This is a genomic window from Microcoleus sp. Z1_A1, assembly GCF_036700305.1.
In the GTDB taxonomy this organism is placed as follows: Bacteria; Cyanobacteriota; Cyanobacteriia; order Cyanobacteriales; family Microcoleaceae; genus Microcoleus.
On sequence record NZ_JAUBOR010000029.1, the window covers coordinates 12734 to 70404 of the forward strand.

The following is a 57671-nucleotide window of genomic DNA, read 5'->3' on the forward strand; positions in this document are numbered from 1 at the left end:
AATCTTGCTCCCCCCCTTACCAAGGGGGGGCTGGGGGGGGTACGTGCCGAAGTATTGGCAAAATCCGATGCTTATGTCGGCGGCGAAGATATTGACATCTGGATTGTCGAAGATTATTTGCGGCAAATTGGTTCGTCGCGGGCAGAAGTCGGCCCCGTTGGCTGGCAAAATTTATTAGAAATAGCGGAAAAATTAAAAATTCAAGTTTCTCAAGTTAATGAGGCGAAGGAAAGCTGGTTTGACGATGAAAATTTTATGTCTTACGACTTGCAGCTAAACCGAGACAAGCTTGAGGAAATTCTGGAATCTAGGCAGTTGTTAGAACAGTTGCGGGAAGCTTTAGATGAAGTGCTGAGTATTGCACTGGGAAAAGGTATCGGCAAAGCAGATATCGAACAGGTTTTGCTGGTAGGAGGAACTTCTTTAATCCCGGCTGTATCTAATTTAGTGGTTTCGTATTTTGGGCGGCAAAAAGTCCAAAGAGACAAGCCTTTTGAAGCTGTGGCGCACGGTGCTTTAGCCTTGACACAATTAGCGAGTGTTGACGATTATTTGCGCCACAGCTATGCAATTCGCCTCTGGGAACCTTATGCTAAAGCTTATGCTTATTCGCCGATATTTAGCAAGGAAATGAAGTATCCCTGTCAAAGTTATGAAGAGTTGACGCTGCAAGTGGCTATTGAAGGACAAAGGGAAATTCGGTTAGATATTGGCGAAGTTGCGGAGGTATCGCAAGCGGAGGTTATTTTTAACGAAAAAGGGCAAATGACGAGCAGTTGGCTCAACAAACAGACGGATTTTCGCTCTCTGGAAAGCCACCACCAGCAGGTTTGTGTGGCGCATTTGGATCCGCCTGGGGTATTGGGAATTGACAGGGTTTCGGTGAGTTTTGAGGTGGATGAGAGGCGGGTTTTGTTGGCGACGGTGCGGGATTTGGTGACTGGTAAGGTGTTGGTGGAAAAAGGGGCGATCGCCAAACTGCAATAATGATAAAATTTTAGATAACATTCGGATCTTGAAATCGGTACTACACAAACTCTCGTCCGGATGGTGCGCGGACTGAAAAATATCGATTAAAATCAAATTTATGCCGCCATGAAAAAGCAACAAAATAAATTCAGCCACCTGACGGCAATCGAAAGAATTTATCTGTCATTTCCAGCCAGATTTTTATTAGATAAAAACTTGCTGCAAGGGAAAATCTTAGATTTTGGGTGCGGCTTCGGCAGCGATGTGAGATTGTTGCAGCAAAAAGGCTTAGATATTGCGGGTTATGACCCTTATTATTTCCCGGAATTACCCAAAGATAAATTCGACACAATCATTTGCTTTTATGTTTTGAATGTTTTGTTTCCTGAAGAACAAGCTAATGTCCTGATGGAAGTGTCGCACCTGTTGAAACCGGGAGGGAATGCGTATTTTGCGGTGAGAAGGGATATCAAAAAAGAAGGCTTTCGAGAACATTATGTTCACAAAAAACCTACATATCAGTGCATTGTCAAACTTCCATTTAAGCCAGTTCACCTAGATGAGTATTGCGAAATTTACAAATACGTGCATTACAATCACCAAAGAAATTCTACTAATAACTGCATATTTTGCAATCCTTACAAAAACCTAATTTTGCTAACTGAATCAGCAACAGCTTATGCGATGTTTGACGGTTATCCAGCCAGCAAAGGTCATGTTTTAATCATCCCAAAACGTCATGTCGCCAATTATTTTGAACTGCCGTTTCGAGAGCAATCGGCTTGCTGGTTTATGGCTAACAAGGTACAAGAGATGTTAAGTAAAGAGTTTCAGCCAGACGGTTTTAATGTGGGAATCAATATTAATAAACAGGCTGGTCAAAGTCGCAGTCACGCTGCTATTCATGTTATCCCGCGTTACAAGGGCGATGCGGCTGGGAATAAAGGGGGAATTAGGTATGTGATTCCGAAGAGTGAAAAATAAAAGTTAGCCAATTGTGAAAGGAATTCTTTTTTACCGCAGAGGCGCAGAGAACACAGAGGAATAGAGAAGAGAGGGATTCATAATTTTTGTAATGATTGTTATATTTGAGCAAACGGCGAGCAAAATAGAGTTAAAATGTGTTTGCAAGGTCTAAAACTACACATTAGCAGTAATTTGGTGTTCTGTTTATGTCTAAGCGCAAAAAGCAAGAATGGCTCAAGGAAACCCTAGAACTCAAAGAAGACCACAATTGGAAGTCAAAGCCTGGAACTCGAATTTTTGTAGCAGGAAGAGGTGCAGTCCGCTTTGATGTGCCGGAAGATTGGCATTTTGAACCGGATACTAAGTCGTTCCGATTTACGGATAAAAAGCCGCCGGATGATGATTGTCGTTTGGAGGTTTCGTTTAATTTGCTACCACCTGGTAACTGGGCAGATTTTCCGCTGGTGCCGCTATTACAGAAGGTGGTTGAAGATGAGACGCGAAATCCGATCGCTTTTGGGGAAATTATCCAATTGAAGCGGCAAACTGCCCGCGTTGTTTGGACGGAATTTAAGTTTATCGACCCTCCAGAACAGCGGGAAGCTTATTCGCGAATCTGTATTGGGTTGGGTTCTAATGTTCAGTGTTTGATTACTTTTGATTACTGGGTTGACGATGCTGAACGTTTGACTCCTGTCTGGGATACGGTGATGGATTCGTTAGTTCTGGGTTTGTTTATTAGCGACCCTCGAACGGGGTTCGCACGTCCCGATTAGACCGATTTTCTGGAAAACTTTCAACAACTAATTTTGCTAAGTGTTGAATTGGCAAGCCACCTGTCAGTAAATTTAGAACCAACATTAAACTTTACAACCGCTTTGCCATGAAAATATCTGGCTTGCCAATTCCGTTGGCGTCGGGCATCACTCCCACGATCGCAAAACCCATTTTTTGATAAAATTCGTAGGGATGACCGCGCAAATTTCTAATTTTGGCGATGTGTTCCCAAACGTTAGGATAAAGATCGATGCCTGAAAGAGTTGTTTGATTGTCTTCGTCGTCTGTACCTACCCACAGCACGATCCCTCCCCGGTTTTTAGCTTCTGTTGCTAAATCAGCTACGAGCGATCGACCAATTCCTTGTCCCCGAAATTCTGTTCTCACTACCAGCGGGTGCAGTTCCCAAACATTACCGTATTTTAGGACTTTAAACTGTATCCCCACTACTTGCTTGAGGCATCGCTTCAATCAGTGCCCGAAGCACCTTGTTGACTGCCTCTGGTGTTGAGAAAATCCGGGCAATATCCTCATCCAAAACAACGACTGTCATTTGTTGCTTTCCACTACGATTTGCAAAACGGTTGGGTTTGGCTTTTTTGTAGTCGAAGCGGTACTCTGACAAAAGGTCATCTTCCGAGTTTGAAGATTCATTAAAAGGCGTTTTCTTCATAGTCTTCACGCTCCTTTCTAGTGGCTATACGGGCACTAATGATACGGATTGTATTTGCACGTTCAGTATAGCTGACTAGCAGCAACTGATTGTTTTGAGAGTGACCGATGATAATTTCACGGCGCTCATTTTGTGAATGTTTTTCATCATCAAAAATTACGGCAAGCGGATTGTAGAAAACTGTCTTTGCTTCTTCAAAATTTACACCGTGTTTGTTGAGATTGATAGCTGCTTTGATTTCGTCCCATTCAAATTCCATACCCTGATTGTATGTTTTATATATTTTCGCGCTTTTGCTATCTAACGCTGCTTTTATTGTAATCGTACTCCACCTGAGTGCGACTCAACTTCCCCGCTGACTCGACGAAATAAGTTCGATCGCGCGTTTTCAGTATTTTCCCAAACGGAAAAGTTATCATTGATAACTTCCGTGAAGCGAAGCTATCCCGCAGGGAATCGCCCGTTAGTGAAGCTTGCAGCTATTCGATCGCCAATTCCCCGCAAAATACTAACACAAGTGCCCTACAATTATCCCACCATCCGGCATCAACCAACCTGCTAACCCCATGCTTTGCGATTACCTAGTACAAATCCTCACCGCCCGCGTCTACGATGTTGCTCAAGAAACACCCCTCGAAGTAGCCCCCAATCTATCAGCACGGCTCAACAATAAACTTTTGCTGAAGCGAGAGGATATGCAGTCGGTGTTTTCCTTCAAACTGCGAGGTGCGTACAACAAAATGGCGCAACTGTCGCCGGATTTGCTAGCACAAGGTGTCATTGCAGCTTCCGCCGGCAACCACGCCCAAGGAGTCGCCCTCGCCGCCCGCCACCTAGGAACTCGCGCGATCATAGTCATGCCCGTAACGACGCCGCAGGTGAAGGTAAATGCGGTGATAGCCCGTGGTGGAGAGGTAGTCTTGCATGGGGATACCTACGATGATGCTTACGCTTTTGCGCGTCAATTAGAGGGCGAAAAAGGTATGACTTTTATTCACCCTTTTGATGATCCCTACGTAATTGCTGGACAGGGTACGATCGGCATGGAAATTCTGCGGCAACATCAAAAACCAATTCACGCGATTTTTGTGGCAATTGGGGGCGGTGGATTGATTTCGGGAATTGGGGCTTATGTCAAGCGGTTGCGGCCGGAAATTAAGATTATTGGCGTCGAACCAGTGGATTCCGATGCAATGAATCAATCGCTGAAAGCGGGTAAACGGGTGCGTTTGTCGCAGGTGGGTTTATTTGCTGACGGCGTTGCTGTGCGGGAAGTGGGGGAGGAAACTTTTCGGTTGTGTCAGGAGTATGTGGATGAGATTATTTTGGTGCATACGGATGATGTTTGCGCGGCGATTAAGGATGTTTTTGAAGATACGCGATCGATCTTAGAACCTGCAGGCGCTTTGGCGATCGCAGGTGCGAAAGCTTACGTCGAACGCGAACAAATCGCAGGAGAAACATTAATTGCTGTTGCTTGCGGCGCGAACATGAATTTCGATCGCCTGCGTTTTGTAGCAGAAAGAGCCGAGTTTGGCGAACACCGCGAAGCCATTTTTGCAGTCACAATTCCCGAACAAGCTGGCAGTCTCCGCAGGTTTTGCGAATGTCTGGGCAAACGCAATTTAACTGAATTTAGCTATCGAATTGCGGATGAAAAAGAAGCACATATTTTTATCGGCGTGCAAATTGAAAACCGTGCCGATGCGGTGAAGATAGCCGCAAGTTTTGAAGATTGTGGCTTCAAGACTTTGGATTTAACTGATGATGAATTAACGAAATTGCACGTGCGGCATATGGTGGGCGGGCGTTCGATGCTGGCCAATCATGAATTGTTTTATCGCTTTGAATTTCCCGAACGTCCGGGTGCGTTGATGAAGTTTGTCGGTTCGATGAGTCCTAACTGGAATATCAGTGTTTTTCACTATCGAAATAACGGCGCAGATTACGGGCGAATTGTGGTGGGAATTCAGGTGCCGCCCGATGAGATGCAGGAATGGCAGGCTTTTTTGGATACGCTGGGCTATCAGTATGGGGATGAGAGTCAAAATCCGGCTTATAAGTTGTTTTTGAGGTAGGGTTTTTTGGGAAAGCTGGTCGAGTTCTGACAGATGTACTCAACACCTATAGCATTAGCCAAAACAAATTGGCGATCGCAATGGGTGTGCGAAGTTCTGTTGTCTATCGTTGGTTTAATGAGTTGATAGATCCAACGGTCAACACGCTTGTGAAGATGGTTGTGGCGTTAAAGTTGCTCGATATAGATGCAGCGCGGGAGTTTGTGCAGTGCTATTTGGGTGAGATTTTGGAGGGTGAGGGTGAGGGTGAGGTCGATCGGTCTACAAACATAGAATAGACTTAATGATAAAATTATGGCAGAGTGGCAATGACACCGAATTCAAAGCGATGACAGCAGCACTTCCCATTTCTCTCACTCTCGAAGCTTTCCTCAAACTACCGGAAACTCAACCTGCGAGTGAATTTATTAACGGACGCATTCACCAAAAGAGTATGCCTCAAGGCAAACATTCTCGTTTGCAACTCAAGTTTTGCAACGCTGTTAATCTAGTTGCGGAAACAGAACGAATTGCTCTTGCTTTTCCCGAATTGCGCTGTACTTTTGGCGGGCGTTCTATTGTACCTGATGCTACAGTATTTGCTTGGGATAGAATCACTTTTGAAGCGGATGGCGAAGTTCCGAATTCCTTTGAAATTCATCCCGACTGGACAGTAGAAATTTTATCCCCTGACCAGAAAGCAACTAAGGTGATTAGTAATATTTTACACTGTTTGAAATACGGGACTGAGCTCGGATGGTTAATCGATCCAGAGGAACGGTTTATTTTAGCATTTATTCCCGGACGAGAACCAGTTGAGTTAACGGGACAAGATCGGTTGCCCGTGCCCAGTTTTTTAACATTAGATTTGACAGTGGAGCAGGTTTTTGGGTGGCTGAAAGCAGGTGGATAACTTGGCTCTAATTTCGAGCAGATCGCAAATTCCGCACATCCTCAATAGTGAGTCCGGTTGTTTGACCGATCGTTGCATCATCCAGGCGATCGAGCAATTGCCGCGCGATCGCATCTTAGTTGCGATCGCGCGGCGGTATGATATTCCTAATGTTGAAACGATTTGGTAGTTGCGGGCGATCGCACTTTTGTCTGGTAAGGGCGATCGCTAAAAACCTACACCGCCTAAAACTTGCTATAATAATGATTCTTAGAAACTTAGCCTAGTCTTCTGCTTCCCCGTCCAAGATTTTGACTAATAATTCATAAGCAAGAATAGAAATATCTTTTCCTTGGTTTGTCGCTTTTTGAAAAATTTTTGCTGAGTCTTTGGGGCTAAGATTGACAGTAATAGTACCAAGATTGCCTTCCCCAGTCACAATAGAAACATCAGGAAGAATAGAAATATCTTTTCCTTGGTTGGCAGCTTTTTGAAAAATTTTTGCTGAGTCTTCGGGGCTAAGATTTATGGTAACAGTCCCAGGATTGCCTTCCACAGCAACTATAGGAACATCTTTTTCCTGTCTGGCAGTTTCTTGCACTGGTTTTGCTGAGGCGTCGGGGCTAAGATTAACAGTAACAGTGTCAGGAGTCGTTTCTCTATTCTTCTTGTTTTGATTATTGTGACTTACTTCAGTTATTCTTGAAGAAACCACAAACCCTGCAACTCCTAACCCTAGCATTGCTAGAGAACTACCAATAATATATTGAGCTTGGTTAGTATTGATTGGCGAAGGTACTATGACTTCAACACCAGGAATCCCACTTACTATAGTTGGAGCTTTTGGTGGTTCTTGAGCGCGAGCTAACTTCATCAAGCCAAATGCGAAGAACAAGACACTCAACACTATAACTCCTACACTCAGAATTTTAAAAAGCGTCTTTTTCATTTTTATTGTCTCCTCTTTGATTAAATTATGGTGAATTGGAGAAAAATAATCATTGCTTTGTCTGCTTTAACAATGATTTTCACGAAAACGATTGATTCTCTTTTGAACTTCTGGTACTGGCTGCCATTGATCGTTAATTGACTTCCTTACCATTTCAGGTTGTTTTTCTATATGAACATCTCTACAATTTGGATCTTCTGTTTTGAAGGTAAGCTCACCAGTATAGCGTCCTTTTAATGAATTGTCAGGATCAGGTTTGGTATGAGGTGATATATAAGAGATTGCTTTGTCAAAAATAATTTCTATCGTTGGTCCAACTACTGTTTTAAGTAAAGCATCTCCTAAATAAACCTCTAATTTGAAGAACAGTTCAGTAGTAACAGGGTTACATCCAACTAGCAGAGGGATAAATAAAAAGATAACCCACCAATTTGTTTTTCTCTGTTTTTTGTATTGCATGATAATTAACTCCTTGTACTCTCATTTGGTAAAATGTCCGAAATTTCAACTGAACTATATTTCAGTTTACTCAATATATGGAAGCCTAGGAAAAGCAAACCTAAAATACCTGCTATTCCAAAATGATATAAATTCTCTGAATTTAGCAGAGCAAACGGATGCGTGTAAGGAAAAAATCTGATATATTGGCTATGGAATAAGCCACCTATACTTATTTTTAACAAGTATAGAAAAAAGGGTAAAAATGAAGCAACAACGGCGATTACCCTTTTTGAAAAATAGTCAAATACGAGGTCAAAATCTAAGAATGCAATCATACCTCCTGCGAAGATAATATAACTAAATAAACCCAAAACATCTAACAGTAAATTGGCGGAGTAAATATGATGATAGAAGGAAGTTACTAACACCCAAATTAGCCCTAAAAAACCCAGCCAAACTCCATAAGCAATTACCCAGATTGCTCTAGCAGCAGCAATCTCCCAAGGAAAGCAAGGAGTAAGCCGCAGCCAGAGTAACTGGCTTACTGAAAAACTATCCCCTAAAGGTAGCAATAACCGAAGAAGTACATCAAGGGCTATATAAATCCAAGCCCATGAAAACAATTCATGGATAAAATTTATATAAACTGTTTCTCTAGCTCCCTGATATCCCTCTAAAGGGATATTAAAAAATGTTAGTTGTTCTCCATCCCAACTAAAAGGCAATGTTGCAATAATTATTCCTCCTACTAATAAAATTAGCAAATGATATGACTTGAGCAATTTTATTATTTCTGGCTTAACCATCACCCATGCCTTGTTTAAATCGATCATAAACTTTCCCTCTTTTGGAGAACCCCTGTCATCTGGAATTTATGGATTGAGGAATCTGTAAAGATGTCTTCCAAAGCTTGAAAAGCCCCATCTTTGGAGAGATTAAAATATTTTTTAGCCTCGGAGTTAATAGAATCAGTCTCTATTTGACAATCAAAACCTTGACGCTCTTGTTCATGTAATTTCCCTTGAAATAGCTCATAAACTTTATCGGTTAATCTAGCGACTTCATCGCGTCGGTGGGAAATCCATAAAATCCCTGCTTGATGACAATTGGCAAGTCGTTGAACTTCTGACAATACAATTTTTTTTCCTTCTTTATCTAATCCTTCTGTTGCTTCATCGGCAATTAGTAACTGTGGTTTCTTAGCCAAAGCTAAAAATGCCATCAGTCTAATCCGTTGTCCTTTTGATAGCTTGCTAACATCAGATTCATAAAAGCTAGGAATTTGTAGCCGTTGCTCAATTTCAAGGTAAGATAAGTCTTTTAGCTCCTTTTGTTGCTGACATAGAGACTTAAAAATTTGCACAAGCTCTTTAACTAAAATTCCCGTTGGCAAGCCTAACTCTCCAGGGTAATAAGAGGGATCACCTATGTAGCCTAGCTGGGGGTAATTATTGCCCCATAAAACTTTCCTTCCAAATAAATTTACTGTTCCGTTGTTAGGAAAGCATAATCCTAGCAATAGTTTGATAATTGTAGATTTACCGCAGCCATTTTCTCCAATCAGACCAATATTCTCACCCGGAAACAAGCTTAATGAAACATTATCTAAAAGCTGATTCTGGCTGTTAGCATAGCTAAATGTAACATTTTTTAACTCAAATAATGGCTGTTGGCTTAGAGGTGAGTCAGTCAAAAAATTTGGTTGCATCAATACTGTTTACTCGCTAAATGTATATTGCTCACAGACTCTACCAAAATCCTACAAAATGGTGAAGTAGCAGATTTTTGGGCGACTTACAGAGTTAAACTTTGAGATTGAATATTAAAACACTGTTCCTACAGTAGACCGATCGCACAAAAAATGTAAAGTAAAAAAAGTGGGAAAAAGTTGGAACTTCCTAAAATTCGGATGCGAAGCTCAAAAAGTTGGAAAAAGTTGGAAAAAGTTTGGTATAGTAACCATACCTATCTCACCATCCCACCTATGGACAGTCCTCAGATATTGCAATTTGTCGATGAAGCTGTCTATACCAACACAGGTAAACGTCTAAATAACTTGCAGCGAAAAATTATTTCGGGAATACTGAAGCGTCAAAGATATGCTGACGTGGCAGAAACTCATGATTATAGCTCCCAGCACGTTAAAAAGGCTAGTCACGAGCTTTTGCAAATGTTATCTGAAGTGTTTGGCGAACAAGTAAAAAAAAGTAATCTTGAATCCGTTATAGAAAGACAGATAAATCAGAATATAAATCTTGGTAATAATACTACTATTAAAAATAGTAGCCATATTAGCTACATTAACAACTGTTCTAATTCCTCTACTCCTACGCCAGATATAAGTCAGCCGGAAATTCCAGACTTGCAGGAGGAAAGCAAAAATCAAACTAAAATTGAAACAATTGATAAATTACGGCAGTTTGGCTTGAGCGACGAACAAATTGCAGAAGCGCTAGATCTACCTTTAGAGCAGGTTAAACAGGTGGACTTGGAGGATTAAGTCTGCGCTCTTTACGATCTCAATGTCACGGTTCTTGTTCATCAAATAGGGATGCTATATCTCGGCGACCGCTAACTACACGAAGAATCTCAATGCCATCATCTAAAAGTTGGTAGAAGATGATGTAGCCATCCAAACGCAGACCTCGCAAGTTGGGACTTATTTCTATATAAGTCCTCCCTAAATTAGGAAAGTTAACTAATTGTTGGCAGCGACGCGAAAAATCTTGAAAAAAGCGCTCACCTGCTTCGATGTTGTTGGTAGTGAAATAATCAGCAATTTCGTTGAGGTCTTGGCTGGCCAAAACGTTTATGAGATAGCGTTTCATTGTTGAATCTCGCGCGCTTGCCGGAAACGATCCAAAATCCCTGCGACGAAGGTTTCGCCATCAATCGGCGGAGTATGTTCGGACATGGCAACAGCAGCATCTATCTTAACTCGTACAGAATCGATCCATTCGCCATCGGCGCGATCGTACTCATCTAACAATCGCAAAGCAACTTCCAGCACTTCTTCGGCAGAACCATATTTACCAGTTTGCAGTTTAGTTTGGATGAATATCTCTTGGGTTTTCGTCAGAGTAATGCTCATAGTATGGATTTACTCGTTTGTTTTAATTATATCGCATCAGTCCTCGAAACCAGCGATCGGCAAAATCTGGATTTCGCGCTCGATACCAATCTCAGATCGATCTGAGATTGGTATCGAGCGCAGCCTCATCTTTTCACTTATCCTACAACTAGCAATTCATTAAACTTATTTTTAAAATCTGACGATACCGTCAACGGCTTGTAAACCTCACCTTCATAGAGTTTCCAGACATATCCCAAACTGAACGCTCGAAAAGCTGGAGGCGAACCAATCGCTTGCCAAATATTATCAGATTGTTCCCATGAAATAGGGGAGAAAATCTCAGACTCACCCTACAACACAAACTAGAATCATCGTGCAAACTCATAGGCAATATTCGTGATGCGGCCGCGCCAGTAGGGCAATAGCGAGCCATCAGGCAGTTGCCACGCCACCTCACCGGAGAGCGGAATCCGCATACCGTCTCGCAACTCGTAGTCCCAGAAACGGCCTTGCCAGGGCGCAAACAGCAGCCCGCCGTTAACTGTACGGGCGCGGGCCTCGGCGCGGATACTGGCGATTAGCCCTGCTTCATCAAAGCGGAAATCCAGGGAAACAGTAGTGTCGCCATCCTGTAGCGTTGCTCTGGCCGAAGAATTGTCGATCGCCTCCCAGCGAACACCCTGACTCGGCAGCAGTCTCGTCGGATACCAAGCCGCCTCCGCGAAAAAGCGCATCAGTTCGCCTTGTGCAGCTTCTGGAGTGCCGCGGATATCCGCCAGAGTCACCAGGCCCAGCAGCGCTGCATGGAGGATGCCTTCGCCAGAAATGTAGGCATCATGAACAAACGCATTGATACCGGGCATCATGGCAATTCGCCCCTCCCAGTCAAAGCCAGGGCGCTGAGTAATTACCAATTGAGTTGAGGTGAAGGCGCTCCATTTTTCTGCGGTTTCGCTCATGTTAAACGTGCCTTCGTGGGAAACCCGCGCTGCTGCAATTAGCGGTTGTCCATCCTTCATCACCGCGCGAAAGTAGCGCTGCACGGGCTGGGGTAAATCGGCGATTTCCCGCGCATCAAATGTGAGAGGTTTAATCGGCGATCGCGCAGCTTCCAGAGTGGCTCGCAGTTCCTTGGTACCCAGATGCCAGCGGTATGTTCCAAGGGCGATCGCGGCAACAATGCCAACTACAAGCGCCAGGATAATTAGTACGATCGCCGATCGCCACATGGTGATTCCTCTTGGTAGGTAAAAACGAGCTAATCAAGCGCGAGTCTTAAACCCATCTACCCACTACAACTCTCAGCGTTCCATCTGCCAAAGTTTCCTCTTCTTCAACATGAAAACCCTCTGACTGCACCGCCGCCATCAAACTTTTGCGCGCGTATTTTTGACTGATTGAATTGACAAATTCCTGCTGATTAATTCGAGCGCCCCAAAAATCCGCTACCAATTCGTAATCCTCTCCGTTGCGGCGAAAACCCAAATCGTAACCATTGGATTGCCGAATCACGTACTCGGCATTAGTTTTGTCACCCCGATAACCCCGTACCTGCACATTGGACTCTACTTGATAACCCAACTCTTCCAACACTTGATGCAGCAGTTCGCCGTTCTTGATCTGAACCTTGATCGTTGTGAAGTGTGACATATCACTTTCGGATTTTTGTGTGAAACGCTGATTTGATTATAATACTATAAACTGCAACAGTCAATAAGTTAGAACTTGCGATCTTAAACGAGGTTTGAGCGTCACCGAAAGCAGCCAGGTTACAAGCCCCCGGATTCATCTGTGCAGAAATTCACAACAGAGTATCCGATAACAATTCCCCCGATTTATCCGTGAGTTCGCTTTTTTCAATCCTCCAATTCTTCAATCTAAAATCTAAAATCGTATGATAGCCGATAATTGTAAGCAACCTAAACAATACGATATATCCGACAACAATTCCCCCGATTGATCCGTGAGTTCGCTTTCTTCAATCCTCCAATTCTTCAAATCTAAAATCCAAAATCTAAAATCTAAAATCGTATGATGCCCGACAATTCTAACCAACCCAGAGAATATGATGCCGTCCTCGGCGGTCAAAGTCAAATCCCGATCGCCGCCGCTGTTTTGGGAGGCATCGCCGGAGTCAAGCAGCGCTTCAACAGTCCTAGTATCGAGGCTCGGATTGCCGCTGTTAAAGATGCTCCTAAATACGGAGGCGCTGGTTTAAATTTAGCAATTGAGGCGCTGCTTGACCCCGCAGCAGAAGTGCAGCGAGTTGCTTATTTAATTTTGCGATCGAGGACAGAACCTCTAGTCCGCCAAGCTTTAAAAGACTTCGTGCCTTACAAGCTTTTTGACTGTATCCGCACTGTCAAAACTGGGACAAATGTTGCGATTAGTCCCGGAGGTGATCGCACGGCGAGTTTGCACGGCAAAATAATTAGAATTTGCGATGTAGATACAGGAGAAATACTCTATACTGTTGACAAGTATCCCCGCGCTCAAGAAACTTTTGTCCTTTGCCAAGAAAGCGAAGTTTTTGTGAGAAGCAGAAATACTCCGAAACATCGTGCGATTGAAATTTGGCAAGGAGGAGAATTGCGGCATACTTCCCTCGGACATGAAGCGGAAATTAGCGCAATTGTCATCAGTCCCGACAGTCAAGTTATCGCCAGCGGTTCGGCAGATACTACAATCAAAATTTGGAATTTAGAGACGGGAAAGTTAATCTGTACTTTTGGCAATCTTTTAACTTGGGGAGCTCATAAAGCAGGAATTGTTAGTCTTGCTTTTAGCCCGATCGCACAAACTCTCGCTAGCAGCAGTTCTGACGGTACAATTAAACTGTGGAACCTCCGCAGCAGAGAATGCTTTCAAACAATTAAAGGTTACGCGAATTGTCTGGCTTTCAGCCCAGACGGGCAGACTTTGGCTACTGGCGGCTGGGACAGAAACATTCAACTGCGGCAGCTATCGAATCCAGATACTTCAATCACTTTGGCCGGGCATTTTAACTCGATAAATGCGATCGCCTTTAGTCCCGACGGACTCACTGTTGTCAGTGCTAGTGCCGATGGTAATATCAAATTTTGGAATGCCAGTACCGGCGAACATATTCATACTCTCAGCGGACATCAAAACTCTGTTACTTGTCTTACTTTTAGCAGCGATGGTGAAACTATTATCAGTGGCAGTATCGACAAAACTGTCAAAATTTGGGGAATTAATTGAAGGAAGTTCGGCAACGGATTATGTAGCGCATGGAAGAAAGAGGGAAGAGGGAAAAAGGAAGAAGGCAGAAAGAAGAAGGAAGAAGGCAGAGGCGATACGCATGGGACAAGTGCAATTAAGGAATGAGAATTAAATAACTTCCACAAGTTTGTGGGATGGGCGTCCCGCCCATCCCACAATAACAATTAAAATTGTAAGTTATTTAATTCGCGATCCTAAGCGCGTCCTAACGGTCGGGCGCGCTGGCTATATTTCTAAATTCCAGATTCCAGATTCCTCGGTGCGTGAATCTACGCAAACAAATATAATAAATTTACAATCCCAGTTATTGTGCAAGCCGAGAATTGCGGAATTTATTTTTGCAATACTACAAATAGTTACCGTAAGAATACTGAGTTACAGGCATTATTCAGCTTATTATCAATTTGTGAACTGTTGCCAGAAAGCCTGAGCAAGGAGCATTTTCTGAATCCTTTAAACTAGCTTTAATATATCGCATCTTGGTTGGATGAGTATTCCTGCTAATTGTAATATTTGACTTAAAAAGTTTATGCTTAAAAGATAGGCTGGGGTTAAATATACAGTGCGCCCTAGAGTAACCATGTCACACTGCAACCAATCCATCTGTCGTTCCCGCAATCTCGTAGAAATGTGCGATACGGCTGCCAGTTGGCAGCAAAAAGCCGATCGACTAACGGTAGAATTAAACAGCACGCGCGATCGGCTTCACGCAGAAATCGATCGGCTAAAACTTGCCAACGAAACCCTTCACGCCGCTGTCAGTTGTGCCCCAATTTTCCTGTGGGCAACAGACAGAGAAGGCAAGTTAACTCTGGCAGCGGGGAAAGGATTAGAAAATTTGGGACTCAAACCAGGTGCAACTGTCGGGCGATCGATTTTTGAAGTTTACAGCAGCCAGCCAGATATCTTAGAAAATATTGCCGAGGTATTAGCAGGAAACGATCGCAATTGGAATGCCCGACAGGGGCATTGTATTCACGAAATTCGATCGGCAGCCCTGCGAGATGGAAACGGCGAAGTTGTCGGCGCCGTCGGTGTTTCTACTGAAATTACCGAGCGCGAGCAGTCCATCGCCAGTCTGAAAACGGCAAATCAAGAATTAGAAGACAGACTTCAGCAGCAAACGGCAGTCTTCAATGCAGCACTTGCCGAAAGCGAAAAAAAGTACCGCAACCTCGTAGAAACCTCCCAAGAATTGATTTGGTCGATCGATATTGAAGGCCTCTTGACTTTTGTCAATTCCGCCGCCAAACGCATCTACGGTTACGAACCGCCAGAAATGATCGGACGGCGCTTCACCGATTTTTTAGTTCCCGGTCAAGAAAATAGACCAAGAGAAATATTTGCCCAACTTTTAGCGAGAACCAAAATTCAGCCACAAAGCGCTAATTCTCCTTACGAAACAGTGCACCTTCGCAAAGACGGTACTCCCGTCCACCTGCGCGTCAACAGCATCGTCAACCAAGCTGAAAACGGCGCTATTTTAGGGTTGTGCGGAACGGCGACAGATATTAGCGATCGCAAGCGATCGGAAGAAGCACTCAAAGAAGCTACAGACCAACTTCGCGCCGTTTTGGATGCCGTACCCGGACTGATTTCTTGGATCAGTTCCGATTTGCGGTATATCGGAGTCAACCAGCACTTAGCAACCTCATTCAACCTGTCTCCCGAAAGCTTTGTCGGTCAAGAAATCAACTTTCTCGACAAAGGCTCGACTTTCGGAGAACTGATCCGAATTTTTTTTAACAGTTCATCTCAGCAAACCTGCCAAGAAATAGAAATAGAAATTAACGGTTTCGTCCGCAACTATTTGATAGTAGCTCAGAAATATCATCAGGGAACCGCAGCAGTTTCTGTAGGAATAGACATTACCGATCGCAAGCGTGCGGAAGCTCTCAAAAACCAATTGATCTGCTCGTTGCAAGAATCAGAACACAAATTTCGCAGCCTTTATGAAGCCACCAGCGACGCAGTAATGTTGCTTGACGAACATGAGTTTTTTGACTGCAACCCCGCCACCTTAAAAATATTTGGCTGTAGCAACAAACAAGAATTTTACGGCAAGCATCCGAGGGAATTTTCCCCGCCATTTCAGCCTAACGGACAAGATTCAGCCAGTTTAGCTGCACAGAAAATGAACATAGCAATGCTCATAGGTAGCTGTCGATTTGACTGGGTACACCAACGACTCGACGGTTCAGAATTTTCTGCCGAAGTTCTGTTAAACGCAATGGAAATTAACGGACAAAAATTTCTCCAAGCTGTAGTACGCGACATTACAGACCGCAAACGGGATGAGGATCAAATCAAAGCCTCCCTCGCCGAAAAAGAAGTCCTTCTCCAAGAAATTCACCACCGCGTCAAAAACAACCTCCAAGTTATTTCTAGCCTGCTGAAACTTCAGTCTCGCTACATTCAAGACAGCCGCGTTAGTGAAATGTTAAAAGAAAGTCAAAACCGAGTCAGATCAATGGCCCTGGTTCACGAACAATTGTATCAATCCAAAGACTTGTCAAACATTGACTTTGCTGAATACATCCAAAATCTCGCCCACAATTTATTCCAAGCTTATGAAAATCATGCAGAAGGCGTCAACTTGCAAACAAATATTGCGCCGTGTTCTCTCAATATTGATACGGCAGTTCCTTGCGGGTTAATTATCAACGAGCTTGTGACAAACGCCCTCAAATATGCCTTTAAAGGACAACTTAAAGGTAAAATTAACATAGATTTCACTTTAGATAATAACAGATTTTGCGTGCTAACCGTGAGTGACAACGGAATTGGTTTTCCTCAAGACTTAGATTATCGCACAGCCCGAACATTGGGTTTGCGACTTGTGGGGTCTTTAGTCAAGCAAATCCGGGGGGGAATAGAACTGTTGGAAACTGCTGGCACGACTTTTAGAATAACCTTTTATCAGCCCAAATTGCACTCTAAGGAGAAAATTTAGTGTCCAACAAAAAAATTCTGATAGTTGAAGACGAGAGCATCATTGCGGAAGACATTTCCGACAGTTTGATATCTCTAGGATATAGAATAACTGGGATGGTATATTCGGGAGAAGAAGCGATTGAATCGGCCGCCAAGTTGCGCCCGGATTTAGTTTTAATGGATGTTAACCTCCAAGGAGAAATCGACGGCATTACAGCAGCGGAAGAAATTCGCTTGCGATTTCAAATCCCGGTAGTTTATCTGACAGCCTATGCCGATGAAACTACTTTGCGACGAGTCAATAGTACAAAACCGTTTGGCTATATTGTCAAGCCATTTGAAGAAAAAAACTTGCATACAACTATTCAACTGGCACTCTACCGACATCAGTATGACAGCTTGACAAACCTGCCGAATCGTTCATTTTTGCGAGAAAAGTTAAGTCGAGTATTAGAGGGTCAAAAAGAATTGTCAGGAGTCGTTCCAGTTATCACGCTTAGCTTAGATAAAATCAACCGCATTAACACTACCTGGGGACACGATATCGGCGACTCAGTGCTTTGCACCATCGCCCAGCGGCTAACTAACTGCATGGAAAACATTAATATTGTTGCTCGTTTGGAAGCGGCAGAATTCGCGCTGATTCTTAAACCAGTGGCCGAAAAACAGGATGTGGCTAAAATTGCTCAAAACATTTTAGATATTGTATCCCAATCTATGATTGTCAAAGATTGCGAAGTCTATGTCACTGCTAGTATCGGGATCTGCTTGTATCCCGGAGACGGCACCGACGGAGATGAAATGCTGAAAAATGCTTATATAGCAATGTATGAATCTCAGCAGAAAGGCGGCAATAATTATCATTTTTATAATCCCACAAATGCTAATTATTTCATCAATACAATTCTTCAAGAAACTTCCCTGCGCCATGCGTTAAAAAGCTCAGAATTTGAAATTTACTATCAGCCTAAAATAGCAATTAAAACAGGTAAAATCATTGGTGCTGAAGCTTTGGTGCGCTGGAATCATCCTGAACGGGGGCGAGTTTCTCCGGGGGAATTTATTCCAATGGCTGAAGAGATGGGCTTGATTGCGCCGTTGGGTGAATGGGTATTAGAGACTGCTTGCAGGCAAACTAAAACATGGCAAATAGCAGGTTTACCGCCCCTGCGAGTCGCAGTTAACGTGTCAGCCCGTCAATTCGAGCGCAAAAATTTCACGGAAAGAGTCAGGGAGATATTAACAGAAACCGATCTCGATCCCAAGTGTTTGGAATTAGAACTGACGGAAAGTCTGGTTTTGCAAGACGAAATTGCAGCAGCTAAAGCTTTTACGGTGTGGAAAGAGCAGGGGATTAGGATAGCAATTGATGATTTTGGAATGGGATATTCTTCTTTGAGTTATCCAAAACGCTTTCCATTTGATGCGATCAAAATTGACAAGAGTTTTATTCGCGATATTGCAGACGATCGCCAAAATGCAGCGATCACAATAGCGATTATTCAAATGGCACACTGCATGAACATGACGGTGGTGGCTGAGGGGGTAGAAAATAAGCAAGAACTTGATTTTTTGTGCGAGTACGAATGCGACGAAATTCAAGGCCATCTTTTCAGCCCAGCTTTGCCAAGCGCTGAGTTTGAAGCGCTGCTGAAAAGCGATAAGTGCTGGGATTTACATCAATTCCGGTTGCAATCCTCATGACAGTTAACTGTTAACTGTTGACTGTTAACTGTTGACTGTTAACTGATTTAAAAGATACGATCGCCCAACCAGCTTCCCAGCCACAGCCCAAAACCGGAAGTAGCCACCAACAGGATAACCGTATAAAGCCCGTTGCCGTTGTGGATCAACCTTTCAGCAGCTACCATCCGCGCCACAACTCCAGCAATAATGCCGATCGCAGCCCAAGCCCCATAAACAGTCTTAGATCCGGCGATAGCCAAGGCTTCGACGATCTCCCCCGAACCCGCCCCAGCAAAAACCCCCGCCCACGCCCCAATCCCCAGCCCGATCGCACCTCGGAGCCCGACGGGGCCGCCAGAATGCACACCTACTTCCGCCACCAGCCCGCACGTCAAGCCGACAATCGCCCAACACGCGGCAGTCACCAACGCCTTAACCCAATTCCCAGAAACCGTTCCCGCCATCAATCCCACCACTGCCACCACTCCCCCTACAGCCAAGACAACAGCCACAGCCCGCGACTCGGCCTCGGAACTGGCGATCGCCCCCAAACCAGCCCCAACTGCGGCCCAAGCAGCCCCTGTTACCATTCCTCCCGCCTGAAAACCAGCGATCGACCCCCCCACCGCCCCAGCCAAAACTAACGCCGCCAGCCACACTCTAGGCGTTGCCGAACCCTCCGCCAGCAAAATCGCGGCCCACAGCCAATCTGCACCGCAGATTAAAGCCCACATCCACAGCGGGGCGGCTGATTTCGTCAAAATCCAACCGGTCAAAGCGTAACTCACCACGGCGATTGCCAGCGGCCACCAAGGGAAGCTTGAATACTGTTGAGATGGGCGCACTTCCCTCGGCGGGATTCGTGGTTTTGAGTATTGAGTTGAAAATTCTGTTTTCCTTCTCGAAGTAAGCTTTCGATAGTTTTGAGATCGCCCTGCTTTCCTCGCAACGCTTCGCCCTGGTTGCTTTGTGCCCCGCCACCCTGGGCGACTGTGAGTGGTAAATCGTTTCTTTCTTGAAGAGTTTTTTTGAGTGAGAAATTTTTTGGAGGCGGCTTTTGGGCGGGTTTGACGGCGCTCTTGACCAGGCCTGGCGGCTGATTTTGCAGAACGCCTTCTCAGGGGTTTTTCCGGCGCAGGCGGTGGTGGCTGCTGAAACTGTTGTTCGATCGACCTCGATTCAGGCTGACTCAGAAACAACACCAACTCCTGGTAAGCTTCATTAATTTCTGTTAATCTTTGGTGAGCTTTTTGTTGCAGGCGATCGTTGTGGGCAAATCGATCGGGATGCCACACAAACGCTAAATCCCTGTAAGCGCGCTTAATTTCTTCTAGGGAAGTTCCCGGCTCAATTTCGAGGATTTCGTAGCATCGATTAATGTCAGCCATAGGCTTGGGGCAGGTGTTGGTAAATTCGCGTGAAGCGAAGCTATCCCCTAGGGAATCGTACTTAACATCTTCTACTATTCTCAGCCAAGCTGCACAGTAAGCTGAGATCCGATCGAGTGTCAATCGATTTTAGATTTTAGATTTTAGATTTTAGATTGACTTGCGCGAGATAAATGCGGGGGACGCAAGGATTTTCGATTTTCGATTCTGGATTGATTCCACGGAGCAATCACGTGGCGGGTACCACCTTTGAAATTCGCTTGTCAAGCGTTCTCAAGTCTGTCGGTCATCCCTAGGGTCGATCAATGCAGGCGGACAACTGAGTACAATGAGAAAATCCTTTCGTGCGATCGGTATTTGTGTCTGTGTCGGCAAATCAAGCTCCCATCTTCATCTTAGTTGACGGCCACTCCCTGGCCTTTCGCTCCTACTTCGCCTTCGCCAAAAGTCGAGACGGAGGCTTGCGAACTACGACAGGCATTCCCACCAGCGTCTGTTTTGGCTTTCTCAAGTCCCTGCTGGAAGTCATGGCGGCCCACGACCCCCAGTACATGGCGATCGCCTTTGACCTCGCCACACCCACATTTCGCCACGAAGCAGACGAAACTTACAAAGCCGGTCGTGCGGAAACTCCCGAAGATTTTATTCCCGATATCAAAAACCTGCAAGAACTCCTCACCTATTTGAATTTACCAGCAATAACTGCTCCCGGCTTTGAGGCGGACGATGTTTTGGGAACTTTGGCAAACAAAGCCAGCGCGGCGGGTTATCAGGTCAAAATCCTCACGGGCGATCGAGATTTGTTTCAATTAGTAGAAACCGAAAAACAAATCAGCGTATTGTATTTGAGTACGGATGAGCTCAGGCGATCGGGCAAAGGCAAATCCCAAGAATACGGCCCGGAAGCAGTCAAAGAAAAACTCGGTATTTTGCCCGAACAAGTAATAGATTACAAAGCCTTGTGCGGCGACAAATCAGATAACATTCCCGGAGTCAAAGGCATCGGCGACAAAACCGCCCTGCAATTGCTGGCAGCTTACAATTCCCTGGATGGCATTTATGCAGCCATCGACGAGATTAAAGGAGCAACTAAGAAAAAGCTAGAAGAAGGCAAAGAAGCTGCTTATCATTCTCAACGCATGGCAACAATTGTCCAAGACGTGCCATTAGAAATCAACTTAGAAGATTGCCAGCTTATAGGTTTTGACGAATCAGCATTGATTCCCATGCTGGAAAAGTTGGAATTTAAAACATTTTTAAGCAAAGTAAAACAAATTCAAAAGCGTTTTGGTGGCGTTGAAGAGAAGGAAAAACCCGAAGAATCCTCGTTCCCAGGCTCTGCCCGGGAACACATATCCAGAGGCTCTGCCTCGTCGGAAAACACCCTAGAACAGCCATTGGAGGGTGTAGAAAAGCCCTTGGAACAGGGCGGGCAAGATGCCCACCGCACAATAGATAAGTCACCTCCAACTTCTGAAATTTCAGAAGAAAATGCCTTATGGTTTTGGACTTATGCTGATACCCTAGCCGCTCAGGAAGCAAAAAAATTACCAATTAAACCCCGAATAATTCAAACAACCGAACAGTTAAACGAATTAGTCCAACGGCTACAAACCTTCACCGACAAAACTACACCCGTGGCGTGGGATACCGAAACCACCGCCATCGAACCGCGAGACGCTGAATTAGTCGGAATTGGTTGCTGTTGGGGAACCGGTGAACAAGATGTAGCTTATATCCCAACCGGACACAAAAGGGGCACAAACTTGGACAAAGCCACAGTTTTAAATGCTTTGCGCCCGATTTTGGAAAGCGAGAATTATCCCAAAGCGCTGCAAAATGCTAAATTCGATCGATCGATCCTGCGCTGTCAGGGAATCAAACTAGCAGGAGTCGTCTTCGACACCATGCTAGCCAGTTACGTACTCAATCCAGAAAATAGCCACAGCCTCAGCGAATTGTCAAAGAAATACTTAGTCGAGTCAGAAGACAATCACAGTGTCAGCGAATCGTTAAGGGAATACTTACGCAATAATCCCAAAAGTTATAATAAATTAGTATCGAAAAACCAAACAATTGCTGACATCAGCATTCGAGAAGTAGCCGACTACTGCGGCATGGATGTTTACACTACATTTCACTTGGTTGGGGCACTTAAAGCCAAATTGAAGGAAGCTGATGAATCTAGCTTTCCAGATAAGTCTTTGCAGAAGTTGCTGCTGGAAGTAGAACAGCCCCTAGAACCAGTTTTAGCAGAAATGGAATACTGCGGAATTCGCATTGATTCAGCTTACCTGCAAGAACTGTCAGTACAGCTAGAAAAGAGCTTAAAAGAAATAGAAGAAAAGACTTATCAAGCAGCGGGAAGAAAGTTTAATTTAGGTTCCCCGAAACAACTCAGCGAAATCTTGTTAGAAAAAATCCCGGATGAGTTTCAGAAAAAGTCTCGCAAAACTAAGACTGGATACTCTACAGACGCCGCTGTTTTGGATAAATTGCAAGGAGACCACCCGATTGTAGACGATTTATTAGAACACCGAACATTATCCAAGTTGAAATCAACTTATGTCGATGCTTTGCCGCAGTTAGTGCGTGCGGATACCGGGCGAGTGCATACAGATTTCAACCAAGCTGCAACTGGTACGGGAAGGCTTTCTTCTTCCAATCCAAATTTACAAAATATTCCCATCCGCACCGAGTTTTCGCGGCAAATTCGCAAGGCTTTTTTACCGGAAGCAGGTTGGCTGATGGTGTCGGCTGACTATTCTCAAATTGAACTGCGAATTTTGGCTCATTTGAGTCAAGAACCTGTGTTAATTGAAGCTTATCAAAATAACCGAGATGTGCATACCGTGACGGCTCAACTTTTGTTTGAAAAGGAAGAAATAACTCCCGACGAGCGCAGGTTTGGCAAAACGATTAATTTTGGGGTAGTTTACGGTATGGGGGCGATTAAGTTTGGTCGTTCGATGGGCAAGACTTCCAAAGATGGCAAGGAGTTTATTGCTAAATTTAACGCTCGCTATAGTAAAGTTTTTGAATATTTGGAGAAAGTAAAAAAAGAGGCGATCGCCCTCGGATACGTTACCACAATTTTAGGCCGCCGCCGTTACTTAAACTTCGAGAGCGAAAGCCTCCGCGACTTAATAGGCCGCAATCCCCAAGACATTCACTCCGATCGACTTAAATCTCTCAGCAGAGATGACGCCCAATCTTTGCGGGCCGCAGCCAACGCTCCCATTCAAGGTTCCAGTGCTGATATCATTAAACTTGCCATGATTGAGGTACACAAAATTTTGCAAAACTATCAGGCGCGGCTGCTGCTGCAAGTTCACGATGAATTAATCTTTGAAGTCCCTCCCGATGAATGGGAAGAATTGCAACCAAAAATTAGAAGTGCGATGGAAAGTGCTCCGACAATTATAAGTGCGATGGAAAATGCTCTGCCGAAAAATACAAGTGCAATGGAAAATGCGCCCGGTATGGTACCGCTGATAGTTGACATCCACGCTGGGCAAAATTGGATGGAAACTAAATAAAACACAGAAATATGAGCCAACTTAAAATCGCCATTTTCCCAAAAATAAAAACCTTAAGTGCAGTTGCTCTGCTATTGCTACTATTCGGGTGTCCACAAAAGTTAGCGCCCAACAACTATGCTGTCAAGCGAGTCAGCGACGGCGACACCCTTGTCGCCAGCGATGCCGCCGGGAAAGATATAAAAGTGCGTTTTGCCTGCATAGATGCACCGGAAGTCGCCCACACAAATGCTGAAAAAAATAGCAAAGCAGCAGCAAAAAAAAATCAATTTAAGTGGGGAAATCTAGCGCACCAAAGAATGCAGCAGCTTGTCAATCAAGGGGGCGGCCGCGTTGTTTTGACCGTCACCGATACTGACCGCTACGGCCGCAAAGTGAGCGAAGTTCGCTTGCCAAACGGCACATTTGCCCAAGAAGTTTTGACCCGCGAAGGATTAGCAATGGTTTACCGTCCTTACTTGAAAAATTGTCCGAGTGCAAGTATTCTGGAACAAGCGGAAGCAGAAGCTAAGAAAAATCGCCGCGGCGTTTGGGGAGATTCTAAATTTGTTCCCGCGTGGGATTTTCGCAAGAAATGATTTAGTCATTGGTTATTGGTTATTGGTGGTTGACAGTTGACTGTTAACTGTTACCAGTTCTCCATGCCCCATGCCCCACGCCCAATTCTCCATGCCCTATGCCCTATGCCCAATTCCCAATTCCCCAACAAATGTGATAGGCTCCAGATAAACTAATAGACTGCTGACAAAAGCGGTCTATTGCAATCACCCAAAATTAACTTTACCGGACATCAATGAATATCAAACATCTGGTTATTTCCGGCATGGCCCTGCTCCTCGGTACTACAATCGTAGGAAATGCTATTGCTCAAGGACTGACGGACGACCAAAAAACGGTTGTTTGTCGCTTGAAAACTGAATTTGATCAGCGGAAAGGCAACGGTCAAAAATTAGTATTTGTGCCGTTGCTGGGCCAAGTTCGCAAGCAAGTTTCATCTCCTTTTAGAGCCACGCTGCATCCTAATGTGGAGTATGTTTTTGTTGCCACTTGCGATGGAAATTGCCAGGATTTAAACTTATCTCTCAAGGATGCAAGCGGTCAGGAAGTCGCTGTGAGTCAAAAAACAGGCGAACTGGCGTCAATCTCTTTTACTCCCCCATCCCAAGGCGAATATCAAATCAGTGCTAAGCCTGGGGAATGCACGACGGCAGAGGGTTGCAGTTACGGCCTGGGAATCTTCGTTCCAGCAAGTGCTAGCGTACCTAATGCTTCAAGAATTCCTGCTGAGATAGCACAATTTCGACTTTGCCAGTAGGGGAACAAGGATAGAGTTGTAGGTTGCCAGGAGAGTAGAGTTTTTAATCAGAAATCTAACTCATAACTTGCAACTTATAACTCGCAACTTATCTCGCAACCACGCCCGACGGTGAGTAGGTTCTTAATCACTCAAACCCTCCCTTTGACTGTTTCTTCCTTCTTTCTTCTTCCTTCTGCTATAATTTGTTACGCATAACTCATCCAAACTGTCAAGCCGATCGAGCTGTGGAACCCTGCAAAGGCCCAATAACTGCCGAAAGCTGGCTTGAAGCCAGAACTTTATTTACCCTCAGACAGGCATCAATTAGAATATAGATGGTGCCTCTCAAAGGTGACGAGTACATTGCCCATGTCTTTAACCTTAGCTTTGAAAAATCAACTGCAGAACCGTCCTCAAATAGGGTTGAAAAGTCTGTTGGGCCGCTTGGGTATCAGGCAGAAAATCGGCTGCGGATACGCATTGGTCATTGGTATTGCCGTTTTGGGTGCTGTGGCGGGACGGGGAGTAGAATCCTATCACAAACAGCAAGTTAGAGAAAAACTAGCGATCGACCGAGACAAAGCGGAAATCTTAACAAATCTCAATCACACGGTGCAGGAAGTCAGAATTCAGCAGCAAGAGCTCGCGAGTCTGACGGCCAAACCGCAAATTTTCGATCGCGAACGATCGGAATTCCTGACTCGCGTTGCTCAGATGAGCGGCATCCTCGAACAACTGCAAACTCTACCGCCGACGAAGAATCCCGATGTTGCCAAAGACTACCAACAGCTTCAACAGTTCGCTCAAGCCAACGGCAAAACCGTAGAATCATACTTTCAACAAGTACAAAAATTGTTGGCTGCTGCCAAATTATCTGCTTTGAATCCGCAACAGCAGCAGGCTTTCGGGCGGAACTTGAACAATTTTGTGGCCGGCGAAACTGCTTTGAAACTCAAACAGTTTTCCGAGGATTCAGCCCAACTGGCCGTCAACTTTCGCGAGAAAGCAGACGAGGCATTGAGAACCTACGAAAATGCCGAAAAACTCGGAACTCTCATTCTCGTAGGCTCTCTCTTGATATCAGGTGCGATCGCAGCAATTCTAGCAGCATACACCAGCGGGGCGATCGCTCGCTCCTTAGAAGCCACAACCCTCATCGCTCAGCGAGTGACAGAAGAATCTAACTTTGACTTGCAAGTACCCGTCACTACTTCCGACGAAGTGGGAATGCTAGCAATTTCCCTCAACGAACTAATCCAAAGAGTAGCGGAATACACAGAAGAATTGCACGAAGCAAAAGTAGCAGCCGAAGCTGCCAACCGCTCGAAAAGTGCATTTCTCGCCAACATGAGCCACGAACTACGCACCCCCCTCAACGCCATCATTAACTACAGCGAAATGCTGCAAGAAGATGCTCAAGATTCGGGTTCAGAAGACTTTCTGCCAGACTTAGAAAAAATTCAAACCGCCGGCAAACACCTGCTGGATATGATTAGCGACATCCTCGACATTTCCAAAATAGAAGCCGGTCACGTCACCCTTTATTTGGAAAACTTCGACGTGGCGACCATGATTGAAGAAGTGATGACTACGGCTCAACCGCTAGTAGAAAAAAAAGGCAATTCTTTAGCACTGAAAACCAAAGGCGAACTCGGTACAATGTACGCCGACCAACCGAAAGTGCGGCAAATTCTCCTTAATTTGCTCAGCAATGCTGCCAAGTTTACCGAAAAAGGCGTCATTACTATCGGCGTCGAAAGAATGAAAATAGAAAAATCAAGACCGACCAAACAAAATAAAAATAATGATATTCACTCTGGTTCAAGCTACACTTCTCAAGTTTTAATGTTTCGAGTCAGCGACACCGGCATCGGCATGACAAACGAGCAATTAGAGCAGATATTTAAACCTTTTACCCAAGCTGATGCTTCGACTACCCGCAAATACGGAGGGACGGGTTTGGGATTGACAATTAGCCAGCGTTTGTGTCAAATTCTCGGCGGCGAAATTAGCGTTGAAAGCGAAGACGGGAAAGGTTCTACTTTTATTGTCAGTCTCCCGGAACGGGTTGTGATGCAGGCATGAAGTCAATCGATTTTAGATTTTAGATTTTAGATTTTAGATTAAAGAATTGAAGCATTGACCCTACGGATCGATTCGGGGGGCAAGTTTCTCGGATACAGGTTTTTTATTTCTGGACGAATGAATCCGGGGGCTTGTATCCTGGATGCTTGATTGTCAGGCAAGATATGGATTTGGACGCGGATACACGGATTAATGATTGAGCATTTGTCATATCATGTCCGGTCAATTAACCATAATTCCTGTAGGGGCGGGTTCGCCAAGATATTGAATAGAAACGGGAAAATCTGTAAACCCGCCCCGGCATTTAATCGCGCTCAATCATCGGACATGATATCAATAGTCAGGAGGCAGATATTCCAGGAAAAAGAAAGAGGGAGGAAGGAAGAGGAAAATTTTAAAATGTATTGATATATCAATTATCACAATAAAGAATAATTAACAACCCGGACTTACGCACAGGCTCTATCTGTAGGTGCGCGTTGTGCACCTTACAGATAGGGGTTCTGCGTAATTTTTGATAATTCCCAGGTCAAAACCTGGGAATATAGCAAGCCTAAAGAAGAAAGCCTTGTACAACAGTAGTTTTCAAGACTCCTTCAAAAGTGCGTTCTGTCTTGTCCACCAGCACAACGACATTGCGCCGGTTCGGAGACAAACGAACTTCTCGGATTGAATAAGAGAACACCCAATCTTGAAAATTGTTTAGCGATCCGAGGACACGCTGCCGACCGTTATGATTAATTACAAGACGCATGGCGGCGCTTTCTCTGCCAGCAGAAGCATTTTTTTGCCGCTGTTCTAGGCGAATTTGTAAAGGCTTTGCTGTATTGACTCTGACGGCGACTGTCTCGCTTCCATTAGCTCCGGGAGTACGAGAAATAATGTTGAGTTTAGTTCCAGCGTGAGGAGGAGTTAACTTCAAAGTTTGCCTGCTATTCCAAGTTTTTTTAAGCAAGTCATCTTCTGCCATTTTAGTGCTTTTATTGGAGTCTGGTTCGCCATATTTAGTTTCGATACACCCATTTCTGATGCAGGAATTTGCAGCAACTTGGACAATTTGCAATTCTGCTTTGGGAATTCCCGCTCCTGTATCTCTGGAACTTTCTAGGTACAAGTAGTAATTGCTGTCGGCGGAAAAACCCGACATCCGGTGTGCGGCACGCCAGGTACTTGCCAAAGCTTCAGGGGCTAGTGCGATCGCGGCACTTGCTATAATACCTAACGAAATTAAAGGTAAAATTTTCATAGCTATCTTTTCCATGTGTGAGAGTTATAGCGGCTGTTATTGATGAGTAAAACAATAACGCTTCGGGTTTCGCTATAGGACTGTGACGGTTCTCAAGTCCTCTCTCCTATTTACATGAGTGTTTCTGCATTTTCCGCAGCAGGAGACTGTTTAAGAATGTGCCGTTTTTTCAAGTGGCACTAAAAAGCATTTTTAATGTGATATTTGGCCTTATCTCACATCTTGCACTATTCTCAAGAACAGGCTTTTCGGCCTGTTCCACAAAAAGTGAATTTTATTCTTGTGGAACAGGCCGAAAAGCCTGTTCATAAAAAGCTTATTGACAATGGTGCAACATCTCAGTCTTATCCAAGAGTCCAACTTTTAGGCGCGAAAGTTTGCTTTTCCTTGCGAGGGACTGCTACACAGGACGGAAATACCTATCTCAAGATAGGGGAACACCGATCCGCCCCCCCTCCGCAACTCCCTACAATGACAATTGTACGGGCGATCGAGCAATTGCCTCTACAGCAATCATCATTTTTAATGCAGGGAATTAAAATTTATGCAACCAAATAATCCAAACCAATTTACCGAAAAAGCCTGGGAAGCCCTCGCCCGCACCCCCGAAATCGTCAAAGCAGGTCAGCAGCAGCAGCTAGAAAGCGAACATTTGATGAAAGCTTTGCTGGAACAAGAATCGGGACTTGCTAGCAGCTTATTTAACAAAGCTGGAGTTTCTGTAGCAAAATTGCGCGATCGCACTGATGAGTTTATCAGTCGTCAGCCCCGAATCACTGGCAGCGGCGGCAACGTTTATCTCGGTCGTTCTCTCGACACTTTACTCGATCGCGCCGAAACTTATCGCAAAGAGTACGGCGATGAATTTATTTCGATCGAGCATTTGATACTAGGTTACGTTAAGGACGATCGCTTTGGCAAAAATTTACTACAAGAATTTAAACTAGATGAAGCCAAGCTCAAAGATATTATTGCCCAAGTCCGGGGGAACAACAAAGTGACAGATCAAAATCCAGAAGGCAAATACGAAGCGCTGGAAAAATACGGCCGAGATTTGACTGAAGCCGCGCGTCAAGGCAAACTCGATCCGGTAATCGGACGGGATGACGAAATCCGCCGCACGATTCAAATTTTGAGCCGTCGCACCAAAAACAACCCCGTACTAATTGGGGAACCGGGAGTCGGAAAAACTGCGATCGCCGAAGGACTCGCCCAGCGAATTATCACCGGAGATGTCCCCCAATCTCTCAAAGACCGACAATTAATTAGCCTAGATATGGGCGCTTTAATTGCCGGGGCAAAATTCCGGGGAGAATTTGAAGAACGCTTGAAAGCGGTACTCAAAGAAGTGATGGATAGTAACGGCAAAGTCATCTTATTTATCGATGAAATTCACACCGTTGTCGGTGCCGGCGCAACTCAAGGCTCGATGGATGCCGGTAACTTACTTAAACCCATGTTAGCGAGGGGAGAATTGCGCTGTATCGGCGCTACAACTCTCGACGAATACCGCAAGTACCTCGAAAAAGATGCAGCACTAGAACGCCGTTTTCAACAAGTTTATGTTGACCAACCAACCGTTGAAGATACTGTCTCGATTTTGCGGGGCTTGAAAGAACGCTACGAAGTTCACCACGGCGTTAAAATTTCCGACAGCGCCCTAGTGGCGGCGGCTACTTTGTCTACTCGATATATTAGCGATCGCTTCCTTCCAGACAAAGCCATTGACTTAGTGGACGAAGCAGCCGCTAAACTCAAAATGGAAATTACCTCCAAACCGGAAGAACTAGACGAAATCGACCGCAGGATTTTGCAGCTAGAAATGGAAAGACTGTCGCTGCAAAAAGAAAGTAATGCTGCGTCTATCGAACGTTTGGAAAGACTGGAAAAAGACTTAGCAAACCTCAAGGAACAGCAAAGCGCTTTGAATGCCCAGTGGCAATCGGAAAAAGGTGTCATCGGCAACATTCAAAAGATTAAAGAACAGATTGATAAGGTGAATATTGAAATTCAGCAAGCTGAATTAAAATATGACCTGAACCGTGCTGCTGAGTTGAAATATAGCAAGTTAACCGAATTACAAAAACAACTGCAAGAAGCTGAATCTCAACTTTCAGCAACTCAAACCACAGGTAAAACTTTGCTGCGGGAAGAAGTTACAGAAGGTGACATTGCGGAGATTATTTCCAAGTGGACGGGAATTCCGATCAGCAAGTTGGTTGAATCGGAAATGCAGAAACTTCTGCACTTGGAAGATGAACTGCACAAGCGGGTAATTGGACAGGATGAAGCGGTGACTGCGGTTGCAGATGCAATTCAGCGATCGCGCGCAGGTTTAGCCGACCCAAATCGTCCGGTTGCGAGTTTTATCTTCCTCGGCCCCACGGGTGTTGGTAAAACTGAGTTAGCTAAAGCCTTAGCGTCTTATCTGTTCGATACTGAAGAGGCGATCGTGCGAATTGATATGTCGGAATACATGGAGAAACACGCGGTTTCGCGGTTAATTGGTGCGCCTCCGGGATACGTTGGCTACGATGAAGGCGGACAATTAACTGAGGCTGTGCGCCGCCGTCCTTACTCAGTGATTCTATTCGATGAAATCGAGAAAGCGCACCCGGATGTCTTCAACATCATGCTGCAAATTCTGGATGACGGCCGCGTTACCGATGCTCAAGGTCACACGGTAGACTTTAAGAATTCTGTGATTATTATGACATCGAATGTCGGCTCTCAATACATCTTAGATGTGGCGGGAGATAACGAACAAATGCGGAGTCGGGTGATGGAAGCGATGCGGGGAACTTTCCGCCCGGAATTCTTGAACCGGATTGATGAGATGATTATCTTCCACGGTTTGAGTAAGACGGAACTGCGGCAGATTGTGCTGTTGCAAGTTAAGCGCTTGGAAAAACGGTTAGCCGATCGCAAAATGTCTCTGAAATTGTCGGAATCTGCGATCGACTTCTTAGCAGAAATTGGTTACGATCCGGTTTACGGTGCGCGGCCTCTGAAGCGGGGAATTCAACGCGAGTTGGAAACGCAAATGGCGAAGGGTATTTTGCGGGGAGATTTTGCTGACGGCGATACCATTTTTGTGGATATCGAGAATGAAAGGTTGGCGTTTAAGCGGCTGCCGGCACAGTTGGTGACTGCGAAATAATTTGAGTAGGGTGGGCTGCGGCCCACCTTATTTTTTTGAGGCGGTGGTTCTTTTTTTGACCGCAGATGTAGGCGGGTGGACGCGGATGGGATTGCGGGCGATCGTTCTTAAGGGCGATCGTTTTCTGATTTATCTTTTTTGAGCTCTTGGCGATCTCTGACTGCTTTAGCTGCGACATGGGAGAGAAGGTTTGCGAGGGTTCTATCTTCTTCTTCGGCCCATTCGGACAAGGCTTGATGAACGTCTTCTGGCAGTGTAACTGTAACTCGCATTCGTGAAGGCATAGGTGGGCACGGTTTTACTTCAATTGTCTTAAATTTTACACTGCAAACCCTTTCAGTATGGCGCCGTCTTCAACTCGGGCGATCGCTCCGGGATTGGTCCTTTTTCTGCTCTTGGCGCTCTCTAACAGATTTCGTCAGCAGGTAAGTTGTCAAACTGCTAACGGATCTGCTTTCTTCTTCTGCCCATTCTTCCAGAGCTTTTTGAATTTCCTCTGGTAGGTATGCGGTAACTCTTCCCCGTGAAGCCATTCGTTGCACTACAAAAAATCTCAATACAGTCCATCTTACGCTGTTTTGAGTTAAGACCGATAAAAATATTTCATTTTAAGTTGTTTTAACTTATTGTACGTCATTGTGTGTTATAATACCACCTGTAAACAGTCAAAAGCCAGCCCCTTACTGTCCAAGGTTCCGGGCTGGCTCTGGCTCCAACATTCAATGGAGACAAATTCTATGATGACATACAAAGAACGCTTGTGTTGTTGGGCGATCGCCCGTTTGTTACCCTCTGAGCAATGGATAATTGTTGCCCGCTTCCGCAGTCGTTCAGATGCAGACGGGCATTTTCAGTTTCTGCGTCAAACTATACCCCACGTTAAGTTCGAGGTTGTGTTCGATTCCAGTGGGGACAGTCACCGTTTATCGGCCTTGGGCCGCCCTTCCAATTCCGTCACCAGCGCGTTATAAATGGTAATTTTCGCGGCGGTTTCAGTTAATTAAACATTGGCGATCGCACTTTTTTTGATAAGTGCGATCGTCCGTACCCTCTCAGCCAAATCAGAATTTACACTGGGGTGGCCTCAAGACTAAAATTCTCCGAACAGGAATTTATCAACCTTGGGCTGTGGTAAAATTATCGTATCCACAACACTTTCTCGTTACTTAAAAATATGCGATCGAAACTCGAAGAAATTACGCTTCAAGACAGAAATGCTGCTGAAATGGAAATTCGCGACAAGCAGAAGCAAATTAATTACGATACGAGAGACTATCCCCTCGAAATACTTGTTCAAAAATATATGGAAGGAATTAACGATGATACTAATAAGTTGTTTATTCCCGACTACCAACGCGAACTTGTTTGGGATTAAGCAAGGCAATCAAAGTTTATCGAATCGGTAATTTGGGGGCTGCCAATACCTTCTATATTCGTTGTTGATATCGGCCATGATGAAAATGATGAACCACGTTTAGAGATCGTATACGGTGCACAACGCATTCTTACCCTAACTAGATTTGTTAACAACGAATTAACCTTAATTGGACTCCAAAAAATAGAGCAGTTAAATGGATTTAAGTTTAGTGATTTACTCATGCCTCGCCAGAGGAACTTCAACCGAAAGACAGTTCGGACTATCCAATTAACTGAAGCTGCGAATGAGGAAGTCCGAAGAGATTTATTTGAACGGATACAATCCTTTTAATGGCAATGTAAATTCATTTTACCTACTGTACAAAACCCGAGGCAACCAGTTTAATAAATGTAGTGGCGCGTATTGAATATTTCCGCAATTAACTGCCATGTCACACTCATGAATACTGTATTTTTAGACTTTAATACACGCGCCAAAGAGGTGAACGATTACTTCATTTTTTTGGAAAGCTTGGAAAAACAGACAACGAAGTTAGCTTTATTCGATACTCGTGGCAAATACCAAATTCAAAGCCTCGATCCAGAGTTAGCAAAAACTCTCAAAGCTAATGCTTTTTTGTTGCTGTATAATTTAGTTGAATCCACTATGCGAAATGCGATTGAAGCCATATTTGAGGAGTTTAAAAATAAATCCATCTCCTTTGACCAACTCCAACCTGAAATTAAACTGATCGTCCTCCAAAATCTTAAAAATCGTTCTCCTAAGAAAATTTATTTAACAATTAATCAACTCTCTACTGATATCATCACAGCTACATTTGAACGTGAAGAACTGTTTTCGGGGAATGTGGATGCTAGGTTAATTAAAGAAATAGCAGACAAATACGGTTTTTCATATCAAACAGACTTTGCTAAGACAAAAAACGGGCAAAATCTTGTAGTGATTAAAAGTAATAGAAATGACTTAGCGCACGGCATTAAGTCTTTTGAGGAAGTTGGACGAGATAAGACAATTAAGCAACTATTAGAAATGATATCGTTTCCGGTTGTATCGGAATGATTTAACCGCAGAGGGCGCAGAGAACGCAGAGGGAGAGAATACAGAGAGGAATAATTCCGATGCTACCGGATTTGATATGAAGGAAGAAGTCGTAGAGTATTTGACGCAAATACTGGAAAATATCAGAGATTATCTTGACAATGAAGAGTATTTGGAAGTAACTACAGGTAATCCTTAATTTTAGGCTAAGAAACCGGGTTTCTCGGATGATTTAGGTAGGGTGGCGAGATATCTCAGAAGAAACCCGGTTTCTGGGGATGATGCGAAGGCTACTTCCGCACCATCACAGACTTAATTACAGCATTCGGGTGATACTTATTAGTCTGATAAAATCCCCCTTTACCAGCCCCGTAAACCCCCCCCAATTGTTTCCCATCAGCCTTGGGAACAAACATAATATTTCTAGTGGGTTGCTTGGCAAAAACCACATTTTCTCTCATTTCATTATCCACGTTATAAGATAAAGTAGCCTTGCCGTAAATTGCCTCAGCTTGTTTCAGAGTCATTCCTGGCCCGACGCCCTGAACTGTTTTATAATTAGAATTCTCAGTCATCAAAAGTTCAATGACATCGGTATCTTTTAGCTTTGTACCCGCAGCGTAGATAATCCGATATTGCACTTTTCCCGATCGACTAACTGCCACAGAATCAAAGTCTACCATAAAAGGAGACTCTACTTTAAACTGCGCCGTGGAACCCAGAGCCTTTTTCAATTGTCCGAAAGTCATCCCCACCTTCGCCGCTCCAATTGTGCGATCGGAAATTGTTAAACTTGCAGCAGGTGTTTTTTGAGCAGTTTTTGCCGTTTCCCCCAGCTTATTTGCACCCCCAAGCGCAACAGCGGAACCCGGAACTGAAATTAAGGTGAGGTAACTGCCGATCGCCAATAAAACAGCTATCATTGATCCAGACAAAACTTTAACATTCAACATGACTAATTCTCCTAGATTTCAAATGCGACTATCTACCCGTATCTTTTTGACTATCCTGGGCCTCACCCTCCTAGTTTGGATTCTCAGAGGTGTTGGCCTCTTGACATTCATTCCCGGTGGTGTAATTTGGATACTGATTTTGTTGTCTTTTGTTGCGGGTATTCTCAGCACTTTACTCCGTCGGTAAGCCAGCATCCGGCAAATAACAAATAAGAATTAACAATTAAAAGTTAACAAATTATTTTAATTTTGATTGTTTGATAGCCTTTCCCACTGTTACATTTAACTGAGCGCCGATCAGCATCACCAAAGAAGAAAGATCGAGCCACAGCAGCAACACAATAAAAGTTCCGATCGTGCCGTAAGTCCAACTGTAATTGCCCAAGTGCAAAACATAAAACCGAAATAAAGCTGAAAATAGCGCCCACAAAATAGCAGCAAAAACAGCTCCCGACAAAATAGGAATATCTGGTTGACGGCGGCTAGGCCCGTAGCGGTAAACAAAAGCAAAAGCCAGTGATATAATTCCCAAAGAAATCGGCCACCGCCACAACCGCCAAACACCTAACAGTTGCGACTCCAAAGGGCAATTGTCGGCGAGTAGCAGGCAATTTTGGACATTTTTTAAATTGCAATTGGCGACGGACTCCAGCAGGCAACTCTGGCGGGCAATAGCTTGTACAATTAAGTCGCTGACAAATACTACTCCCGATGCCAAAATCAATAGTATAATTGTACCGATACTCAGCGCCAGAGAAATAAGTTTGGCTTTCCAAAATGGTCGAGTTCGATCGCTGGGGATGTCATGGATGCGATCGAGTGCAGCCATCGCCGCGCTCATTACTCCAGAAAATGCCCAAATCGCCCCAAGAAAGCTCACCGAAAACAGCCCTTTACTGCGAGTTAACAGAATTTCTTTGATTAAGCCGCCAATCAACTTCCGCACGTCATCGGGTATAACTTCGCCCAAAAGACGGGCGATTTGATACAGTGTTGACTGCAAAGGTTCAAAGAGGGCGATCGCAGATAAGATAGCCAACAGCCCCGGAAACAGCGCCAGCATAGAATTGTAGGCCATTTCCGCTGACAGCCCCGGCAAGCGCTGTTCTCCCGCCTTCGCGGCGACTTCCTTGAGTGTCCCCCAAGTCAAACACCGACAAAACAGCCAAAAACCACCAAATTTCCGTTTGAGAGCTCTCAGCAGCCTTAAAAGCGCCTTAAACAAAGCTAAAATCAGGTAGCGCAACCAGTAAAAAATGTTCATAGCGCACAGGCAATGGGGCGAAAGATGAGGTACACAAGTCGTTAATTAATTAATATCAAATCCGGTTGCATCGGAATTATTCCTCTCTGTATTCTCTCCCTCTGCGTTCTCTGCGCCCTCTGCGGTTAAATCATTCCGATGCAACCGGAAACGATATAAGCCATTATCAACTCGCAATTGCCAATTCCCAATTCCCCAATCTAAAATCTAAAATCTAAAATCTAAAATCAATATTATGGCTCAGGATGTCAGACAGTGGTTAGATGAAATCAAGCGGCTGCAACAGCAGTTAACAGAAGTTTCGCGCGATCGCGATGAGGCTGGTGAAAGTGCCGCTCAGTGGCGCCAACTCTACAATACTGAAGCCGAGCAGCGGCGGAATGATGCTAAATTAACTCAGCAAAGCATCGCTTCTCTGGAAGCACAAATACAGCAATTACAAAATTTTTCCCCCATTGTGCCCGAAGGCGACGATGCTGGAGTTGCTCGCCAGCAGGAAGTCGAACAACTGCAAACAGTTGGCGAACTTAAAGCTAAGTTAGCAGAAGTTCTCGAAGAGCGCGATCGGGCGATCGAACAAGTTAAACAACTCACTCAAGCCCTCAAACAAGAAGAAGCCCGTCACGCCGAAACTAGCAAAAATTTAACTAGCGCCCTCGGAGATGCCGTTGACTTGCTCACGAAAGCCCAAAATCCTGCCCCTGCAAAAACCGAGACAGTATATTCTTTAGAGATAGTACCTACTCGCACTGCAAATCCCGGCGAAACTGCTCTGGAAATCCGCCAAACTTCCGCCCCAGGCAAAAATCCCGCCCAACTTCCACCTTCTAAAAATCAGTTACTTGATTTACCGCCCTTTGGGAATTAGGAGTTACAAATTCAGGAATTGTCGTCATGGCGAGTCCCCTTACGATCGCGAATTAAATAACTTACAATTTTAATTGTTATTGTGGGATGGGCTCTTATAGCCCGTCATGAGTGGACGGGCGGGACGCCCATCCCACAAACTTGTGGAAGTTATTTAATTCTCATTCCTTAGCAGATGGGATTTAGTTACCGATGTGTTGTTTTTGCTTTTCCTGCAATTAACCGGCATTAATTCCTCAGCTTCTTGATGATATTCAATTCCGGTTCTATTGGAATGATTAAACCACAGAGGACGCAGAGGATACAGAGGAAGGGAAGAGAGATGAATCATTCCGATGAAGGGCTGAGTTGATATTATTCCGCATTTACGGATGGTCTACTAATCGATGTAAATGTACTACAGCACTTTCCAGGTAAGTGAAGTACAGAGAAACCGGGTTTCTTGAATAAAACCGGTTTCTGGCGAGAAATCCAGAAGAAACCCGGTTTCTGGGGTGTACTTTATAAACCTGGAATCCGCTGTATATCCCAACCTATAATCCGCATTCAAAATTTTGAGGACTGCCAAAAAATCTTCCTCGCGTCGTACCAACCTACAGTCTTTAGATAGAACTTAATCCAGCTAAATTCTACTACTATCGACAACGACTGATGCGCGAGGAAACTTCATGAAGGCAGAGATATCCATAGTCTGGAAAAAGATTCAGAGCATGATCGACGGCTTTCTGATCATGCTGCCTAATATTGTGCTGGCGTTAATTGTCTTTGCAATTTTTTACTTTGTGGGTAGGCAAATTAAGAGAGTGGTCAGGCGAGTTACCCGCAAGCACCACCAAGCTCGAAATTTGGGGCTGGTGTTAGGACGGTTAGCCCAGAGTCTGATCGTTCTAGTTGGTCTGTTTATTTCTCTTTCGATTATAATTCCCACATTGAAAGCTGGCGATTTGGTGCAACTGCTGGGAATTAGCGGGGTGGCGATTGGTTTTGCCTTTCGCGAGATATTGCAAAACTTCTTAGCAGGTATCCTAATTCTGTTGACGGAACCGTTCCGAATCGATGACCAAATTGTGTTTAAAAACTTTGAGGGAACGGTAGAAAATATTGAGACGCGCGCTACAACAATCGAAACCTATGATGGTCGGCGGATTGTCATTCCTAATGCCGAATTGTTTACGAATACGGTGACTGTGAATACTGCTTTCGATAAACGCCGCATGGAATACGATATTAGTATTGGTTACGGCGACGATATTGACCACGCCAAGCAGTTAATCCTGGAAGCAGTGTACAGCCTGAAGGAGGTTTTGAAAGCTCCTGCACCCGATGTGCTGGCGATGGAGTTAACAGAAAGTACCGTCAATATCCGCGTTCGGTGGTGGATTGCTCCGCCGCGCCGAATTGACGATTTGCGATCGCGCGACAAGGTAATTTGTGCTATTAAAAAAAAGCTATATGTGGAAAACGACCTCGATTTGCCTTATCCCACGCGGAACATTTTGTTCCACGATCGAACCGAAGAGACAGATGGCGATCGCTCCCAGCAGCGTGAAGGTAAAGTTCCGAAACCTCGTCGTATGCGCCGCTCTTTGCGAAAACTGGTCGAAAGGCGATCGCAACAAGACGACAACGGAAAATCTTAACAGCATCACAACTCATGCAAAATATCAAGCTGAGCAAACTTTGGGATTCGCTGCACTGCGATCGCACACCGGAATTAATCTCACTCGCCGAGCGATCGAAGGAGTAACAAACCAGGATTGATATGATACCTAACTTTCAAGCAAAAACCACAGTCCGATTGCCATAAACTAAAACACGATTTTGTAAATGATATCGCACCGCTCTTGCTAACACAACCCTTTCTAAATCTTTACCTTTGCGAATCAAATCAGACACTTCATCGCGGTGACTGACGCGCACAACATCTTGTTCGATAATCGGGCCAGCATCTAAATCCGGTGTAACATAGTGGGCTGTTGCACCGATAATTTTTACCCCTCTTTCATAAGCCCTTTCGTAGGGATTTGCACCCACAAACGCGGGTAAAAATGAATGGTGAATATTAATCACATTGGGAAAATTTATGATAAAGTCTTGACTCAAAATTTGCATATATTTAGCTAAAACTACTAAATCAATCTTATATTTCTTAAGAATTTCTAACTGTTGTGCTTCTTGAATAGCTTTATTGTCTTTAGTAATGGGAATATACTCAAAGTCGATACCGTATTGTGCGGCAATGGGCTTTAAATTTTCATGGTTGCTGATTATCAGCGGGATTTCAGCCCTAATTTCTTGCGATCGCTGTCGCCAAATCAAGTCTAATAAACAGTGATCTTGACGGCTGACCCAGATTGCGATGCGTCGAATTTTATGAGAGAAATGCAATTGCCAATTGGCTTGTAAGTCCTTGGCAATTTCACTAAAAGCAGGTGTTATTTGTTCGGTGGTTAAGTCAAAATCATCTAATTGCCATTCTAGCCGGCTCAGAAATAATCCGGCGGTAAAATCTGTATGGTGATCTGCGTGGATGATATTGCCGTTGTGGGATGCGATAAAATTGGCAAGTAAGGCGACAAGTCCTTTGCGATCGGGACAGGCAATTAACAGGGTTGCAGTAGGGCTAGTCATAAGATAATGACAAAATTGTTTCGCTGAGTTTATGGATAAAAAAGTGATATCACAGGAGTTTATTGATACTGAGATGTTGCACCATTCTCAATTAGCCTTTTATGAACAGGCTTTCCGGCCTGTTCCACAAGACAATTTATATTTTGTGGAACAGGCCGGAAAGCCTGTTTCTTTTATTGGTGCAAGATGTGAATTTAAACTGATATCTTACAACAATATCAATCGAGGACTTTCGCGCGGGGTGGGGGCGGGTTTTTTAGTCTTTTGGTATCCTTGAAAGCTATTGAGTAAGCAGTCCCTTGTATGTTAAAAGAGGTAGATTGCGATTTACTGTTGGGTGGGGGCGGGTTTATTCAGATTGTTGGTACTTGTTAGATATTGTTGGTGAACCCGCCCCTTGTATGTTAAAAGAGGTAGATTGCGATTTACTGTTGGGTGGGGGCGGGTTTATTCAGATTGTTGGTAATTGTTAGATATTGCTGGTGAACCCGCCCCTACAGGTTGTTGACCGCCGGTGCAATATCTTAGTTTAAAGGAACCACAGAGGACACAAAGAACACAACTGACAACTGACAACTGTCAACTAATTTCTTAAAATCCCATCGCCCCAGCTACTGCATCCAAAGTCGGAGCAATGCCACTTTTAAATTGATTGTTGCTGTGATTAATTGCGGTATCCGGGTCTTTCAAACCGTTACCAGTTAGCACGCAAACTACTGTCGCCCCAGTCGGAACTTGGTCTTTTACCTTCAGCAAACCGGCCACAGAAGCTGCACTCGCCGGTTCGCAGAAAATTCCTTCCTGCGATGCTAACAAACGGTAAGCGTCGAGAATTTCGGCGTCGGTGACTGCAGCAAAACTGCCGCGGCTGGCTTCGGAAGCTGCGATCGCCTGTTTCCAGCTAGCAGGGTTGCCGATCCGAATTGCTGTCGCCAGGGTTTCTGGGTGCGATACCGGTGAGCCCGTTACCAACGGTGCAGCCCCGGCGGCTTGAAATCCCATCATCTGCGGCAAGCGCGAACATTTTTTGGCTTGGTGGTATTGACAAAAACCCATCCAGTATGCTGTGATGTTTCCCGCATTTCCCACGGGAATGCACAGCCAGTCGGGGGCGTCGCCTAAAGCGTCCACCACTTCAAAAGCGCCGGTTTTCTGACCTTCCAAGCGGTAAGGATTGACGGAGTTGACCAATGTCACCGGATAATTGACAGCCATTTCGCGGACAATTTCTAAGGCGCGATCGAAATTTCCGCCAATCGAAATTACTTCCGCACCGTAAAGCAAAGCTTGCGCCAGCTTGCCCAAAGCCACGTAACCTTCGGGAATCAACACGAAAGCTCGCATTCCCCCGCGTCTGGCGTAGGCGGCGGCGGCGGCCGAAGTATTGCCGGTACTGGCGCAAATTACAGCTTCGGCACCAGCTTCCTTTGCCTTGGAAATCGCCATTGTCATCCCCCGGTCTTTGAAACTACCAGTGGGGTTGAGGCCGTCGTATTTGACCAAGACGCGCACGTCTCTACCGATGAGAGAGGCGATCGCAGGTGCTGGAATCAGAGGAGTATTGCCTTCTTGGAGAGTGACTACCGGCGTGGTTTCAGTCACCGGCAGGTAGGGGCGATAAGCTTCGATCAAGCCGGGCCAGCCGTAGCGTTTGGGCTCGGCGGCGCGGGCTGCAGAGTTAGGAGCAGAGTCAGTAGCAGGTAGAATCAGGGTCACGATGTCAATGGTTTTAGGCAATGGCTAAGGAATTTACACTAATTTTAGCTCGATCGGTTAATTTGATGTTTAATACGATCGGTTCAGGTTAAAGTAACTTAATGGTGTGAATGTGTAGATATGTCTACTCAATTACTAATGTCAAATAATTCATCCACTCTTTCCCGGCCTCAAGTCACCGCGAGCAATCCCGAAATGGCTAGTTCTTCTACCCTATCGACCACTTTTGCCCGCAAAGTAGATTTGGTAAAGTGCCCCTACCAAGCAGATCAGCAAGTTAAGTTCCTGCACTTGCAAGCAGAAATCGAATCCTTGCTGCTGGAAGTGCAAAGCCTCAAACAGCAACGGTCGATCGCTGGCTTGCCGGCTCAGGGCCCGATTTCTGGCAGCAAGAGCAATTAGCAGACAATAGCGCCTAATGCTAATTGTCCTGCCCCTGTGTTATAAAAACGAATGTTTTGCTACCCGCAGTGTTTTTTGCCAAAAGTGCTAGAAATTCCTAACTGCGGATAGCGATCGCTAGCATTTGCTAAAACGCGCTTGCCTACAGCTCAACTCGTCTGCTGCTTGCTGGCAACGAGCTGACCTTTTACTGCGCTTTTTTATGCGCTAATTTTGTTAAGCCATGCTCATGGCATACGGAGAATCGAAATCAATTTATGACAGCATCGATCGAAAAACCACTAAATTTGACATCCGCAAGTGACACCTCCAACCTGCGCCTCAAAGATATTCTCAAAACCCTGCCGCGGGAAGTATTCGTCAAAAACCCCCGCAAAGCTTGGACAAAAGTAATCGTCAACGTTTTACTCGTTGCTGTTGGTTATTGGGGCTTAGCAGTATCGCCTTGGTATCTACTGCCCCTAATGTGGATTTTCACAGGCACCGGATTAACCGGTTTTTTTGTGATCGGCCATGACTGCGGGCACCGGTCATTTGCTAACCGCCGCTGGGTAAACGATTTAGTCGGACATATTGCTTTTCTGCCGTTAATTTATCCGTTTCACGCATGGCGGCACGGCCACAATTACCACCACAAGCACACCAATAAACTTGGTGAGGATAATGCTTGGCAGCCGATGACAGCAGAAGACTACGCTGCTGCTCCCAAGGCTTTACAAATAGCTTATAGTTTAATTTTCGGTCGGATGTGGTGGATCGGTTCGATCGCCCACTGGGCAAAAGTACACTTTATGTGGTGGCGGTTCAAAGGTCAACAGAAACAAGAACAAGTGCGGTTTTCAGTTTTTGTCGTTTTAATCGGTGCTGCGATCGGATTTCCGATTTTAATTGCAACCACAGGCATTTGGGGATTTGTCAAATTTTGGTTGATGCCCTGGCTGGTTTACCATTTCTGGATGAGCACTTTTACGATCGTCCACCACACAGCACCAGACATTTCCTTTAAAGAACCCGAAGAATGGAACGAAGCCCAAGCGCAACTATCGGGAACAGTTCACTGCGATTATCCCCGCTGGGTAGAGTTTCTGTGCCACGACATTAACGTCCACGTTCCCCACCACCTTTCAACTGCTATTCCCTGGTACAATTTGCGCCTCGCCCACAGCAGCTTAAAGGAAAATTGGCAAGATCATCTCTACGAAACAGAATTTTCTTGGTCTTTAATGAAGCGGATTGCCGACAACTGTCACCTATACAATCCCGCTGGTGGCTATCAAACATTGCAGGAATTTAACGCTAAAACAAAGTAAATTCTCAACGCGATAAATCCCACAAAAACCCGGTTTGTCAAACACAACCGGGTTTTTCGATATTACAATCCCTAGCTTTTGTAAGGGGAGGAATGCGCGCCCTCCTGTCAATATCACAATCCATACCATTATTAAATCAGTCATTCCCAATCTAAAATCTAAAATCTAAAATCTAAAATCGAATGACTTTCAATCCCAATAACTGTCGCAACGAAAGCGAAGTAGAAAGCAAACTCATTGTCAGCTATCTGCTACCAAAGTTAGGCTATACGCCCGACACTTGGCACCAAGAAATAGCATTTGGGAATATTCGTCTAGACTTCCTCTCATTTGCCACCCAAGTTATTCCCATAGTTGTCGATGCAGACTCGCCGATGAGTGTAGTCATGGAGGCTAAACATCCGAAGGAAAATTTAGACCGCCACCTGCGAAAACTCACTCGCTATTTAACAAGCTTGAGCATCCGCTACGGACTCATAACTAACGGTAAAGAAATTAGAATTTACCAAAGAGTCGCCGATGATATTCAGCTAGTCTTTAAGTGTGCTGGACAAGACCTTGAAAATAGAATTGATGAAATTATCGCTTTAATTGGCAGAAATACTTTAAAACCTATAAAAACTCCCGTTCATCTAGAACTGGAAGATAATAAAATTAATTTGGTTAGTCCTGAGTTAATTAGCGAAGTCCCAGTACAGCCCCACAATCCCGCCACCGCAAAAGCTCAGCCAAGTCAAATCTCTGAACCGGAACAAATACCTGAAAATAATCCAGTTAAGCCTCAAGTTAAATCCGATGTAACCGTTCCCCAAAAAACTCAAAATATTATGAAAATCATTGCAGTTTACCATAACAAAGGCGGCGTTGGCAAAACTACAACAGTAGTCAATTTAGCTGCGGCGCTGAGCAAGAAAGGTAAGAGAGTCTTGGTGATTGACTTAGATAGTCAAGCGAATACAACCTTTGCGACAGGTTTAGTTAAATTTGAGGATGAAGAACAAGACGATTTGAAAGATAATAATATTCTTCAAGTTTTGCAATCAGAAGACTTTTTCTCCATCGCAGAAGTAGCTCGCAAGTCTAATTTTTGCCATCCCGAAATAGATGTGATTCCTTCCCATATTGATTTAATGCAATATGAAACGGAACTAAATCAACTAGATTACAGCCGAATGATTTTAATTCAAAAACTAGCAGAAGTACAGGAGAAATATGATCTTGTACTGATCGATACGCCGCCCTCTTTGAATTTTTATGCTAGAGTTGCCCTAATTGCGGCGGATTATTTAATTATTCCTTCTGACTTAAAACCTTTTGCCAATCAAGGACTGATTAATGTCAAGGACTTTATCAAAAAAGTTAACGGATTCAAAAAACAAATTGGCAAGAAACCACTAGAAGTTTTAGGCGTCCTCCCTTGCAAAATTTCAACTAATGCTAAATTTGTACAGTACAGTTTGCCCAAGCGGAGGGAGGCAATTCCCAAACGCTACGGCTTTGAAATCATGGACAGCGTAATTTACGAGAGAGACGATTTAGCAAAGTGTGCAGAACAATTTCAAATCGTGGGAAATATGGAAATCGCCGATCCGATTTCAGTGCTAGACTTTAAGCCTGATTCTATCGCATCCCAAGAATTTGAAATGCTAGCACTCGAAGTTTTGGAAAAAATAGGTAAAAACTAATGAAAAAATTATCTCCGTCACTGGTTGCAGTTAAAAAAATTACATCCGCAGTGCCCCGTTCCAATTTTGCAGAGCCGGATTTGGAGAAACTGGCGCAACTGATTTTAGAATTAGGAGGATTGATCAACCCCATAATTGTCCGCCGCAACGGTATGGATGCCTACGAGATAGTAGACGGAGACTTTGAATACTACGCTGCTGCGAAAGCCAGGGAAATTCACCCTCAAAAAGGCGAGACAATCGGAGCATTTATTCTTGAACCAGAAAATGAAGGACTGCTTTTAGAGCAAGTTCAAGCGCTGAGGAAATCAGCCAAAACTGAAAATTTAGTTGAGAACCCAGAAACCGGGTTTTTGTACGAAAATACTTCGTCGCCGCCCGCAGATTCCATAAAAAACCCGGTTTCTTTGGTCGAAGTCCCTCATTTAGGTGAAAATGAAACTACCGAAGATTCATCTAGTTTAGAACAGCGACTAACGAATATTCAAGCCTTGTTTGCAATTCAAATCAATGAATTAAAAGCCGAATACGCCCGTGAACAACAAGTTTTAGCGCAGAGTATACAAGAAATTGAAAACCGAATCTTACAACAAGTACCTCTGTTAGTTGAATCTGGGTTAGCAAGCAGAATTAATGAGTTGAAAGCAGACTCGCCACCCGAAAAACTGGTGGTAGAGAGGATACCAGAATTTGCCAACGTAGCTTCCGAATCAATGTCGCTGTTGGAAGCACTCAATACTTTAGAGAAAAATCAACTGTCGGCTAATTTGAAAGATGCTGGATTGAAGCTTCCAGTAATCCAAATAATACTCAAAGAGCGAGATGCGCGGCCGTTTGTCTCATTTGCAAATGTGGTGGAACGTGTTAAAGGGTTAACCGACAAAACAATGATTAAAATAATTGACAAGTGGCAAAAATACTCATAACTCGCAAATCCTGCGGCTACTGGCAACTTTGACTCAGTGAGTCTCTACTCCAAAATAAGTAAAGATGAGTAAAGCAGTGGATCGTTGGTGTCCCACAGGCAGTTAAACTCATCACAGTCGCTTTTTTTAGGAATTGCAGTAACTTTTGCCGTAGCACGGGCGAGGGCCCGACGCCATCGTCAGGGATGTCACCCCACGGGAAGCCGCGTAGATATACATAAACACCCAAACACCAGATTTTAATGACAAAAGGGGACTTGTAACAAGATGGATCGATCGTCCGATCAAAACCGAATAGTTGAATATTTGCGGATTAAGCCCATTAGTCACAGTCAGATTTACACTTCCCAAATTGCAGTACCAGAGCCTCATCGGGGCGAAATTCCTCGCGAACGCCGCGAAGCTCTCAGGAGAAGTCTGATCGAGCAAGGCAGCAACTTGATTCCTTTAATTGTACGCCCTACAGAAGCTTACAGCAACGAAGAAGAATATGAAGTTGTCTGCGGCTCAGATTGGTGTATTGTTGCTAAAGAACTCGGCATCGAGCAAATGTGGGCGTGGGTATTTGAAATGACCGACGAGGAGGTAGCTGTTGCTCAAGCAGAAATGGAACATTTAGCTCCGCAACCGACTCAGAAAACTGCACAAATTGAGACTCTACTGCAACAATTAGAGCTATCATTTCAAAAAAAGGTAGATAGTCTAACAAAACAAATAGAACAATCTGTTAAAAAAAATGAAGACCTGCTAAAAAAACACGTAAAAGCTCTAACTGAGCAGAACTTTGAGCGTAACCAAATAGAACAGATTAAGCATTTGCTCGAACAAGTGGAAAAAGCATTTCATGAAAAGGTAGATAAAATGGCTAAAAAAGTTGAACAATCGAGCAGCAACCGTCCGCCAACATCGGCTGTTATTTCTGAGGTAAATCTTGAAGGTGCTTTGAGACAGTTGGATGAACTGGAAAAACTGCTGTCAACAAAATTAGAACGGACAGTCCAAACAATTAATCAGTTTGTCTCCGACGCCATTGAAGAGGTAGAAAATGACCTGAAAAATCAAATTGAAACGCTCCGCCGCCAACTGGGAGCCGCAGCGACTAACTCAGAGAGACAGCCAGATGCACCGCCGAAAAAGCAGTCAAAAACGCAGCAGAAAAAGCAGTCGAAAGCACAGCAAAAACCTCAGTTACCGCAGTTGCAGTTAGAGTTGCCGTTTCCGCCCCCGTCCCCAGAGGATGACTACGAAAGTCTTTCGCTGAGAGGCTTGAAGGCGATCGGCAAAGACAGGAAAGTGCGGGGCTACGCGCGCATGAAACGACCGGAAATTCTGGCGGCTCTCAGACAAACTGACGGTCAATAAAACGATAATTGCTAATAGTTAAAGACTAATTTTTTGGTGTTCGATCGCGCTTTTCGGCAAAAAGTGCGATCGGGCTTTCAGAATAGTCGGCAGAGATATGAAAACCTGTTTCCTGTATTGTAAGCTGGTTTAGGCGATCGCATATCCCGTATGTTGCCGAACATGATACGGATGAAACCCTAAAACTATCTTGTCTTTAGGCACTCCTAATTCTACAAGTTCTGGAGTAATTCCCGTTTCTATACCATCGTGTTGAATCCAGATTTTGCCGTCGATAATTTCCACATGAACGATACAATCGTGAATTCTTTTAGGCCCTTGCCAGCCATCGTGCATTAGTAAAAAATTGTTTTGTTCGCTGTCAACAATAACGCTGCTTTTAATTTCTCCGTGTCCGTAAGAAATCTGGGCATAACTATCTAAAACATTGCGAATAATTTGGCGATATTCATCTAGTCTATCCATCTGACAATTGTCTCCTTTAATGAATCAAAAACTATTAGTTTAAATCTCTTGTTCTCTAACAAAATCTGCCCGATAGGTTCAGAAAAAATTTGTGCATAAACTTCTGCACGAATTGCCAGATATATTATCCGTTCAGGTTCCGCTCGCTGTAGAATATCTTCGTAAACAATATACTGTCCAACAGCTTGTTCTAAGTCATGAACTGGTGAAGCACTCACGAAACTTTTGACTTCTACAGCAATTTTGCGACCTTGCTTTTCGGCAGCAAATAGTTTTTCTGCACCCAAATCGACGCTGAGAGTACGTTTGCCAATTTTTAAGGGTAGGGGATCTTTGGTTATCGTCCACCCATCTTTTTCTAGGGCTGTTCTGACATTATTGTGGTAGATGTCTTGGGCTGGCATATTCTATTCTAAGCTGAACCATCAAATGTCACCCTAATTATAGAATAACACAAGACTTTTGAAAACGGATAGCTCATCAATTCAAACTACTTACTGCCGCGTGTATCTGTGCTTCACCCCAATCGGAAAATACTCCGCATCACCCATCGCAGTTAATGTCACCACAGGTAACTGATATTCGGGCGGCACGTAATTAGCAAATTCGCTGTTTAGCCGCCGCAATTGCGCGAGAATTGAAGATGCGATCGCCTCCTGCATCTCCTCGTCGCCCTCCACCCCCGCTGCTAATTCCACAACAACAGATAAAAACCGATTTCGATCCGCATCTTCCTTGACTTGCAGCACAAATTTTCCAGTAACCCATTCCCGAATAGTGGGAACTTCTAAACCTACGGTGACATTTTCCGGGTAAATGTTAGCACCGAAGTAGGAAACGGTAAAGTGGGATCGCCCAAATACATAGACAAAGGGCAAGTAGCGAATTCCTCTGGGGAAATCAGAAACTTTCATACCTGCTGCTTGCTGCAAACTTGCCACAGGGTTAAATCCCCATTCTGCCAAAAAATTGAGCATTGCTTCGTAAGAAATTAAACCGCCATTATCCGAGATGTGATAGCGTATTAGCGGGATGCCGTTGTCGCCAGAAAATAATAGCGTGCCGTCATTATTCGCTTCAAAAAAGCGACTTTTCGGATCGTACTGCACCAGCGTTGGCAACCGCGATTCCCCGAATAAATTGCGGGAAGCTTCGGGATTGTTTGCTAAAAAGCGGCGGATGCAAATACTCAGCGGTGTCTCGTTGCCCAAAACGCCCGCATCCGCAGTACCGTAAAGGCTCGCAGAGTTGTAATATAGATTGTCAGAATTAGTGCGATCGCTCACCAAACTCCGCCATTCTTCGCTAAACACTTCCCCCGCAAACACCATCTTAATTCTGTATTTTTGCCACTCCACACCCCCAGCAATTCCGCTATCAATCACATCCTTGATAAATGGCGGATATCCCAACAAAACTACTTGCTCAAAATGCTCCCCAAGTTCCTGCACAACTCGGAATATTTCAGTCTTATTATTCCCAGGTGTCACAACTGTAACTGGATAGCCCTTACTCGCTAGATAGCGGCAGCAATTTGCCGTGTACATTCCGCCTACCCAAGTCCCCAACGCAAAGCAAATGACAGCTAAAGTTGAGCGCTTGTCGGCGTAAAAACTGTCGTGAAATATTTGTTCAAAACGAGCGGCAATTTGCAACTCGTCGCTGATAAAACGCGGCCAAAATGTCGGGTTTCCTGTCGAACCAGATGAAACAGCAATGAAATCGCAAGTTTCTAATTTGCCCTGGTAGCACAACTGAGGTAGCGGGTGACAGCGTAAATAATTCTCTTTGGTAATTAGCGGCAATTTTTGGAAGTCTTCAAAGGTTTGAATTGAGGCGGGATTGATGTTATGTTCAGCTAGGAAAGTCTGGTAAGCTGGTACTGTGGTCGCGACTTTTTGAAAAAGCGCATGAAGCGCAGCTATCCCGTAGGGAATCGCCCCCGCTTCGGCAACTCGATTCTGCTGGTGTTTCAATCGTTCCTCAAGCGGCGCTCTCAAAAACTCTTCAAACGCCCCAATTGCTCGCTGACGCTGTTCTGGCTGCATGATTTGCTCCTTAAAATGCGTATTTTGCACCTCGATCGCTCAAAATTCAATTAGTAACGCGGCGCGACCGGATGGCACATTGGGCTCGACACTAAAAATTTGAACACACTTTGAGGTCGATCGAAATGCTGGCGCAGTCGATAAACTTCTATAGCAGGAAACCGCTTTTTTAACAATAACCGCAGGTGATGACCAAGCAGCCGATCGACTAATAAACACTGACACAGTATGTCAAGATTAATTCAGCGATCGCCCAAAACTCCCAGTCTCAGTCAAGCGTGAAAATCCGACGCAGCAAGTTCCAATGAACAATCCCATCTACCCCGGCATAACTCTCAACAACCACTACCGCATCGTCCGCGAATTGGGACACGGAGGCTTCGGGCGCACCTACCTCGCTGAAGACGCCCACCGATTTAACGAACCCTGCGTTTTAAAAGAATTTGCGCCCCAAGTACACGGAAGTTACGCTTTACAAAAATCCGAGGAACTGTTCGAGCGGGAAGCGGGAGTGCTCTACAAGCTGCAACACAATCAAATCCCCCGCTTCCGCGAACTCTTCCGCGTCACTATCAGCGATCGAGGCTACCTATTTCTCGTCCAAGACTACGTGCCGGGCCAAACCTACCGCTTTCTGCTCGACGCCCGCAAGCGTCAGGGTTTGCGGTTCATAGAAGCAGAAATCAATCAATTGCTGCAGCAGATTTTGCCCGTACTCGAATACATTCACTCTCTAGGAGTGATTCACCGCGACATCTCCCCTGACAACCTGATTCTGCGGAGTTCTGACGGGATGCCCGTGCTGATCGACTTTGGGGGAGTAAAACAAGTCGCCGCCACCGTAGAGTCTCTTTTCGCTGAGGCTAACGGCACTCCCGCCCCCGCGACTCGCATCGGCAAGCTCGGCTATGCTCCCGTCGAACAGATGCAGATGGGAATCGTCTCTCCCCACAGCGATTTGTACGCTCTGGCGGCCACGGTTTTGGTGTTGCTGACTGGGAAGGAACCGCATCAATTACTCGACAGCCATACCCTGAATTGGAATTGGCGGGCGGAATGTTCTCTGTCTCCGAATTTGTCCCTGGTGCTGGATAAAATGCTTGCTCAACAGCCGAGCCAGCGTTACTCCTCGGCTCGCGAGGTAATGCTCGCTCTCTCGGGGAATCCGCCTTTACAGCCACCTTTGCCGCCAGCCCCGGATTTTGGGCTCGCGCAGCCGCCGGATCTCTCGCCTATACCCGTGCCCGCCCCCGTGCCAAAACTGCCGGGAACTCCGGTGCGAGTTGCTGCTATTGGCAATCAGCAAAAGATGCCTGCTTGGAAAATGGTTTTGTTTGTGGTGGCGGTGCTCTCAAGTATGGGGGGAATTGGCTGGTTGGCGGGCAATTCTTTGTTAAATCTGAAATCAAAATTGCAGAACGTTTCCCAGCCTTCAAACCCGAAGCAGCAGCAAGAAGATGCTTTGCAAGATCGGTTTGTCAAGCTCAAAATTGACGATCGATTCTATAGCGGTTACGTCAACCTTGTGGACGAGACTTTCTATGCCAAATACCCGGAATTGGGGGGACGATTGTTAAAAGAAGGCGATGACGATCGCCAATGGCGCGAAAGGTGGCAGAAAATCGGCGACGAGTTGCTCGATAAGCTGGAAAATCTCAGCAGCGACGCTAGAGCACGGTTGGGCACTTACGACACCACTGATATCGATCGCTGGAAAACAGAGGTTAACAAGCTGAATTTGAGCAGTCGGGCTTTGTACGATTTGGCTGATGCGAGGTTCTTTTATTGGTTTCCACAACAGCCGCGCGATCGCAATCTCATCGGGAAGCCGATCGGACAAATTTGGCAAGCAATTACCGCCGACGAACTCGAAGCCTTACAAGCTGGATCAACTGTCGAAAGCGTCGAATTTGACCGCCTATCGAAGAGCAAAAGCCTCACAGGCAATCTCAAACCCGGAGAAGGGAAAGCTTACATTGCCAGGTTGGCTCAAAATCAAACTTTGCGCGTGAATTTGCAAGCCCCGCGCAAATCTACCCTACTGTCAATTTATACTCCAGGGCGGACAAAGGGCGCGCGAGCTTTGCTGGAAGATGCAGAAGGGCTGAGTTGGTCGGGATTGCTGGATGATACTGGTTTTTATGAATTTGTGGTAGTTTCTCAAGCATCTGAGCCGATCGCTTACGAGTTGAATCTGACGGCAGAATAACTGCTATTGACGATCGAGCATCCAGGATACAAGCTCCCGGATTCATCCGTCCAGAAATAAAACACCTGTATCCGATAAAGGATCCCCCGAATTGATCCGTGGGGTCGCCTCTAAAATCTAAAATCTAAAATCTAAAATCTAAAATCGATTGACGCTCTCTATCCACCCAGGCAATAATAAGGTAATACCAATCAGATAAGTTGTCGGGTTCAAACAAAGAATATGCTGAGATTCGCGATCGTAGCTTTAGTGACTTTGGGATTAGTATTAGTGACTGCACTAGGTTTACATCCGGCCAATGCGACAGTCAGCACTCCCGAATTTTATGCTTGGAACTTTGCCTCTGTAGGCAGTAGCGAGCTGGTTTGTAAAAAGACCAGGGTAGTTCCGCGAGACCTGATAATTCCGTCATCATCCATGCACGCTGTCAGTATCACTTCTGCAATTGTAGATGAAAAATTTTGCGCCAATTCCACTAAGCCTGTGAATTAAGGCCGTGGATAATAGGATTTCCGGTTAGAGAACCATAGGAATGAGAATTAAATAACTTCCACTCTTGAAAGTGGGATGGGCTCTTATAGCCCGTCCAAAAAAGACGGGCGGGACGCCCATCCCACAATAACAATTAAAATTGTAAGTTATTTAATTCGCGATCCATAGTTAAGTTATCCCTTAGTCGATTTTAGATTTTAGATTTTAGATTTACTTCACAGATGAATCTGGGAGATTGAACCTTAATCTAAAATTTTGATCTCTCCACGACTGTTGTCTGAAAGCAAGTATCTTTGTTTGGATGAATCAGGATGCAGCATCCTGATTCATCCATTGAGAGAAAACTCTAGTTTGTCAGTAAAAACACGGGCTAATTATCAACAATTAACCGGACATCATATAAGTGATAGCCTGAGTAATTTCCGCCATCGGCGCACTGAAACTGTTCGCTAATTTTTTTTATGAGAAATATTGCTAATTTTGTCATAAAAGTTTATCAAAGGAGTCGGGTGCAGCCCTTTTCTGCTGTTGAAAGAGAGCGAGATATTCCCAATTTCGGCAGTTCTTTGATTGTGACTTAAGAACCGAGGGAAAATATTCAGCCATTTGGCTAATCATTTATTGGCTAATTGGCCCAATTACTAATTCCCTAGTTTGAGTATGCTAGAGTTAGTCAGGTTCAGATATATAGTGCCATCTGTTATCTAAGTATCATGCTCAAAATTTTGGTGATTGAAGACGACGAATTAATCCGGGAAACTCTTCTGCAACTCCTGGAATCTCACAGCTACCGGGTCATTGCGGCCGAGAACGGTCGAGTTGGAGTGCAGATGGCACTTTCGGAGATACCGGATTTAATTTTGTGCGATGTGCAGATGCCGGAACTCGACGGTTATGACGTGTTGCGGACTCTGCGGCAAAACTCGCTAGCTGCAACAATTCCATTTATTTTCCTCACGGCTCAAAGTGACAAAACCGATTTTCGTCGCGGGATGGAATTGGGAGCCGACGATTACCTGACAAAGCCGTTTACCAAGGCTGAATTGCTGGGAGCCATTGCTTCTCGCGTCTTGAAACGGCAAACTATTACTCAACCGCTGACAGTCGCGCTTAGCCAAGCAGAAGCCAGACTCAAAGATTTAGTTAACGACTCCACCAAGGTTACGACTCTCTCTCCTGAAAAGTTTGCTCTCGAAGCTTTGCTGCGCCACGCTTTGGCACAAGGCGAGTTTCAGGTATATTATCAGCCCCAGGTGAATATTGCGACAGGCCAAGTTATCGGCGCCGAAGCTTTAGTGCGCTGGCAAAATCCCGATCGAGGTATAATTTCTCCCTGCGAATTTATTCCCTTAGCAGAAGAAACAGGTTTAATTATTCAGATTGGCGAGTGGGTACTGCTTTCAGCTTGCGCTCAAGCCGCTAGTTGGCTGGCGGCGGGGTTTTCGCCCTTTACAATATCAGTAAACTTGTCGGCCCGGCAGTTGTCCGACCCGGAACTCAAGGCGCGAATCGTGCAAATATTGGAAACTACAGGTTTAGAGCCTGCTAATTTAGAATTAGAAATGACCGAAAGCGCTTTGGTGGAAAATGCGACAGTAGCAGGCGCTACTTTAAACCAACTAAAAGCTCTAGGAATTCGGATTGCTATTGACGACTTCGGCACCGGTTACGCTACTTTAGGATATCTTAAGCAATTTGCTTTTGACAGTTTAAAGATCGATCGAATTTTCGTCCGTAATGCCAACGAAGATCCTCAAAATGCTGCTATTACTACAGCAGTAATTTTACTGGGTCACAGTTTGAATATGACCGTAATTGCTGAGGGAGTGGAAACAGAAGCAGAACTAGATTTTTTGAAACAACATCAGTGCGATATCATGCAGGGGTATCTGTTCAGTCGCCCCGAACCAGCGGCGATAATTGAAAGTATGTTGGTTGCCGCCCCGAGTTTGTTCGGGCCGCCCTCAGCAGCACCTGGTCGCGTTGTCCCTTTTGTACCTGTGTCCGAACCAGAAAAATCTAAAAACCTTTCAATGTCGCGTCTAGGAATAGTATAAGTGTCACTAAGATTTCTGTTTAATAGGATAAAATTCTTTCTTTTACCTTCTATTTTCTGCAGAAAAGTGGACGCTTCCTCATAAAAATTTGTAGCTTTTGATGATAGGCGAGTCAAAGAAGGAGATTGTTCCCCATATTGCTCTACTGCTTCCCCTTTTATGCGCTAGGCGCCCCTAATCGGACGATTTGAGAAAGTGTGGCGTGTTGAAATTGCGAGCCTTTATCAAGTTGCAGGAGGTAAACTCAATTAAGTTCCTACTTTGGGACTGGCAGTTTCAATAACTGTCCAACTGGAATTGGTGCAAGCCTGTCATGGAAAGAATATTAGTGGTGGACGACGAAGCAGACTGTCAAACAGTCTTAGCAATGTACCTGGAAAGTCAAGGATATCGGGTGGAATGCGCTAATTCAGGGGTGGAGGCGCTCTCGATTTTTGAAAATGCCCCCCCAGATTTGGTAATTTCAGATGTCATGATGCCGGAAATGGACGGGTTTGAGTTTTGTCGCCGTTTGAGAACTACCCGTTTGGGACAATTAGTCCCCTTTATATTTTTGTCGGGTCAAGGCGAGTTGGAGTCAAAAGTTGAAGGTCATGCGATCGGCGGTGACGATTATCTGGTAAAACCTTTTCAGTCTGAAGAAATCTTAGCCAAGGTAAAAGCGCAGTTAGAGCGCTCTCACCGGATTCACGCCGAAATTGTCCGACTGCTGCAAACTTCTAGCGGTAGGGCGGTGGAACCACAATTTGTGGCAGTATTGCCACCACCTGCACCTTTGCCTTTAACACCAGCCGAAGAAAGAGTTTTTTGGGAGGTTATCCAGGGTTATACTAACAAACAAATTAGCGATCGGCTGTTTATTAGCCCCCGGACTGTGCAAGCTCATTTAGGCAGCATTTTCAGCAAATTACAGTTAGAAAATCGTGCTCAGCTTGTGAGATTTGCCCTAGAAAGAGGATACAAACCACCTCAAACTTAGCTCGGATATCAACCTAGGGTGCGCCAGCCAGGGGATTTTAGATTTTAGATTTTAGATTTTAGATTTACTCTACAGATTCATCTGGGAGCTAAAACTAGAGTCTAAAATTTTTCTTCCACATTCAAAACACAATAAGGATAATTAGTTATCACACAAACCCCTGGCCCCAAATTCGTACCCCGGAAGTTTGCCCGTTCCAAATCACCCTGCCGCACATTATTCGCCGCATCAATATTTGTCCCGGCCAACTGAGCCCTCGGAAGCCGAGTATTTGACAAAATAGCATTCTGCAAATTAGTATCCCGCACATCCGCGAAAGACATATCCGCTCCGCTTAAATTCGCACGATTCAAATTAACTCTAAACAGCAGCGAACGCCTCAAATCGGCATTCGACAAATTAGCTTGCAGCAAATAAGCTTCGCCCAGATTCGCATTAAAAAGTTTAGCACCGCGCAAATCCGCACTCGTCAGATTCGCTCGCCCCAAAAAAGCATTAGACAAATCCGCATTTCGCAGATTAGCACCATTCAATTCAGCCCCGTACATCTCCGCATTAACTAAGTTAGCATTGGCCAAATTAGCATCACTTAAATCCGCTTCCAGCAAATTAGCTTCATAGAGATTTGCTCCGCTTAAATCCGCTCCTCTTAAATTAGCTCTGTACAAGCTAGCCTTGAACAAATCAGCATTTCTCAAGTCACAGCCTTCGCACTCTTTAGTTTCCAGCAATTGCCTAACATGATCTGGATTTTGAGCTTGAACGGGAGCTGCCAGCCCAAACAAAGCTAAACTTGCCGCTACAGTTGCCAAGAGTTTAAGTTTCACAAACAAACCTCACTGCTACTTCAAACAAATTATACTAGCAAACTATAGACTTAAAACCGATATCCTTCTCTCTTTTCTCTTCCTCTGCGTTCTCTGCGCCCTCTGCGGTAAATATTCAAAAAAATGATTCGCAGCCAAAGATATAGACCTGCTTCCAGCAAGGCGGGCAAAGCCCGCCCTACTTAACTTAATTAAGCTTCATCTAAAGCAGCAACACCAGGCAATTCCTTACCTTCGAGCAGCTCCAAACTAGCACCGCCACCAGTAGAAATGTGGCTCATTTGTTCGCCTAAATTCAACTGTTCCACAGCCGCCACCGAGTCACCACCACCGATAATTGTGGTAGTACCAGTTTTAGTAAGTCCAGCCAAAGAATGAGCAATACCTTCAGTTCCCACAGCAAACTTCTCCATCTCAAACACGCCCATCGGCCCGTTCCAGATGACAGTTTTGCAATCGGCCAAAGCATCTTGGAAAGTTTTTACTGAATCCGGGCCGATATCCAAACCCATCCAACCGTCAGGGATGCTTTCAACAGGGACAGTTTGAGTGTTAGCATCAGCAGCAAACTTGTCAGCAACTACCACATCAGTAGGTAACAGAAAAGCAACTCCCCGTTCCTTCGCCTTAGCTTCCAAAGACTTAGCCAGTTCAAGCTTGTCATCTTCCACCAAAGACTTGCCCACGTTCAAGCCGCGAGCTTTGTAGAAGGTGAAAACCATGCCACCGCCCAACAGCAGTTTGTCGCACTTTTCGAGCAGTTTTTCAATGACTCCAATCTTGCTGGAAACCTTAGAACCGCCGATTATAGCAGCTAAAGGACGTTGCGGATTGTCGATCGCACTGCCGAGATATTGCAGTTCCTTCTCCATCAAAAACCCAGCCACAGAAGGACTCAGATACTTAGTAACGCCCTCAGTAGAAGCGTGAGCCCGGTGAGCAGTACCAAAAGCATCATTGACATACAAATCGGCCACAGAAGCTAACTTCTTAGCAAATTCTGGGTCGTTTGCCTCCTCCTCTGGGTAGAAGCGGACATTTTCTAGCAACAGCACATCGCCATCTTGCATCGCGGCGACTGTAGCAGCGACTTCATCACCGATGCAGTCGTCAGTCTTTTTGACCTCTTTGCCCAACAATTCCGACAGGCGCACAGCAACCGGCGTCAAGCGCAACTTCTCCGTCACACCCTTGGGACGGCCGAAGTGGCTGCACAAAATCACCTTAGCGCCCTTGGACGCTAAATCTTGAATTGTCGGCAGAGCCGCCCGGATGCGAGTATCATCGGTGATATTGCCGTTGTCGAGCGGCACGTTAAAGTCCGCCCGCACCAATACCCGTTTGCCCGATAAGTCCGATGCCGATAAATTTGCTACAGTTTTTTTTGTCACAGGATTAACCTCCTAATATGTGTGTTTTTGTCGAATTCCGTTGAAATGGCGGCACTGGTAACTTGCACCCCGGCCTCGGACGCATTCAACCGCGCCCGTACAAAAAACGGAAGATGGAACAAACGGCACTGATTGGCTTAACCTAAACATTTTATCGGAGTCCGTGTCCCGGAGATGTGCAGTATGTTCAAGACAGTCTTATTTCCTGTAGATCAAAGCCGAGAAGCCCGCGAAGCTGCCGAAAAGGTTGTCAATATTGTGAAAACCTACGGTGCTCGTTTAGTTATTCTGTCGGT

56 protein-coding genes and 1 pseudogene (1 of these 57 cut by a window edge) are annotated in these 57671 nt (G+C 44.9%); 31 read left to right on the top strand and 26 right to left on the bottom strand.

The window, feature by feature from the left end:
- The 3 genes from QT973_RS18780 to QT973_RS18790 all read left to right on the top strand — a co-directional run.
- Positions 1–987: Hsp70 family protein (locus QT973_RS18780; protein WP_333391932.1), on the top strand; the 987-nt coding region annotated here is incomplete at its 5' end.
- Between the two features lie 108 nt (positions 988–1095).
- Positions 1096–1953, top strand: a complete 858-nt coding sequence (locus QT973_RS18785) for a bifunctional class I SAM-dependent methyltransferase/HIT family protein (RefSeq protein WP_333052749.1) — start codon at positions 1096–1098, stop codon at positions 1951–1953.
- Between the two features lie 188 nt (positions 1954–2141).
- On the top strand, positions 2142–2711 hold the full coding sequence (locus QT973_RS18790) for a hypothetical protein (protein WP_333052751.1): 570 nt from the start codon (positions 2142–2144) through the stop codon (positions 2709–2711).
- 91 nt (positions 2712–2802) lie between these two features.
- On the opposite strand, the gene QT973_RS18795 is transcribed toward QT973_RS18790, so the two are convergent.
- From QT973_RS18795 to QT973_RS18810, 4 genes are read right to left on the bottom strand one after another with little or no spacing between them, the layout of a single operon-like run.
- Positions 2803–3159: a GNAT family N-acetyltransferase gene (locus QT973_RS18795; RefSeq protein ID WP_333052753.1), complete on the bottom strand. Its 357-nt coding sequence runs from the start codon at positions 3157–3159 to the stop codon at positions 2803–2805.
- On the bottom strand, positions 3143–3385 hold the full coding sequence (locus QT973_RS18800; protein ID WP_333052754.1) for a hypothetical protein: 243 nt from the start codon (positions 3383–3385) through the stop codon (positions 3143–3145). Before QT973_RS18800 ends, QT973_RS18795 begins: the two co-directional genes overlap by 17 nt.
- Positions 3366–3644, bottom strand: a complete 279-nt coding sequence (locus tag QT973_RS18805; protein ID WP_333052755.1) for a BrnT family toxin — start codon at positions 3642–3644, stop codon at positions 3366–3368. The genes QT973_RS18800 and QT973_RS18805 overlap by 20 nt, the downstream gene beginning before the upstream one ends.
- A gap of 37 nt (positions 3645–3681) precedes the next feature.
- Positions 3682–3804, bottom strand: a complete 123-nt coding sequence (locus QT973_RS18810) for a hypothetical protein (RefSeq protein ID WP_333052756.1) — start codon at positions 3802–3804, stop codon at positions 3682–3684.
- 126 nt (positions 3805–3930) lie between these two features.
- On the opposite strand from QT973_RS18810, the gene ilvA reads away from it, so the two are divergent.
- The 3 genes from ilvA (at position 3931) to QT973_RS18825 (ending at position 6355) form a co-directional block, all read left to right on the top strand.
- Complete coding sequence (ilvA, locus tag QT973_RS18815) at positions 3931–5463, top strand: threonine ammonia-lyase, biosynthetic (protein ID WP_333210570.1); 1533 nt, start codon at positions 3931–3933, stop codon at positions 5461–5463.
- An 86-nt stretch (positions 5464–5549) separates the two neighbouring features.
- Positions 5550–5741: a hypothetical protein gene (locus QT973_RS18820; protein WP_333337711.1), complete on the top strand. Its 192-nt coding sequence runs from the start codon at positions 5550–5552 to the stop codon at positions 5739–5741.
- Between the two features lie 50 nt (positions 5742–5791).
- Positions 5792–6355 carry a Uma2 family endonuclease gene (locus QT973_RS18825; protein ID WP_445243086.1) on the top strand — a complete coding sequence of 188 codons (564 nt, stop codon included), beginning with the start codon at positions 5792–5794 and terminating at the stop codon, positions 6353–6355.
- Positions 6356–6362: 7 nt separating this feature from the next.
- Here the strand turns inward: QT973_RS18825 and QT973_RS27090 are convergent.
- The 5 genes and pseudogenes from QT973_RS27090 to QT973_RS18850 form a co-directional block, all read right to left on the bottom strand.
- A pseudogene (locus QT973_RS27090) lies at positions 6363–6467 on the bottom strand (Rpn family recombination-promoting nuclease/putative transposase); the annotation flags it as partial.
- A gap of 150 nt (positions 6468–6617) precedes the next feature.
- Positions 6618–7283: a hypothetical protein gene (locus tag QT973_RS18835; RefSeq protein ID WP_333391936.1), complete on the bottom strand. Its 666-nt coding sequence runs from the start codon at positions 7281–7283 to the stop codon at positions 6618–6620.
- Between the two features lie 66 nt (positions 7284–7349).
- Entirely contained in the window at positions 7350–7742 is a 393-nt protein-coding gene (locus tag QT973_RS18840) for a hypothetical protein (RefSeq protein ID WP_333391938.1), read from the bottom strand.
- Between the two features lie 5 nt (positions 7743–7747).
- Complete coding sequence (locus QT973_RS18845; RefSeq protein ID WP_333391940.1) at positions 7748–8557, bottom strand: hypothetical protein; 810 nt, start codon at positions 8555–8557, stop codon at positions 7748–7750.
- Positions 8554–9417, bottom strand: coding sequence for an ABC transporter ATP-binding protein (locus tag QT973_RS18850; RefSeq protein ID WP_333391942.1), 864 nt, complete (start codon positions 9415–9417; stop codon positions 8554–8556). The genes QT973_RS18845 and QT973_RS18850 overlap by 4 nt, the downstream gene beginning before the upstream one ends.
- Before the next feature lie 291 nt (positions 9418–9708).
- Between QT973_RS18850 and QT973_RS18855 the strand changes: the two genes are divergently transcribed.
- The gene (locus tag QT973_RS18855; protein WP_333391967.1) at positions 9709–10224 is read left to right on the top strand and encodes a hypothetical protein; all 516 of its coding nucleotides are present in this window, start codon (positions 9709–9711) and stop codon (positions 10222–10224) included.
- A gap of 25 nt (positions 10225–10249) precedes the next feature.
- Here the strand turns inward: QT973_RS18855 and QT973_RS18860 are convergent, their stop codons facing one another.
- From QT973_RS18860 to QT973_RS18875, 4 genes are all read right to left on the bottom strand, one after another.
- The gene (locus QT973_RS18860) at positions 10250–10552 is read right to left on the bottom strand and encodes a type II toxin-antitoxin system RelE/ParE family toxin (RefSeq protein ID WP_333391943.1); all 303 of its coding nucleotides are present in this window, start codon (positions 10550–10552) and stop codon (positions 10250–10252) included.
- Positions 10549–10815, bottom strand: a complete 267-nt coding sequence (locus QT973_RS18865) for a type II toxin-antitoxin system ParD family antitoxin (protein ID WP_333391945.1) — start codon at positions 10813–10815, stop codon at positions 10549–10551. The genes QT973_RS18860 and QT973_RS18865 overlap by 4 nt, the downstream gene beginning before the upstream one ends.
- A 350-nt stretch (positions 10816–11165) precedes the next feature.
- On the bottom strand, positions 11166–12026 hold the full coding sequence (locus QT973_RS18870; protein WP_333391947.1) for a DUF6920 family protein: 861 nt from the start codon (positions 12024–12026) through the stop codon (positions 11166–11168).
- 46 nt (positions 12027–12072) lie between these two features.
- Complete coding sequence (locus tag QT973_RS18875; RefSeq protein WP_333204390.1) at positions 12073–12447, bottom strand: DUF1257 domain-containing protein; 375 nt, start codon at positions 12445–12447, stop codon at positions 12073–12075.
- A 381-nt stretch (positions 12448–12828) separates the two neighbouring features.
- Here QT973_RS18875 and QT973_RS18880 point away from each other — a divergent pair, with 381 nt between their 5' ends.
- The 3 genes from QT973_RS18880 (at position 12829) to QT973_RS18890 (ending at position 18678) form a co-directional block, all read left to right on the top strand.
- On the top strand, positions 12829–14019 hold the full coding sequence (locus QT973_RS18880) for a WD40 repeat domain-containing protein (protein WP_333391949.1): 1191 nt from the start codon (positions 12829–12831) through the stop codon (positions 14017–14019).
- A 601-nt stretch (positions 14020–14620) separates the two neighbouring features.
- Complete coding sequence (locus tag QT973_RS18885) at positions 14621–16993, top strand: PAS domain S-box protein (RefSeq protein ID WP_333052770.1); 2373 nt, start codon at positions 14621–14623, stop codon at positions 16991–16993.
- A complete protein-coding gene (locus tag QT973_RS18890) occupies positions 16993–18678 on the top strand; it encodes an EAL domain-containing protein (RefSeq protein ID WP_333391951.1) in 1686 nt (561 codons plus the stop codon). The genes QT973_RS18885 and QT973_RS18890 overlap by 1 nt, the downstream gene beginning before the upstream one ends.
- A 47-nt stretch (positions 18679–18725) precedes the next feature.
- On the opposite strand, the gene QT973_RS18895 is transcribed toward QT973_RS18890, so the two are convergent.
- Positions 18726–20171, bottom strand: a complete 1446-nt coding sequence (locus QT973_RS18895) for a J domain-containing protein (protein WP_333233827.1) — start codon at positions 20169–20171, stop codon at positions 18726–18728.
- Between the two features lie 221 nt (positions 20172–20392).
- On the opposite strand from QT973_RS18895, the gene polA reads away from it, so the two are divergent.
- The 4 genes from polA (at position 20393) to QT973_RS18915 (ending at position 26969) form a co-directional block, all read left to right on the top strand.
- Positions 20393–23587 (top strand): DNA polymerase I, encoded by a 3195-nt coding sequence (gene polA / locus QT973_RS18900; protein ID WP_333391953.1) that lies wholly within the window; start codon positions 20393–20395, stop codon positions 23585–23587.
- A gap of 11 nt (positions 23588–23598) precedes the next feature.
- Positions 23599–24165 carry a thermonuclease family protein gene (locus QT973_RS18905; RefSeq protein WP_333052774.1) on the top strand — a complete coding sequence of 189 codons (567 nt, stop codon included), beginning with the start codon at positions 23599–23601 and terminating at the stop codon, positions 24163–24165.
- Between the two features lie 215 nt (positions 24166–24380).
- Complete coding sequence (locus QT973_RS18910) at positions 24381–24902, top strand: hypothetical protein (RefSeq protein WP_333052775.1); 522 nt, start codon at positions 24381–24383, stop codon at positions 24900–24902.
- A 351-nt stretch (positions 24903–25253) separates the two neighbouring features.
- Positions 25254–26969 carry an ATP-binding protein gene (locus QT973_RS18915; protein ID WP_333052777.1) on the top strand — a complete coding sequence of 572 codons (1716 nt, stop codon included), beginning with the start codon at positions 25254–25256 and terminating at the stop codon, positions 26967–26969.
- A 553-nt stretch (positions 26970–27522) separates the two neighbouring features.
- Here the strand turns inward: QT973_RS18915 and QT973_RS18920 are convergent.
- The gene (locus QT973_RS18920; RefSeq protein WP_333052778.1) at positions 27523–28215 is read right to left on the bottom strand and encodes a DUF2259 domain-containing protein; all 693 of its coding nucleotides are present in this window, start codon (positions 28213–28215) and stop codon (positions 27523–27525) included.
- Between the two features lie 544 nt (positions 28216–28759).
- On the opposite strand from QT973_RS18920, the gene clpB reads away from it, so the two are divergent.
- Complete coding sequence (gene clpB, locus QT973_RS18925; protein ID WP_333052780.1) at positions 28760–31375, top strand: ATP-dependent chaperone ClpB; 2616 nt, start codon at positions 28760–28762, stop codon at positions 31373–31375.
- Between the two features lie 107 nt (positions 31376–31482).
- On the opposite strand, the gene QT973_RS18930 is transcribed toward clpB, so the two are convergent.
- Positions 31483–31659 carry a ribbon-helix-helix domain-containing protein gene (locus tag QT973_RS18930; protein ID WP_333052781.1) on the bottom strand — a complete coding sequence of 59 codons (177 nt, stop codon included), beginning with the start codon at positions 31657–31659 and terminating at the stop codon, positions 31483–31485.
- A 69-nt stretch (positions 31660–31728) separates the two neighbouring features.
- Entirely contained in the window at positions 31729–31908 is a 180-nt protein-coding gene (locus QT973_RS18935) for a ribbon-helix-helix domain-containing protein (protein ID WP_332960054.1), read from the bottom strand.
- 204 nt (positions 31909–32112) lie between these two features.
- On the opposite strand from QT973_RS18935, the gene QT973_RS18940 reads away from it, so the two are divergent.
- From QT973_RS18940 to QT973_RS18955, 4 genes are all read left to right on the top strand, one after another.
- Positions 32113–32346 carry a hypothetical protein gene (locus QT973_RS18940; RefSeq protein ID WP_333052782.1) on the top strand — a complete coding sequence of 78 codons (234 nt, stop codon included), beginning with the start codon at positions 32113–32115 and terminating at the stop codon, positions 32344–32346.
- Positions 32347–32549: 203 nt separating this feature from the next.
- Positions 32550–32750 carry a hypothetical protein gene (locus QT973_RS18945; RefSeq protein ID WP_333052783.1) on the top strand — a complete coding sequence of 67 codons (201 nt, stop codon included), beginning with the start codon at positions 32550–32552 and terminating at the stop codon, positions 32748–32750.
- A gap of 18 nt (positions 32751–32768) precedes the next feature.
- Positions 32769–33083, top strand: coding sequence for a GmrSD restriction endonuclease domain-containing protein (locus tag QT973_RS18950; RefSeq protein WP_333052925.1), 315 nt, complete (start codon positions 32769–32771; stop codon positions 33081–33083).
- A 108-nt stretch (positions 33084–33191) separates the two neighbouring features.
- The gene (locus QT973_RS18955; protein ID WP_333052785.1) at positions 33192–33812 is read left to right on the top strand and encodes an MAE_28990/MAE_18760 family HEPN-like nuclease; all 621 of its coding nucleotides are present in this window, start codon (positions 33192–33194) and stop codon (positions 33810–33812) included.
- A gap of 269 nt (positions 33813–34081) precedes the next feature.
- Here QT973_RS18955 and QT973_RS18960 read toward each other — a convergent pair whose 3' ends face one another.
- Together QT973_RS18960 and QT973_RS18965 are read right to left on the bottom strand one after the other, a co-directional pair.
- Positions 34082–34744: a hypothetical protein gene (locus QT973_RS18960; protein ID WP_333391955.1), complete on the bottom strand. Its 663-nt coding sequence runs from the start codon at positions 34742–34744 to the stop codon at positions 34082–34084.
- A gap of 238 nt (positions 34745–34982) precedes the next feature.
- Positions 34983–36008, bottom strand: coding sequence for a YihY/virulence factor BrkB family protein (locus tag QT973_RS18965; RefSeq protein ID WP_333391957.1), 1026 nt, complete (start codon positions 36006–36008; stop codon positions 34983–34985).
- A 235-nt stretch (positions 36009–36243) separates the two neighbouring features.
- Here QT973_RS18965 and QT973_RS18970 point away from each other — a divergent pair, with 235 nt between their 5' ends.
- The gene (locus QT973_RS18970) at positions 36244–36876 is read left to right on the top strand and encodes a hypothetical protein (RefSeq protein ID WP_333052789.1); all 633 of its coding nucleotides are present in this window, start codon (positions 36244–36246) and stop codon (positions 36874–36876) included.
- Between the two features lie 667 nt (positions 36877–37543).
- Positions 37544–38515: a mechanosensitive ion channel family protein gene (locus QT973_RS18975; protein ID WP_333052791.1), complete on the top strand. Its 972-nt coding sequence runs from the start codon at positions 37544–37546 to the stop codon at positions 38513–38515.
- A 136-nt stretch (positions 38516–38651) separates the two neighbouring features.
- On the opposite strand, the gene purU is transcribed toward QT973_RS18975, so the two are convergent.
- Positions 38652–39506 (bottom strand): formyltetrahydrofolate deformylase, encoded by an 855-nt coding sequence (purU, locus tag QT973_RS18980; RefSeq protein ID WP_333212378.1) that lies wholly within the window; start codon positions 39504–39506, stop codon positions 38652–38654.
- A 31-nt stretch (positions 39507–39537) separates the two neighbouring features.
- Between purU and QT973_RS18985 the strand changes: the two genes are divergently transcribed.
- Complete coding sequence (locus QT973_RS18985; protein WP_333052793.1) at positions 39538–39783, top strand: hypothetical protein; 246 nt, start codon at positions 39538–39540, stop codon at positions 39781–39783.
- 314 nt (positions 39784–40097) lie between these two features.
- On the opposite strand, the gene thrC is transcribed toward QT973_RS18985, so the two are convergent.
- Positions 40098–41222, bottom strand: coding sequence for a threonine synthase (gene thrC, locus QT973_RS18990; RefSeq protein ID WP_333272999.1), 1125 nt, complete (start codon positions 41220–41222; stop codon positions 40098–40100).
- Positions 41223–41342: 120 nt separating this feature from the next.
- Between thrC and QT973_RS18995 the strand changes: the two genes are divergently transcribed.
- The 5 genes from QT973_RS18995 to QT973_RS19015 all read left to right on the top strand — a co-directional run bounded on the left by QT973_RS18995 (position 41343) and on the right by QT973_RS19015 (position 46907).
- On the top strand, positions 41343–41624 hold the full coding sequence (locus QT973_RS18995; protein ID WP_333052795.1) for a hypothetical protein: 282 nt from the start codon (positions 41343–41345) through the stop codon (positions 41622–41624).
- Positions 41625–41881: 257 nt separating this feature from the next.
- The gene (locus QT973_RS19000) at positions 41882–42934 is read left to right on the top strand and encodes a fatty acid desaturase (protein ID WP_333391959.1); all 1053 of its coding nucleotides are present in this window, start codon (positions 41882–41884) and stop codon (positions 42932–42934) included.
- A gap of 182 nt (positions 42935–43116) precedes the next feature.
- A complete protein-coding gene (locus QT973_RS19005; protein WP_333391961.1) occupies positions 43117–44619 on the top strand; it encodes an AAA family ATPase in 1503 nt (500 codons plus the stop codon).
- Positions 44619–45545, top strand: a complete 927-nt coding sequence (locus tag QT973_RS19010; RefSeq protein WP_333212383.1) for a ParB N-terminal domain-containing protein — start codon at positions 44619–44621, stop codon at positions 45543–45545. Before QT973_RS19005 ends, QT973_RS19010 begins: the two co-directional genes overlap by 1 nt.
- Positions 45546–45812: 267 nt before the next feature.
- A complete protein-coding gene (locus QT973_RS19015) occupies positions 45813–46907 on the top strand; it encodes a Rho termination factor (modular protein) (RefSeq protein ID WP_333052801.1) in 1095 nt (364 codons plus the stop codon).
- Between the two features lie 129 nt (positions 46908–47036).
- Here QT973_RS19015 and QT973_RS19020 read toward each other — a convergent pair whose 3' ends face one another.
- The 3 genes from QT973_RS19020 to QT973_RS19030 form a co-directional block, all read right to left on the bottom strand.
- Complete coding sequence (locus tag QT973_RS19020; RefSeq protein WP_333052803.1) at positions 47037–47372, bottom strand: XisI protein; 336 nt, start codon at positions 47370–47372, stop codon at positions 47037–47039.
- Positions 47360–47776, bottom strand: a complete 417-nt coding sequence (locus tag QT973_RS19025; protein WP_333052804.1) for an element excision factor XisH family protein — start codon at positions 47774–47776, stop codon at positions 47360–47362. Before QT973_RS19025 ends, QT973_RS19020 begins: the two co-directional genes overlap by 13 nt.
- A gap of 90 nt (positions 47777–47866) precedes the next feature.
- Positions 47867–49420, bottom strand: a complete 1554-nt coding sequence (locus QT973_RS19030; protein WP_333391963.1) for a phenylacetate--CoA ligase family protein — start codon at positions 49418–49420, stop codon at positions 47867–47869.
- Positions 49421–49724: 304 nt separating this feature from the next.
- Here QT973_RS19030 and QT973_RS19035 point away from each other — a divergent pair, with 304 nt between their 5' ends.
- The 3 genes from QT973_RS19035 to QT973_RS19045 all read left to right on the top strand — a co-directional run bounded on the left by QT973_RS19035 (position 49725) and on the right by QT973_RS19045 (position 55157).
- Positions 49725–51629 carry a serine/threonine-protein kinase gene (locus QT973_RS19035; protein WP_333391965.1) on the top strand — a complete coding sequence of 635 codons (1905 nt, stop codon included), beginning with the start codon at positions 49725–49727 and terminating at the stop codon, positions 51627–51629.
- 1205 nt (positions 51630–52834) lie between these two features.
- Complete coding sequence (locus tag QT973_RS19040; protein ID WP_333212390.1) at positions 52835–54178, top strand: EAL domain-containing response regulator; 1344 nt, start codon at positions 52835–52837, stop codon at positions 54176–54178.
- Between the two features lie 313 nt (positions 54179–54491).
- Positions 54492–55157, top strand: a complete 666-nt coding sequence (locus QT973_RS19045) for a response regulator (protein ID WP_333052928.1) — start codon at positions 54492–54494, stop codon at positions 55155–55157.
- A gap of 101 nt (positions 55158–55258) precedes the next feature.
- Here QT973_RS19045 and QT973_RS19050 read toward each other — a convergent pair whose 3' ends face one another.
- On the bottom strand, positions 55259–55984 hold the full coding sequence (locus tag QT973_RS19050) for a pentapeptide repeat-containing protein (RefSeq protein WP_333052810.1): 726 nt from the start codon (positions 55982–55984) through the stop codon (positions 55259–55261).
- Between the two features lie 191 nt (positions 55985–56175).
- Complete coding sequence (locus tag QT973_RS19055) at positions 56176–57375, bottom strand: phosphoglycerate kinase (RefSeq protein ID WP_333052811.1); 1200 nt, start codon at positions 57373–57375, stop codon at positions 56176–56178.
- A gap of 183 nt (positions 57376–57558) precedes the next feature.
- Between QT973_RS19055 and QT973_RS19060 the strand changes: the two genes are divergently transcribed.
- Positions 57559–57671 carry the start of a universal stress protein gene (locus QT973_RS19060; RefSeq protein WP_333052813.1) on the top strand. Its footprint extends 301 nt past the window's final position, so only the first 113 of its 414 coding nucleotides appear in the window; it begins with the start codon at positions 57559–57561; the stop codon falls past the right edge of the window.

Bases quoted from the DNA above. Each gene is read 5' to 3' on its own strand.
- QT973_RS18785 (WP_333052749.1), top strand. From the start codon at position 1,096: ATGAAAAAGCAACAAAATAAATTCAGCCACCTGACGGCAATCGAAAGA.
- QT973_RS18790 (WP_333052751.1), top strand. From the start codon at position 2,142: ATGTCTAAGCGCAAAAAGCAAGAATGGCTCAAGGAAACCCTAGAACTC.
- QT973_RS18800 (WP_333052754.1), bottom strand. From the start codon at position 3,385: ATGAAGAAAACGCCTTTTAATGAATCTTCAAACTCGGAAGATGACCTT.
- QT973_RS18805 (WP_333052755.1), bottom strand. From the start codon at position 3,644: ATGGAATTTGAATGGGACGAAATCAAAGCAGCTATCAATCTCAACAAA.
- QT973_RS18810 (WP_333052756.1), bottom strand. From the start codon at position 3,804: ATGATAACTTTTCCGTTTGGGAAAATACTGAAAACGCGCGATCGAACT.
- QT973_RS18825 (WP_445243086.1), top strand. From the start codon at position 5,792: ATGACAGCAGCACTTCCCATTTCTCTCACTCTCGAAGCTTTCCTCAAA.
- QT973_RS18835 (WP_333391936.1), bottom strand. From the start codon at position 7,283: ATGAAAAAGACGCTTTTTAAAATTCTGAGTGTAGGAGTTATAGTGTTG.
- QT973_RS18840 (WP_333391938.1), bottom strand. From the start codon at position 7,742: ATGCAATACAAAAAACAGAGAAAAACAAATTGGTGGGTTATCTTTTTA.
- QT973_RS18845 (WP_333391940.1), bottom strand. From the start codon at position 8,557: ATGATCGATTTAAACAAGGCATGGGTGATGGTTAAGCCAGAAATAATA.
- QT973_RS18855 (WP_333391967.1), top strand. From the start codon at position 9,709: ATGGACAGTCCTCAGATATTGCAATTTGTCGATGAAGCTGTCTATACC.
- QT973_RS18860 (WP_333391943.1), bottom strand. From the start codon at position 10,552: ATGAAACGCTATCTCATAAACGTTTTGGCCAGCCAAGACCTCAACGAA.
- QT973_RS18865 (WP_333391945.1), bottom strand. From the start codon at position 10,815: ATGAGCATTACTCTGACGAAAACCCAAGAGATATTCATCCAAACTAAA.
- QT973_RS18870 (WP_333391947.1), bottom strand. From the start codon at position 12,026: ATGTGGCGATCGGCGATCGTACTAATTATCCTGGCGCTTGTAGTTGGC.
- QT973_RS18875 (WP_333204390.1), bottom strand. From the start codon at position 12,447: ATGTCACACTTCACAACGATCAAGGTTCAGATCAAGAACGGCGAACTG.
- QT973_RS18880 (WP_333391949.1), top strand. From the start codon at position 12,829: ATGATGCCCGACAATTCTAACCAACCCAGAGAATATGATGCCGTCCTC.
- QT973_RS18885 (WP_333052770.1), top strand. From the start codon at position 14,621: ATGTCACACTGCAACCAATCCATCTGTCGTTCCCGCAATCTCGTAGAA.
- QT973_RS18905 (WP_333052774.1), top strand. From the start codon at position 23,599: ATGAGCCAACTTAAAATCGCCATTTTCCCAAAAATAAAAACCTTAAGT.
- QT973_RS18910 (WP_333052775.1), top strand. From the start codon at position 24,381: ATGAATATCAAACATCTGGTTATTTCCGGCATGGCCCTGCTCCTCGGT.
- QT973_RS18915 (WP_333052777.1), top strand. From the start codon at position 25,254: ATGTCTTTAACCTTAGCTTTGAAAAATCAACTGCAGAACCGTCCTCAA.
- QT973_RS18920 (WP_333052778.1), bottom strand. From the start codon at position 28,215: ATGAAAATTTTACCTTTAATTTCGTTAGGTATTATAGCAAGTGCCGCG.
- clpB (WP_333052780.1), top strand. From the start codon at position 28,760: ATGCAACCAAATAATCCAAACCAATTTACCGAAAAAGCCTGGGAAGCC.
- QT973_RS18930 (WP_333052781.1), bottom strand. From the start codon at position 31,659: ATGCCTTCACGAATGCGAGTTACAGTTACACTGCCAGAAGACGTTCAT.
- QT973_RS18935 (WP_332960054.1), bottom strand. From the start codon at position 31,908: ATGGCTTCACGGGGAAGAGTTACCGCATACCTACCAGAGGAAATTCAA.
- QT973_RS18940 (WP_333052782.1), top strand. From the start codon at position 32,113: ATGATGACATACAAAGAACGCTTGTGTTGTTGGGCGATCGCCCGTTTG.
- QT973_RS18945 (WP_333052783.1), top strand. From the start codon at position 32,550: ATGCGATCGAAACTCGAAGAAATTACGCTTCAAGACAGAAATGCTGCT.
- QT973_RS18955 (WP_333052785.1), top strand. From the start codon at position 33,192: ATGAATACTGTATTTTTAGACTTTAATACACGCGCCAAAGAGGTGAAC.
- QT973_RS18960 (WP_333391955.1), bottom strand. From the start codon at position 34,744: ATGTTGAATGTTAAAGTTTTGTCTGGATCAATGATAGCTGTTTTATTG.
- QT973_RS18965 (WP_333391957.1), bottom strand. From the start codon at position 36,008: ATGAACATTTTTTACTGGTTGCGCTACCTGATTTTAGCTTTGTTTAAG.
- QT973_RS18970 (WP_333052789.1), top strand. From the start codon at position 36,244: ATGGCTCAGGATGTCAGACAGTGGTTAGATGAAATCAAGCGGCTGCAA.
- QT973_RS18975 (WP_333052791.1), top strand. From the start codon at position 37,544: ATGAAGGCAGAGATATCCATAGTCTGGAAAAAGATTCAGAGCATGATC.
- purU (WP_333212378.1), bottom strand. From the start codon at position 39,506: ATGACTAGCCCTACTGCAACCCTGTTAATTGCCTGTCCCGATCGCAAA.
- QT973_RS18985 (WP_333052793.1), top strand. From the start codon at position 39,538: ATGGATAAAAAAGTGATATCACAGGAGTTTATTGATACTGAGATGTTG.
- QT973_RS18995 (WP_333052795.1), top strand. From the start codon at position 41,343: ATGTCTACTCAATTACTAATGTCAAATAATTCATCCACTCTTTCCCGG.
- QT973_RS19000 (WP_333391959.1), top strand. From the start codon at position 41,882: ATGACAGCATCGATCGAAAAACCACTAAATTTGACATCCGCAAGTGAC.
- QT973_RS19005 (WP_333391961.1), top strand. From the start codon at position 43,117: ATGACTTTCAATCCCAATAACTGTCGCAACGAAAGCGAAGTAGAAAGC.
- QT973_RS19010 (WP_333212383.1), top strand. From the start codon at position 44,619: ATGAAAAAATTATCTCCGTCACTGGTTGCAGTTAAAAAAATTACATCC.
- QT973_RS19015 (WP_333052801.1), top strand. From the start codon at position 45,813: ATGGATCGATCGTCCGATCAAAACCGAATAGTTGAATATTTGCGGATT.
- QT973_RS19020 (WP_333052803.1), bottom strand. From the start codon at position 47,372: ATGGATAGACTAGATGAATATCGCCAAATTATTCGCAATGTTTTAGAT.
- QT973_RS19025 (WP_333052804.1), bottom strand. From the start codon at position 47,776: ATGCCAGCCCAAGACATCTACCACAATAATGTCAGAACAGCCCTAGAA.
- QT973_RS19030 (WP_333391963.1), bottom strand. From the start codon at position 49,420: ATGCAGCCAGAACAGCGTCAGCGAGCAATTGGGGCGTTTGAAGAGTTT.
- QT973_RS19035 (WP_333391965.1), top strand. From the start codon at position 49,725: ATGAACAATCCCATCTACCCCGGCATAACTCTCAACAACCACTACCGC.
- QT973_RS19040 (WP_333212390.1), top strand. From the start codon at position 52,835: ATGCTCAAAATTTTGGTGATTGAAGACGACGAATTAATCCGGGAAACT.
- QT973_RS19045 (WP_333052928.1), top strand. From the start codon at position 54,492: ATGGAAAGAATATTAGTGGTGGACGACGAAGCAGACTGTCAAACAGTC.